The sequence below is a fragment of the Thainema salinarum CENA647 genome (assembly GCF_057732415.1).
In genome coordinates, this window is the sequence record NZ_JBYJZJ010000022.1 from 2,879,881 (window position 1) to 2,937,551 (window position 57,671).

42 protein-coding genes and 1 pseudogene (1 of these 43 running past the window's edge) are annotated in these 57,671 nt (G+C 52.0%); 20 read left to right on the top strand and 23 right to left on the bottom strand.

Annotated elements, in window-relative coordinates; translation table 11 throughout:
• Window positions 1-3,392, bottom strand: partial view of an ATP-binding protein gene (locus tag AC286M_RS19465; protein ID WP_488205966.1) — the 5' portion only. The gene continues 559 nt to the left of window position 1, outside the view; the window shows 3,392 of its 3,951 coding nt (coding positions 1-3,392); the start codon lies at window positions 3,390-3,392; the stop codon falls past the left edge of the window.
• Window positions 3,393-3,396: 4 nt separating this feature from the next.
• Window positions 3,397-3,693, bottom strand: a complete 297-nt coding sequence (locus tag AC286M_RS19470; protein WP_488205967.1) for a helix-turn-helix domain-containing protein — start codon at window positions 3,691-3,693, stop codon at window positions 3,397-3,399.
• A 406-nt stretch (window positions 3,694-4,099) separates the two neighbouring features.
• Between AC286M_RS19470 and AC286M_RS19475 the strand changes: the two genes are divergently transcribed.
• The 8 genes from AC286M_RS19475 to AC286M_RS19510 all read left to right on the top strand — a co-directional run bounded on the left by AC286M_RS19475 (window position 4,100) and on the right by AC286M_RS19510 (window position 11,276).
• Window positions 4,100-6,115 carry a M48 family metallopeptidase gene (locus AC286M_RS19475; RefSeq protein ID WP_488205968.1) on the top strand — a complete coding sequence of 672 codons (2,016 nt, stop codon included), beginning with the start codon at window positions 4,100-4,102 and terminating at the stop codon, window positions 6,113-6,115.
• Between the two features lie 113 nt (window positions 6,116-6,228).
• On the top strand, window positions 6,229-6,567 hold the full coding sequence (locus AC286M_RS19480) for a histidine triad nucleotide-binding protein (RefSeq protein ID WP_488205969.1): 339 nt from the start codon (window positions 6,229-6,231) through the stop codon (window positions 6,565-6,567).
• A gap of 198 nt (window positions 6,568-6,765) precedes the next feature.
• Window positions 6,766-7,848 (top strand): photosystem II reaction center subunit D1, encoded by a 1,083-nt coding sequence (gene psbA / locus AC286M_RS19485; protein WP_488205970.1) that lies wholly within the window; start codon window positions 6,766-6,768, stop codon window positions 7,846-7,848.
• 25 nt (window positions 7,849-7,873) lie between these two features.
• On the top strand, window positions 7,874-8,062 hold the full coding sequence (locus tag AC286M_RS19490; protein ID WP_488205971.1) for a hypothetical protein: 189 nt from the start codon (window positions 7,874-7,876) through the stop codon (window positions 8,060-8,062).
• A 129-nt stretch (window positions 8,063-8,191) separates the two neighbouring features.
• Entirely contained in the window at window positions 8,192-9,424 is a 1,233-nt protein-coding gene (purT, locus tag AC286M_RS19495; protein WP_488205972.1) for a formate-dependent phosphoribosylglycinamide formyltransferase, read from the top strand.
• Between the two features lie 9 nt (window positions 9,425-9,433).
• On the top strand, window positions 9,434-10,762 hold the full coding sequence (locus AC286M_RS19500; RefSeq protein ID WP_488205973.1) for an ABC transporter substrate-binding protein: 1,329 nt from the start codon (window positions 9,434-9,436) through the stop codon (window positions 10,760-10,762).
• Between the two features lie 162 nt (window positions 10,763-10,924).
• Window positions 10,925-11,137, top strand: a complete 213-nt coding sequence (locus tag AC286M_RS19505; protein ID WP_488205974.1) for a hypothetical protein — start codon at window positions 10,925-10,927, stop codon at window positions 11,135-11,137.
• Window positions 11,115-11,276 carry a hypothetical protein gene (locus tag AC286M_RS19510; RefSeq protein ID WP_488205975.1) on the top strand — a complete coding sequence of 54 codons (162 nt, stop codon included), beginning with the start codon at window positions 11,115-11,117 and terminating at the stop codon, window positions 11,274-11,276. The genes AC286M_RS19505 and AC286M_RS19510 overlap by 23 nt, the downstream gene beginning before the upstream one ends.
• A gap of 291 nt (window positions 11,277-11,567) precedes the next feature.
• Here the strand turns inward: AC286M_RS19510 and AC286M_RS19515 are convergent, their stop codons facing one another.
• Both AC286M_RS19515 and AC286M_RS19520 read right to left on the bottom strand, forming a co-directional pair.
• Window positions 11,568-12,836 carry a M23 family metallopeptidase gene (locus tag AC286M_RS19515; RefSeq protein ID WP_488205976.1) on the bottom strand — a complete coding sequence of 423 codons (1,269 nt, stop codon included), beginning with the start codon at window positions 12,834-12,836 and terminating at the stop codon, window positions 11,568-11,570.
• Window positions 12,837-12,877: 41 nt separating this feature from the next.
• Window positions 12,878-13,777, bottom strand: a complete 900-nt coding sequence (locus tag AC286M_RS19520; RefSeq protein ID WP_488205977.1) for a biotin--[acetyl-CoA-carboxylase] ligase — start codon at window positions 13,775-13,777, stop codon at window positions 12,878-12,880.
• Between the two features lie 221 nt (window positions 13,778-13,998).
• Here AC286M_RS19520 and pgeF point away from each other — a divergent pair, with 221 nt between their 5' ends.
• The gene (gene pgeF / locus AC286M_RS19525) at window positions 13,999-14,808 is read left to right on the top strand and encodes a peptidoglycan editing factor PgeF (protein ID WP_488205978.1); all 810 of its coding nucleotides are present in this window, start codon (window positions 13,999-14,001) and stop codon (window positions 14,806-14,808) included.
• 323 nt (window positions 14,809-15,131) lie between these two features.
• Here the strand turns inward: pgeF and AC286M_RS19530 are convergent, their stop codons facing one another.
• From AC286M_RS19530 to rpmG, 4 genes are all read right to left on the bottom strand, one after another.
• Entirely contained in the window at window positions 15,132-16,115 is a 984-nt protein-coding gene (locus tag AC286M_RS19530) for a 2-hydroxyacid dehydrogenase (protein ID WP_488205979.1), read from the bottom strand.
• 306 nt (window positions 16,116-16,421) lie between these two features.
• Window positions 16,422-18,446 carry a ribonuclease catalytic domain-containing protein gene (locus AC286M_RS19535; protein WP_488205980.1) on the bottom strand — a complete coding sequence of 675 codons (2,025 nt, stop codon included), beginning with the start codon at window positions 18,444-18,446 and terminating at the stop codon, window positions 16,422-16,424.
• A gap of 242 nt (window positions 18,447-18,688) precedes the next feature.
• Window positions 18,689-18,904, bottom strand: coding sequence for a 30S ribosomal protein S18 (gene rpsR, locus AC286M_RS19540; RefSeq protein ID WP_488205981.1), 216 nt, complete (start codon window positions 18,902-18,904; stop codon window positions 18,689-18,691).
• 67 nt (window positions 18,905-18,971) lie between these two features.
• Window positions 18,972-19,160, bottom strand: coding sequence for a 50S ribosomal protein L33 (gene rpmG / locus AC286M_RS19545; RefSeq protein ID WP_488205982.1), 189 nt, complete (start codon window positions 19,158-19,160; stop codon window positions 18,972-18,974).
• Between the two features lie 272 nt (window positions 19,161-19,432).
• Between rpmG and pdeM the strand changes: the two genes are divergently transcribed.
• From pdeM to AC286M_RS19560, 3 genes are all read left to right on the top strand, one after another.
• On the top strand, window positions 19,433-20,134 hold the full coding sequence (pdeM, locus tag AC286M_RS19550) for a ligase-associated DNA damage response endonuclease PdeM (protein WP_488205983.1): 702 nt from the start codon (window positions 19,433-19,435) through the stop codon (window positions 20,132-20,134).
• Window positions 20,131-20,784: a uracil phosphoribosyltransferase gene (gene upp / locus AC286M_RS19555; protein ID WP_488205984.1), complete on the top strand. Its 654-nt coding sequence runs from the start codon at window positions 20,131-20,133 to the stop codon at window positions 20,782-20,784. The genes pdeM and upp overlap by 4 nt, the downstream gene beginning before the upstream one ends.
• A gap of 296 nt (window positions 20,785-21,080) precedes the next feature.
• Window positions 21,081-22,193: an HD domain-containing phosphohydrolase gene (locus AC286M_RS19560; protein ID WP_488205985.1), complete on the top strand. Its 1,113-nt coding sequence runs from the start codon at window positions 21,081-21,083 to the stop codon at window positions 22,191-22,193.
• A gap of 128 nt (window positions 22,194-22,321) precedes the next feature.
• Here the strand turns inward: AC286M_RS19560 and AC286M_RS19565 are convergent, their stop codons facing one another.
• A complete protein-coding gene (locus tag AC286M_RS19565) occupies window positions 22,322-23,728 on the bottom strand; it encodes a RuBisCO small subunit-like domain-containing protein (protein WP_488205986.1) in 1,407 nt (468 codons plus the stop codon).
• A 340-nt stretch (window positions 23,729-24,068) separates the two neighbouring features.
• Here AC286M_RS19565 and AC286M_RS19570 point away from each other — a divergent pair, with 340 nt between their 5' ends.
• The gene (locus tag AC286M_RS19570; RefSeq protein WP_488205987.1) at window positions 24,069-25,862 is read left to right on the top strand and encodes a glycosyltransferase family 39 protein; all 1,794 of its coding nucleotides are present in this window, start codon (window positions 24,069-24,071) and stop codon (window positions 25,860-25,862) included.
• Between the two features lie 13 nt (window positions 25,863-25,875).
• Window positions 25,876-28,656 (top strand): glycosyltransferase family 39 protein, encoded by a 2,781-nt coding sequence (locus tag AC286M_RS19575; protein WP_488205988.1) that lies wholly within the window; start codon window positions 25,876-25,878, stop codon window positions 28,654-28,656.
• Between the two features lie 75 nt (window positions 28,657-28,731).
• Here the strand turns inward: AC286M_RS19575 and AC286M_RS19580 are convergent, their stop codons facing one another.
• Together AC286M_RS19580 and AC286M_RS19585 are read right to left on the bottom strand one after the other, a co-directional pair.
• The gene (locus AC286M_RS19580; RefSeq protein WP_488205989.1) at window positions 28,732-28,938 is read right to left on the bottom strand and encodes a nitroreductase family protein; all 207 of its coding nucleotides are present in this window, start codon (window positions 28,936-28,938) and stop codon (window positions 28,732-28,734) included.
• Window positions 28,938-29,537, bottom strand: coding sequence for a nitroreductase family protein (locus tag AC286M_RS19585; protein ID WP_488205990.1), 600 nt, complete (start codon window positions 29,535-29,537; stop codon window positions 28,938-28,940). The genes AC286M_RS19580 and AC286M_RS19585 overlap by 1 nt, the downstream gene beginning before the upstream one ends.
• Window positions 29,538-29,847: 310 nt before the next feature.
• On the opposite strand from AC286M_RS19585, the gene AC286M_RS19590 reads away from it, so the two are divergent.
• Entirely contained in the window at window positions 29,848-30,786 is a 939-nt protein-coding gene (locus tag AC286M_RS19590) for a GAF domain-containing protein (protein ID WP_488205991.1), read from the top strand.
• Window positions 30,787-30,881: 95 nt separating this feature from the next.
• Here the strand turns inward: AC286M_RS19590 and AC286M_RS19595 are convergent, their stop codons facing one another.
• The 4 genes from AC286M_RS19595 to AC286M_RS19610 all read right to left on the bottom strand — a co-directional run bounded on the left by AC286M_RS19595 (window position 30,882) and on the right by AC286M_RS19610 (window position 37,387).
• The gene (locus tag AC286M_RS19595) at window positions 30,882-31,796 is read right to left on the bottom strand and encodes an ROK family protein (RefSeq protein ID WP_488205992.1); all 915 of its coding nucleotides are present in this window, start codon (window positions 31,794-31,796) and stop codon (window positions 30,882-30,884) included.
• Window positions 31,797-32,073: 277 nt separating this feature from the next.
• Complete coding sequence (gene katG / locus AC286M_RS19600; protein WP_488205993.1) at window positions 32,074-34,413, bottom strand: catalase/peroxidase HPI; 2,340 nt, start codon at window positions 34,411-34,413, stop codon at window positions 32,074-32,076.
• Between the two features lie 52 nt (window positions 34,414-34,465).
• Window positions 34,466-35,026 (bottom strand): peroxiredoxin, encoded by a 561-nt coding sequence (locus tag AC286M_RS19605; protein WP_488205994.1) that lies wholly within the window; start codon window positions 35,024-35,026, stop codon window positions 34,466-34,468.
• A gap of 588 nt (window positions 35,027-35,614) precedes the next feature.
• Window positions 35,615-37,387, bottom strand: a complete 1,773-nt coding sequence (locus AC286M_RS19610; protein ID WP_488205995.1) for a glycosyltransferase family 39 protein — start codon at window positions 37,385-37,387, stop codon at window positions 35,615-35,617.
• A gap of 455 nt (window positions 37,388-37,842) precedes the next feature.
• Between AC286M_RS19610 and AC286M_RS19615 the strand changes: the two genes are divergently transcribed.
• Window positions 37,843-38,901, top strand: a complete 1,059-nt coding sequence (locus AC286M_RS19615; protein WP_488205996.1) for a methyltransferase domain-containing protein — start codon at window positions 37,843-37,845, stop codon at window positions 38,899-38,901.
• A 167-nt stretch (window positions 38,902-39,068) separates the two neighbouring features.
• Here the strand turns inward: AC286M_RS19615 and sbcD are convergent, their stop codons facing one another.
• Window positions 39,069-40,379: an exonuclease subunit SbcD gene (sbcD, locus tag AC286M_RS19620; protein ID WP_488205997.1), complete on the bottom strand. Its 1,311-nt coding sequence runs from the start codon at window positions 40,377-40,379 to the stop codon at window positions 39,069-39,071.
• A gap of 194 nt (window positions 40,380-40,573) precedes the next feature.
• Window positions 40,574-40,774: a CAB/ELIP/HLIP family chlorophyll-binding protein gene (locus AC286M_RS19625; RefSeq protein WP_488205998.1), complete on the bottom strand. Its 201-nt coding sequence runs from the start codon at window positions 40,772-40,774 to the stop codon at window positions 40,574-40,576.
• Between the two features lie 468 nt (window positions 40,775-41,242).
• Here AC286M_RS19625 and AC286M_RS19630 point away from each other — a divergent pair, with 468 nt between their 5' ends.
• Window positions 41,243-45,457 carry a DNA methyltransferase gene (locus AC286M_RS19630; RefSeq protein ID WP_488205999.1) on the top strand — a complete coding sequence of 1,405 codons (4,215 nt, stop codon included), beginning with the start codon at window positions 41,243-41,245 and terminating at the stop codon, window positions 45,455-45,457.
• 37 nt (window positions 45,458-45,494) lie between these two features.
• Here the strand turns inward: AC286M_RS19630 and AC286M_RS19635 are convergent, their stop codons facing one another.
• Window positions 45,495-45,701: a hypothetical protein gene (locus tag AC286M_RS19635; RefSeq protein ID WP_488206000.1), complete on the bottom strand. Its 207-nt coding sequence runs from the start codon at window positions 45,699-45,701 to the stop codon at window positions 45,495-45,497.
• A gap of 327 nt (window positions 45,702-46,028) precedes the next feature.
• Between AC286M_RS19635 and AC286M_RS19640 the strand changes: the two genes are divergently transcribed.
• Together AC286M_RS19640 and AC286M_RS19645 are read left to right on the top strand one after the other, a co-directional pair.
• Entirely contained in the window at window positions 46,029-46,313 is a 285-nt protein-coding gene (locus AC286M_RS19640) for a hypothetical protein (protein ID WP_488206001.1), read from the top strand.
• 431 nt (window positions 46,314-46,744) lie between these two features.
• Window positions 46,745-48,865: a cation:proton antiporter domain-containing protein gene (locus tag AC286M_RS19645; protein WP_488206002.1), complete on the top strand. Its 2,121-nt coding sequence runs from the start codon at window positions 46,745-46,747 to the stop codon at window positions 48,863-48,865.
• 169 nt (window positions 48,866-49,034) lie between these two features.
• Here the strand turns inward: AC286M_RS19645 and AC286M_RS19650 are convergent.
• The 3 genes and pseudogenes from AC286M_RS19650 to AC286M_RS19660 form a co-directional block, all read right to left on the bottom strand.
• A pseudogene (locus tag AC286M_RS19650) lies at window positions 49,035-50,112 on the bottom strand (ISAs1 family transposase).
• Between the two features lie 180 nt (window positions 50,113-50,292).
• Entirely contained in the window at window positions 50,293-51,441 is a 1,149-nt protein-coding gene (gene cheB / locus AC286M_RS19655; protein ID WP_488206003.1) for a chemotaxis-specific protein-glutamate methyltransferase CheB, read from the bottom strand.
• A 303-nt stretch (window positions 51,442-51,744) separates the two neighbouring features.
• Complete coding sequence (locus tag AC286M_RS19660) at window positions 51,745-54,186, bottom strand: hybrid sensor histidine kinase/response regulator (RefSeq protein WP_488206004.1); 2,442 nt, start codon at window positions 54,184-54,186, stop codon at window positions 51,745-51,747.
• Between the two features lie 31 nt (window positions 54,187-54,217).
• Here AC286M_RS19660 and tnpA point away from each other — a divergent pair, with 31 nt between their 5' ends.
• Window positions 54,218-54,661, top strand: coding sequence for an IS200/IS605 family transposase (tnpA, locus tag AC286M_RS19665; RefSeq protein ID WP_488202591.1), 444 nt, complete (start codon window positions 54,218-54,220; stop codon window positions 54,659-54,661).
• Between the two features lie 74 nt (window positions 54,662-54,735).
• Here tnpA and AC286M_RS19670 read toward each other — a convergent pair whose 3' ends face one another.
• The gene (locus tag AC286M_RS19670) at window positions 54,736-56,193 is read right to left on the bottom strand and encodes a HAMP domain-containing methyl-accepting chemotaxis protein (RefSeq protein WP_488206005.1); all 1,458 of its coding nucleotides are present in this window, start codon (window positions 56,191-56,193) and stop codon (window positions 54,736-54,738) included.
• A gap of 404 nt (window positions 56,194-56,597) precedes the next feature.
• Entirely contained in the window at window positions 56,598-57,644 is a 1,047-nt protein-coding gene (locus AC286M_RS19675) for an IS5 family transposase (protein WP_488206006.1), read from the bottom strand.
• Window positions 57,645-57,671: the final 27 nt, after the last annotated feature.

Genomic DNA, 57,671 nt, shown 5'->3' on the forward strand with positions numbered 1-57,671 from the left:
AGGCTGCTGGCATCGGCTTGATCGGCAGTGAGCTGCGTCCGTAACCGCTCGACAAAGCTGTTGATGTAGCGCAGCGGCGTTTGCAAATCGTGCGACACCGAATAGGAAAAGGCATCCAGCTCTTGATTAATCGCCTCAAGCTGAGCCGTGCGAGCCTGCACCCGCTGCTCCAAGGTATCGTTCAGTGCCTGCACTTCCCGCGTAATCTGTTGCTGATACACCACTTGTCGCCGCATTTGGGCCAGTTTAAGATGGGCATCGACTCGCGCCAGAAGCTGCCGCGCCGAGAAGGGTTTGACTAAATAGTCATCTGCGCCTGCCTCGAGCCCTTCGATTTGCGCTTCTTCTCCGGCTCGCGCTGAGAGCAAAATCGTCGGAATTTCTTGCGTATCGGGATTCTCCCGCAGCGATCGCAACAGCTCAAACCCATTTAACCCCGGCATCATGATGTCTGTCAGGACAAGATCGTACACGGGGCCACCATCACCATCGCGATCTAAGGCATCCTGAATTGTAGCCAAAGCCGCTGAGCCATCATCAGCAGTATCAACCTGGTAGTAGGGGACGAGCAGCCGCCGGAGGTAGACCCGCATGTCGGCGTTGTCTTCGACGAGCAGAATTCTCGATTTTGGATTTTGGCTTACTCTTCGAGAAGTCTCGCTTCGCTCGTCTATGGATTTTGGATGATTAGGCTGTGGTTCTGAGTTAGATGGTTCTTGGGCAGATTCAGACACATCTTGAAATCCAAAATCGCCAATCGGCAATCCAAAATCCCTCTGCCAGCTTTGGGCCTCTTGGACAAAGGCATTGGCTTGTGGGGTTGAGGTCTTGTGAGAAGATCGGGCGGAAAGGTGCATTTGGCTTTGCCATCTGGCAGAGAATCGCGCATCGGCAGGCAAATGCTCCATGCTTGTCGGCACCCTCACTGTAAACGTCGTGCCCTGTCCGATTTCGCTCGTCACGTTCACCGTGCCGCCTTGCAGCTTCACTAATTCCTGCACCAGCGCTAACCCAATGCCCGATCCTTCATAACTGCGGCCCTGGCTGCTTTTGCTCTGATAAAACCGCTCGAAAATATGGGGCAGCTCGTCGGGGGGAATGCCGATGCCCGTGTTGCGGATGGTGAGGATGAAGTGGGGATGGGTAGGTGGGTGAATGGGTGGATGGGTGGATGGGTGAATGGGTGGATGGGTGGATGAGTGCTCCGATACCTGTGCACTCTCCCACTCTCCCACGCGCAAGCTCACCCGAATCTCGCCCTCAAACGTGAACTTAAACGCATTCGAGAGGAGATTGAGGACGATTTTTTCCCACATTTCCCGGTCGATGTAGACCGATTCTGGCAGGGATGGACAGTCCACAGTGAACTGTAGTCCGGCGCTTTCGATCGTTGAACGGAACATACTGGCCAGATCTGCTGTATAGGTCGCTAGGTCAGTCGGTTCGTAGTTAACTTGAACCCGCTCGGCTTCGACGCGGGAAAAGTCGAGCAGGGTATTGACCAGTTTCAGTAAGCGCAGGGCGTTGCGGTGGGCGAGGTGGAGGGGTTGGAGGGGAGAGGGGTAAGGGGTTGGAGGGTTGGAGGGTGAATGGGTAGAAGGGTTGGTGGAATGGGGGGATGGTGACGCTCCCGCTCTTCTACTCTCCCATGCTTCTAAATCTGCGATCGCATCTTCCAACGGCCCCAGCAACAGCGTCAGCGGTGTGCGAAATTCATGGGAAACATTGTTGAAAAACAGGGTTTTGGCCCGGTTGAGTTCGGCGAGAGATTCGGCACGTTGCTGTTCTTCTTGGTGAGCGGCTTGTTCTTGAATCAGGCAAATTTGGTTGGCTTCAGCTTGTTTGCGATCGCTGAGGTCAATGGTGACGACGAGAAATCGTTCGGCTCGCCCCTGCTCATCGTCTAGGCGGGTTAGGATGCTGTTGGCCCAAACAGTAGTGCCATCGGGACGGACATAGCGTTTATCAATGGAGACAGAACCACCCGTTTCCCGCAGGTGGGCTAGAGCGGCCAAGCTTTTAGACCGATCATCTGGGTGGGTCACATCCGCCACGCTGGCAATGAGCAGACCGTCGCGTGAGCGACCCAACAACTGGCACAGCGACTGATTAACTCGCTGAAAGTATCCATCGAGAGAGATTTCGGATAAGCCGACGGCGGCCTGAGCAAAGATGGCGGATAAACGCTGCTCACTTTCCCGTAGGGCGGCTTCGGCACGTTTGTGATCCGTTACATCGCTGGCGGCTCCTAACCACTCCACAATTTCACCCTGCTCATTCAGCAGGGGAATGGCGCGGGAAAACGTCCAGCCAATGGTGCCATCCTGTCGAATCACCTGGTGTTCCAGTTCAAACAGGCTTCTGGTTCGGATCGCGTCCTGAGCAGCCACCCAGAGTCTGGGCTGTTCTGCTAGGGGAATATAGGTTTCAATCCACGATTGATTAGGATATTCGGTGCTGGCGAGAAAATCCTTGCCTTCCAACTGGTACAGCTCCTGCCAATTCGCACTCATTCGGTAGACAATGTCCGAACTGGCGGTAACGAATGAGCGGAATTGCTGCTCACTTTTACGCAGAGCTGCTTCGACCTGCTTGCGATCGCTAATGTCATAGGAGATCACCAGCACCGCATAAACCTCACCATTTGCTGAACGCAACGGTGTACCGCACGAGATGTAGAAGCGATCGTGAGCCTGATGCTCATGCTCAAATGCTTCCCCTGCCAGCGCTTGACGGTACATAGGCTCATAATCGGCGGCGAGTTCCGGTGACAGTACCTCAAAGATCGTTCGCCCCACCAGATCTTCCGGTTCAAATCCAGCGGTATATAATGCCTCACCTTCAGCTAACCGATAGCGTAGATCGTGGTCAACCACAAAGACCGCCCCTCCCGGCAAATTCTCAATCATGGCCTGTAGCAGAGCTGCTGATTGGGTTAGTGGGTTAATGGTTGATGGAGTTGATAGAGTAGCAGAGCCGATCGCAGTCTCAATCGCCTGTCGCAGGGTATCCGTCGTAATTTGATCCTGAACCAGATAATCGACAGCTCCAGCTTTTAGCGATCGCACTGCGATTTCCGCTTTGTCATCCCCCACGACAACAATCGGCGGGCACTGTTCCTCCATCTGGTTAACAAGTTGCTCCAGCAGCTCAAGGCCGCGAGAGCCGGGATGATGAAAAACCAAAACAATGCCATCAACTGGCTGAGAGCGACACACGGCTGCAATTGATCCATCGTAGGTTTCCGTCAAAACCTGATATGGTGTGCCAGCATGATCCTCTAGCAGCCGCTGATAATGATGAGCGCTGCTAGGAGTCTGATCAATCACTAAGATGGTGTGATGCCGAAATGAGTCGCTTTGCAGATTACTGCTTGTTTGAGGAGGAGTCATGCCATCAGCTACTGATACCCCGATATTTTTCTAAAAAAGCCTTGCTGCCTTCTGACATGGCCTGATCGGAGGATTGACCCAACTGATCTAAAACCGCTTCCACTTGTCGCAACGCCAGTGGAGAGGGTTGCATATGCCCGTTTTCCCAGCGGTTCAAGGTGCTAAAGCTCACTCCTAAAACCTTAGCAAACTGCTCTTGAGTCTGTCCGGTGATCTGCCGCAAATCACGGATCAGTTGGCCAACTTCGGGCTGGTGTCGAGGAAAAGATGATGTAGAAGAAGATACCCGCTCTGACAGCATAAGTGCGATCGCTCATAACTCTCGTCCAAACTTATAGCGTCTGTTATGTTGACTTAATCTATCGGAGGAAATAAGGCCCTTTAAAAGGCACTTAACCCAACTGTCGATCTGGCTATTGCTCTCTGCATGAGGTCTGTCATACCAACCTGCCGCGATGCTGCAGCTTTACATTATGAGTTTTCTATGATCCGTCATTAAACTTAACGAAATAGCTTAATTGAAGTTCAACTTGCAATACATTTAGCAACACAACATCGAGCTATAAATTGCCAGAATATTTGAGGAACTTTGCCAGGAACTTTGCATAAGATAGGCAAGTCTACTAACCCATTTCTCTTCTCATCACTTCTCATAATTTCTCTCAGCGTATTTTTGCCTCGTCCATAGCCGATTTTGGATATTTAAGATGCCCAACATGTCGATGCACTGGCTGCGATGGTTCAATACGGTTGGCAGCCTATTACCAATTGGATTGTGTGTGTTATTGCCGACGGCAGGTCAAGCCAAGGTTGTCGAAGCCGTTGATCCTCAGACAAATCCAGAATTCACCTACTCAGATTCTGTAGAGTTGAACTCTTATCTAGAGCTGACAAATACAGAGCTGACAAATACCAATCTCCATGCAGAGGTTATCGATGCAGAATCTATTCATGCAGGATCCATCTATGCAGAACTGACTAGTATCGAACTTGCAGAGATAGAGGCTGGTGCAGAATCTACAGAATCTACTGCTGTAGAAACCATTGTAGATATAGATGCAACAGATGCAACGGAATCAGTTGATGTAGATGATGTAGAAGGTGATGCAGCTATCGATTCAGACGCTGTAGAACCCTCTGTAGAACCGTCTGTAGATTCAATAGATCCCGATGCTACAGAATCCAGTAGTGAAGCTAGCACTGATTCAGATCCCAATCCAGCAGCGACAGACGAAGCAACCAGCAGTGAACCCGATGGTGACCCAGGATATGAGGAGGCTACCACTGCCGATTCTGAGGAAGAGAGCGAACCCACGGATTCTGTGCAAGCGGAGGCCGATGAGTTAACCCCAGAAGAACAGCAGCGGCGCGAGTTGCTGATGCAGGCGGATGCACTCTACTTGTCCGGCAATATTGAAGCGGCTGAAAAGCTTTATCGACAGGCTAAAGATCCCCTATGGAAAGGACGCGGTGAGGCAATTCAACAACCATTAGCTTTATATGATCCAAATGCGATCGCACCTGCCGCGCAGGTCTACTGGCGGGAAGGACTGATGGGTCTAGAAGCGGGTTTAGAAACACGATCGCTAATTCCGCTACGGCTTTTGGTTGAACAGTATCCGGAGTTTATTCCAGGGCATATTCAGCTCGCAGAGGCGCTCCAGCAGTATGAGCAGACGGAAGAAGCATCGACCGTACTGGATCAGGCCGTAGCGCTGTATCCCAATGAACCGAGTTTGATTCGCGCTCATGCCCAGGCTTTAGCGGAGCAGGAGCAGTGGATGGAAGCGTCAATCGCAGCTCGACAGTTTGCTCTGCTCAATCAATCGGTGCCAGAGGCCAAAAAGTTCCGCTGGATGGCCAATGAGTATTTAGATGAATTCAAATCGGCAGCGCGGACGAACCAGTGGGGAAGCGCGATCGCAAATGTGATCACAGGCACGATCAGCGCCGTGGTCACAGGCAATATCTTTGCGCCCATCTCTGGCGTCAGCTCAGCCGTTGCCCTCTTACAAGGAGAAGAACAGATTGGGGAGCAGGTAGCCAATCAAGCGCGGCGGCAACTGCCCTTGGTTCACGATCCAGAAATTGTCGCCTATGTGGATGACATTGGACAGCGACTCGCTCAGGTGGCAGGTCGGGATGAATTTGAATATGAATTTGAAGTTGTCCTTGATGATCGCCTGAATGCCTTTGCGTTACCTGGCGGCAAAATTTTCGTCAACGCAGGTGCGATCGCAGAAACAGAGTCAGAAGCGGAACTCGCGGGTCTACTGGCCCATGAGCTGGCTCATACCGTTCTATCGCACGGTTTCCAGATCGTAACGGAAGGCAACTTGACCGCCAGCTTGGCCCAATATTTACCCTTTGGTGGCACAATTGCGGACTTGCTGATCATGGGCTACAGCCGCGACATGGAGCGACAGGCCGACGTCCTGGGCACTCAAATTCTGGCCAGTGCGGGTTATGCCGCCGATGGTTTACACAATCTAATGGTGACTCTCTACGAGCAGGAGGAAGACAGCCCGGTCTTCAGTTGGCTGTCCACCCACCCCCTGACGGATGATCGCGTCGAATATACGGCTGAGGTTGTGGAAGAACGAAATTTCAACCGCTACCAGTATGAAGGCATCGCCCGGCACAGCGACATTCAGGTCGAAGTCAGAGCACTCCTGGCCAAGTTTGAACGCAAAATCGAAGCCATTGAGGAACGCCAGCGTTAATTCTGCTCATCCATCCACTGACTCATTTAGACAATAAAAATTTCGTATCTGATACCTCTTGTTTCGCAAGAAACATAGCGTTACAGTGCTGGCAACACAATCTGAGACTTGCTATGAGTACTATTTTTGACAAGATTATTCAGCGCGAGATACCGGCAGACATCGTCTATGAAGATGATCAGGTGCTTGCTTTCAAAGACATTAATCCCCAAGCGCCTGTTCACATCTTGGTCATTCCGAAAAAGCAAATTCCCCGCGTTTCGGAAGCCGAACCGGATGATCAAGCCTTACTTGGCCATTTACTGATGACGGTCAAACAAGTTGCCGCAGCAGCCGGATTAACCGATGGCTATCGGATAGTTATTAACAATGGTAAAGACGGTGGCCAAACGGTCGATCATCTGCACCTGCATATTTTAGGTGGACGTTTTATGCAGTGGCCCCCCGGTTAACCTCCAAACGACTGATTTTTCAGCCTTTCAGCGGGCAGAGTTTGGTAACCTCATCTCCATCGGCAAATGTATCGATTATGAGAAAAACCTTAAAATCGCTTTACAAAATTAGGATACATCTCTTAATATAGGCTCAAGAACGGCAATAAGCTGTTCTTTGAACCAAGACAATACATAACGTAGGACTCATTCATAACTATGACTACTACTCTCCAGCAGCGCACTAGCGCCAACCTGTGGGAGCGGTTCTGTCAGTGGGTGACCAGCACCGACAACCGCCTCTATGTAGGCTGGTTCGGCGTGTTGATGATCCCCACCCTCTTAACCGCGACCACCTGCTTCGTGATTGCATTTATTGCAGCACCCCCCGTCGACATCGACGGCATCCGTGAGCCCGTAGCTGGCTCCCTGATGTACGGCAACAACATCATCTCCGGTGCTGTTGTTCCTTCCTCTAATGCTATCGGTCTGCACTTCTACCCCATCTGGGAAGCCGCTTCCCTTGATGAGTGGTTGTACAACGGTGGCCCGTACCAGTTGGTTATTTTCCACTTCCTCATTGGCGTCTTCTGCTACATGGGTCGTGAGTGGGAACTCTCTTACCGTCTGGGCATGCGTCCTTGGATTGCAGTGGCATACTCTGCACCCGTTGCAGCCGCATCTGCAGTCTTCTTGATCTACCCCTTGGGCCAAGGCTCCTTCTCTGATGGTATGCCTCTGGGAATCTCGGGTACCTTCAACTTCATGTTCGTGTTCCAAGCAGAGCACAACATCTTGATGCACCCCTTCCACATGCTGGGTGTGGCAGGCGTCTTCGGCGGCAGCTTGTTCTCCGCCATGCACGGTTCTTTGGTAACCAGCTCTCTGGTGCGTGAGACCACTGAGACCGAGTCTCAGAACTACGGCTACAAGTTCGGTCAAGAAGAAGAGACCTACAACATCGTGGCAGCGCACGGCTACTTCGGTCGTCTCATCTTCCAATATGCCAGCTTCAACAACAGCCGTTCCTTGCACTTCTTCCTAGCGGCATGGCCTGTAGTGGGCATCTGGTTCACCGCGTTGGGCATCAGCACGATGGCGTTCAACCTGAACGGCTTCAACTTCAACCAGTCGATCATCGACTCACAGGGTCGCGTGATTGGCACCTGGGCGGATGTGATCAACCGGGCGAACCTGGGTATGGAAGTGATGCACGAGCGCAATGCTCACAACTTCCCGCTCGACCTGGCATCTGTTGAGGCTGAGCCTGTGGCTCTACAAGCACCTGCCATCAACGGCTAATTGCACCCAGTGCATTCGTGCTTGAATGAATAGCGAAAAGCGCTCCTCGCAATGCGAGGGGTGCTTTTTTATTGGCTATATTTTTTGTTGGCTACCAGTTGCGATCGCACCTGTCGGAAAGAAAGTGTATCTATCTGGAACGCTAACAGCAGATCATCCCGAAGGCATCACGCTCCAGCCAGTGTCACCGCTCAAACACGTTAAAAAAAGTTGATGAATGTCCGATAGAGGCGAACACTGAAAACAGTAAGCATTCCGTGATATCCAGGAGCGAATCGATCCAAGGTTGAAACTCCTGAGGCATGATAGGGACGGTAACTAAACGGTAAGGTCGGATACATCCATGACGGCGAAATTAACTGTGCATACAGCAGAGCAATGGGGCACACCGCTGGCTCCCCAAGCGCAGCGCCTGTTGTTATTAGGTTCGGGAGAACTGGGGCGTGAAGTAGCAATTGAAGCGATGCGGCTGGGCATTGAAGTGATTGCCGCTGATCGCTATGCCAATGCTCCGGCCATGCAGGTTGCCCATCGTAGTCACGTCGTCGATATGCTGGATGGGGCCAAAGTTCGCTGGTTAATTGAACACGAAAAACCGACGATGATTGTGCCCGAAATCGAAGCGATCGCAACTGACACGCTGATCGAACTGGAACAGGAAGGCTGGAACGTTATCCCCACCGCCAAAGCGACCCGATTGACCATGAATCGTGAGGGCATCCGTCAACTGGCTGCCGAAGAACTAAGGTTACGCACTTCACCCTATCGCTTTGCTGGAACCGAAGCAGAGTATCAGCAGGCTGTCCAAGAGCTGGGTTTACCCTGCGTGGTGAAGCCGATTATGAGTTCCTCTGGCAAAGGCCAGTCTACGCTGCGAACCGAGGCGGATATTCCCACAGGCTGGAGCAATGCCCAAACAAAAGGACGCGGCAAAAATCAGCGAGTGATCGTCGAAGGCTTTATTGAGTTTGATACCGAAATTACGCTGCTCACGGTGCGGGCTAAAGACGGTACATTTTTCTGCCCCCCAATTGGTCACTTACAAGTCGATGGCGACTATCGCGAATCGTGGCAGCCCTGCGCATTGAATCCTAAGACGCTGGAAACCTGTCAGGAAATGGCGTGTCAGGTAACGGATGCCCTGGGTGGCTGGGGCATTTTCGGTGTGGAGCTGTTTCTTGCGGGAGCACCAGATACTGAGCAGACCGTTTACTTTAGTGAAGTGAGTCCCCGACCTCATGACACAGGCATGGTGACCATGGTGAGCCAGAACATGTCAGAATTTGAGCTGCATGTACGTGCGATCGCAGGTTTGCCGATTGGCTCGATTGACCTGATCCAGCCCGGTGCATCAGCAGTGATTCTGGCGACAGAAACCAGCGAAGCGCCTTACTATACAGGATTGGAGGAGGCATTACGGGTGCCAACTAGTAAGTTGCGCATTTTTGGTAAACCCAACTGCAATCCTAATCGGCGTATGGGAGTTGCCCTAGCGCTGGGAGATACAGTAGATGAGGCACGGCAACGAGCCACTACGGCTGCCGCTGCGGTCAATGTGAACGTTCAGGAAGGATAAGCGTTAATTATGGGGAACGGGCAAATCATACGAGCAAAATGGCTGCGTTGGGCAGTCCTGGCGCTGATCGGCCTTGGCCTAAGCTGGCTGGTCAGCTGTAGTTCGCCATCGGCAGATTCCGATGCGGCAGATGGTCAGCAGGAAATCGAATTCTGGACAATGCAGCTCCAGCCCAAATTTACCGACTATTTCAATACGCTGATTTCGGAGTATGAGGCGGAACATCCCGGCACGACCGTGCGCTGGGTGGATGTGCCTTGGGCTGACATGCAGAGCAAGATTCTGGCAGCAGTCACCGCAGGTGATGTGCCCGATGTGGTCAACCTCAATCCAGATTTTGCCTCCCAGTTGGCTAGCCGCAATGCTTGGCTTTCTCTAGACGACAAAGTTCCGACAGAGGCAAAGGACGCCTATCTGCCCAAAATTTGGCAGGCCAGCACACTCAACGGCTCAACCTTTGCCATTCCTTGGTATCTGACCACAGGCGTCAGCATTTACAATACCGAGCTGTTGCAACAGGCTGGCATCAGCGAACCGCCGCAGACTTACGAGGAGCTTGCCACGGTTGCTCAAGCGGTGAAAGACGAAACAGGTAAATACGCCTTCTTTGTCACTTTCGTGCCGCAAGATTCAGCAGAGGTGCTGCAATCCTTTATTCAAATGGGCGTGCCGCTGCTCGATGAATCCGGTCAGGCGGCCTTCAATACGCCAGAGGGTAAAGCCGTCTTCCAGTACTGGACGGATTTATTTAAGAACGACCTCCTGCCGCGCGAAGTGCTCACTCAGGGCCATCGCCGCGCGATTGAGCTGTATCAGGCTGGAGAACTGGCGATTTTGTCCTCTGGGGCAGAATTTTTAAATACCATTGCCACTAACGCGCCCACGATCGCCGAAGTGTCCGCCAGTGCGCCCCAGGTTACGGGTGAAACGGGCAAGAAAAACGTGGCGGTGATGAATCTCGTCGTTCCCAGCGGCTCAGATGCACCCGATGCGGCGGTAGACTTTGCGCTGTTTGTCACCAATGACGAAAATCAGCTCGAATTTGCCAAAGCTGCCAACGTCCTGCCCTCAACGACCAAAGCGCTCTCTGATCCCTACTTTACCGAACCGGATGAGTCGTCACCTGTCACTAAAGCTCGCTCCGTCAGCGCTCAGCAGATGACCGAAGCCGAGGTGTTGATTCCAGCCACCGAAGGGATCAAAGACCTCCAGCAGATTATCTACGAGAACCTGCAAGCCGCGATGCTCGATCAAAAAACCGTTGATCAAGCGATCGCAGATGCCGAAACAGCCTGGAATACACGACTTGGAATGTTCTTAGGAGAGGATAATAGTTAAGAAGGTAGATGTTGGAAAAACCAGCATCAATAGGAGAGGAGAACTGCCGATGCTGCCTCTAGTTGGGATTCCTCAGACCATCCAAAAGAGCTTTCAAAGCTATGACTAGAAGAGCTGCTGCACTATCAGAAGAACCGCTTAGCCTATCGCAAACGGACTGAAATGGCAGTGGATATCGTGCGCCAGTTGGAAGCCGAGGGAGCGTTCCCGCAGGCGGATTATGCCTTCGATTGTGGCGTCCTGTCGCGACCGCTAACGGAGTTGATTGAAGCCTCTGGTAAGCACTGGGTGAGCGAAATTGAAAGCTCTCGCTTAAATTCTCTGGCATGGGCACTGGCAGCGGGTCGATGTTGTGGCTCAGACGTTAGGCCGTGAGCATCCTGAGAGTTTTGTGCCCAAGGTTGTGACCTGCCGCAATGGTCAGCAACGAACGATTTGGGCCTTCAGCAAGACCGTGCGGTTGGAAAAGTACGGTCGCAAGCGGCTGGTCATGTCCATGAAACCGCTGAGCTGAGTGATCGTCCCCGTTTTTTGTTGATGGACGCATTGCACTGGGACAGTGCCCGCAGGTTTGCGACGATGACGCAGGGACTCTTCGCTCAGGGTCAGTCCGTTGCCCAAATTATGGAGGTGCTCATGCCGACTTAAAAACCGCGATTGCCTAACTGGTTTTTCCTCTGCTCGTAAATTATCAAGTCGTGTGTTACAGTTTGATATCACAAAAGAGGAGGTGCGATCGCACCTCCTCTTCAGCTACATAGCGTTAAACATAAGTAATGATGTTTGGGTTCGTCCCAGCGTTTTGCTAGCTTGCGCCCTCCCTTGCCTGTGCTTCTGCTTGAGCATTTGCTTCAGCTAACCGTAGCGTCTCTACTAGCTGCGCCAGGGTGTACTCTAAAACCTGGCCTGGATCAACCAGTACCCAGCCATCTGCCGTAAACTGCTTCAGCTCAAAGTGGAGGTGGGGACCAGTGGAATTGCCGGTGCTGCCAACCAGACCGATCACTTCACCCTGCTCAACCCATTCACCCGGTTCAACCAATAGCTGAGACATGTGGGCATAGAGCGTTTGGCCTTGGGCCTGTACCTTAGTGCTGTCTAAATCTTTCGGATCGACGCTGTCGTCCACCTCAAAGTGATCCATTACTACCGTCAGGCCATAGCCCCGCAGCACATTGGAAACGACAACTCGACCTGCCTGAGCCGCAACCACGGGCGTACCCATCGGCGCACCAATATCCGTGCCAGCATGGAAGCGCTGTCCGCCTGAAATGGGGTGAATCCGCCAGCCAAACGCCGACGTAATCGGAGCCGGAATCGTTAGCGGAAAGACAAACTCATACTCGCCCTTGCGTAAACGGTTGAGTACGCGGGCACCCCGGTTGTAATACTCACGAGCAGCAGCGGTGGTTTGGCCCGTGACATTGCTAACGACGCCTAGACCCGTGCCGCCTTGACGGCTGTAGGCGGCAGTACGATAGCCACCGCCTGAGGAGGGAGATTGTGCGATCGCAGCCGATCGAGCCGGAGCCTGGCAGATACTAGACGGAATCGCTTGACCGCTAGCCACAACCCGCTGACAACCCGTAGAGCGCTCAGACAGAACTACAGCACTGGGGCCAGTGCGAGTCGTTGCCCCAATGCTGTAATCGGTCGGGTCAATAAAAACGTCTCCAGAACTGATTGGTAGGTCGCCACGATTCGGGAAGACTTCTGGATCCGCAGCGGGTGTAGAGGCCGCTGCTGGTTCAGCCGGAGACGCTTCAGTGGCAACAGGGGCCGCAGGTGCTGGTGCTTCAGCCGCAGGGCTGGGTGCGGGTGCCGTAGGTGCAATTTCGACGACGACTGGAGCTGGCGCAGATTCAACGGCAGGTGCTGGCGCTGGCGCGGGTGCCGCAGCGGGAGGTTCTGGGGCAGGAACCGGAGCGGGAGCAGACTGTAGCAGGTCAGCCGCACCGGGAACCGATTCTTGAGCCGTTACCGTACCTGCACTTAGAAATCCCAGGATTCCCAAACAGCCAATGCTTTGTAGAATCACCAGCGATATGCGCTGAGAGCGAATAGATGAAAACATGAGCAAGTTCCGCAACATCATCAACACCACATCGATATAGCCTAACAGTATCCCAACCGGATTGCCCCAGGCTCCCTCAAGATTATAGTGGATTCGCCTGACTGATCCAGCGTCTGAAATTGATCCTGAGACGGATTTTGGGGCAAATCGGGAGACGGGTTCAGACGAATCTGGAGTTCCCCCGTGGGTAAGACGCCAATCACCGTGCCGGAGTGCCCGTTAATTTCAACGGTTTGGTGCATTGAGCGCAAACGACTCTGATAAGCTGTCATCAGCCAATCCGTGCCGCGCTGCTGCCAGCACTGATAGCCATAGAAAATGCCGCGCAGTGCGATCGCAGTTAACTGCTCCAAGCTGTGAATTTGGGGTTCGGACTGATTAATCAGTACGTCCTGTAGTGTTATCGCCGTATCCGGCACAGAATTATGCCAGTTTAGTCCCACGCCGACGACTGCCTGAGTGATCAGGTTCTGGGTGCTGCGGGTTTCCGTCAGAATGCCGCCCAGCTTCTGCTTCCCGATGACTAAATCATTGGGCCATTTCAGCTCAACTGGAATGGCCAGCCGCTGCAGCACGTCTGCCAAGCCCCAAGCGGTGCAGAACGTCAGTAACGTACCATCTGCGATCGCAATATCTGGCTCCAGCAAAACCGAGAGGTACAGTCCACCCGCTTCCGACTGCCAGGTGTGGCCCCGCTGTCCTCGTCCGGCTCGTTGCCGAGCAGCAATCACGGCAGTTCCAGCCCCGCTACCTGCTTTGGCCAACTGCCACAGGGTTTGACTGGTGGAATCTAGTTCGTCAAAGCTATGCAGTGTAAACTGCGGTCGCAGGCGATAGTCAGCCGGGAGGCCAAGGTCTTGGGGTTCTGCTCGAAGAAATTGGTGAATCAGGTCAATGTCTATCAAGAGCGGCTGTTGGAGTGCTGATAGGGTTATACACAACGCCCCTCCTCAACCTCTTTAGTCATTCCATTCCCCGTAGGGGCGAATGGCTATTCGCCCCTGCACAGGCAGGTAGAGGAGTTTGGGGTGAAGGCGATGTGAGATGTATGAATGTGACAAATCTTATTAGGGCGATAAAATCAGTACGATAAAAGTTTGTGAATCAATTTAACAGGTTAATTCGTAGACCTGGCAAGTACCTAACCATAAACCGCGATCGCATGCATACCTGGCATTGGCAATATTGGCAAAATCAGCCCTATCTGACTTGTAGCTTACTGGCTTGCTGGTCGCACGGCTTTTTTACACAGCAGTTTTGGCCGCAGGTGCCGGATCAGCTCATTGCGGCACTCCAGCCGGAAGCGCAAGTGTATCGGATTAAACAAGTTCACGGTTGCGATGTGCTCACGCCATCAGAAGTGGAGCAGTACCAGGTGGCTGAATCCAATCGCGCTCAGGTTCAGAACGGTTCGACAAATCAAACCGAGCTAGTACCCTACGCTCAGGCCGATGGGATGTTAACCGAAGTAGCGAATCAGGCGGTGTGGGTCTGCTCGGCGGACTGTACTCCGGTGCTGATTGCCGACACGGTAACGAATCAAGTCTCAGCGGTTCATGCAGGCTGGCGCGGTACGGCGCAGCGTATTGTGCCCCAGGCGATTCAGCGCCTACAGGAACAGGGCAGTCAAATTGAGAATTTATTGGTGGCAATGGGGCCTGCGATCGCAGGTGATGTCTACCAGGTGTCTACCGATGTTGCGGCAAAAGTAGGCACAACTGTGGCGACATCGGACGATCCGCTAGCTGAACTGATGACCTTGGACAATGCACCCATTTTGCCTGACTCAGAACCGGACAAAGTGCGGCTGGATGTTCGTCGCGTCAACGCCTTGCAGCTTGAACAGCTTGGACTACAGCCGGAACAAATTGCGATCGCACCCTTTTGCACCTATCAGCAGCCGGATCACTTCTTTTCTTATCGGCGCAGTCAGCAGAAGAAGGTGCAGTGGTCGGGGATTGTCAGTCAGTGATATTAGGAGTAAATCTCGCGGGGCGCTCAAATTCCTATCCCCGCCGCAAGCGGACGGGGCATTACGGAATTTGCCCTTCGGGACGCACTCCCGCGCTACCACTAACGTGGCAAGCCACGGGGAATTAGACCCACAGAGAGTAAATCTCGCGGGGCGCTCAAATTCCTATCCCCGCCGCAAGCGGACGGGGCATTACGGAATTTGCCCTTCGGGACGCACTCCCGCGCTACCACTAACGTGGCAAGCCACGGGGAATTAGACCCACAGAGATTAAAAGTGTTTTGCGGCGCAGCAACGCCGCGCCGCAAAACACTCTAACCAATCTAGCTATCGCTATAAACTTCTGGGTTGACGCAGTGGGGTAGGCGGTTGCCCTGTAAGCCTGCGATCAGATTTGCGATCGCAATGTCGGCCATTTTCTTACGGGTTTGGCGACTAGCGCTGCCAATGTGGGGTGCAATAATCAGATTTTCTAGATTCAGCAGCGGGCTATCCATTGGAATCGGTTCCGGTTCCGTCACGTCAATTGCAGCAGCGGCAATTTTTCCCTGGCTCAAGGCTCGATGTAGTGCCGCCGAATCGATCACGGCTCCCCGTGCGGTGTTGATTAGAATCGCTGTGGACTGCATCAGATCAAATTCGCGATCGCAGATCAGATGCGTCGTGTCTGTCGTCAGCGGCACATGCAGCGAGACAAAATCGGCTTGCTGAAGCAGGTCATCTAATTCAGCATACTGCACGCTCAATTCGGTCTCTTGTTCGGTGGAAAGGCGATGACGACTGGTGTAGAGAATTGTCATATCGAAGCCTTTAGCGCGTCGGGCTACAGCTTGACCAATTCGACCTAGACCGATCAGCCCCAGCGTTGCGCCAGCGACATCGGCACCCAGCAGCAAGTCTGGTTCCCAGGTTTGCCACTGACCCGATCGCGTAAAGCGATCCGCCTCCACCACGCGCCGCGCCGTCGCCATCAGCAGCGCCCAGGTAAAATCAGCCGTGGCATCGGTCAGCACGCCCGGAGTATGCCCGACTGGGATTTGTCGTGCCGTGGCCGCCGCAACGTCAATATTGTCATAGCCCACCGCCATCTGGCTAATCACCCGCAGATTGGGAGCCTCAGCCAAGAGCGCTTGATCAATGGGGTCTGTCAATAAACAGAGCAGCCCGTCGATTGCAGCTACTTTTTCCTGTAAAACCTCAGCCGATGGAGGCTGACGTTCTGGCCAAGTTTCCACATCTGCGATCGCATTCAACTCCGCCAAATCAGTCGGCAAGCGGCGAGTAATGAAAACCTTTGGGCGACCCATACGATACCAGTTCCCTGAACTATGGCTAATCAAGGTAAGACGTGAGGCGTGAGGCGTTTTTAATCTCTGTGGGTCTAATTCCCCGTGGCTTGCCACGTTAGTGGTAGCGCGGGAGTGCGTCCCGAAGGGCAAATTCCGTAATGCCCCGTCCGCTTGCGGCGGGGATAGGAATTTGAGCGCCCCGCGAGATTTACTTTTGAGTGTAGGGTGTGTTGGAGCGAAGCGAAACGCACCGTTTTTAGGGCTGTAAAGGCTGTAAAGAACACTCAGCACTCAAAACTTATAACTCAAAACTTATAACTCAACTCACGCTGTCGCTTGAGAAAGGCTGTTTTCAACTTCGTGGAGCTGAATCACATCCTGCCGGGGATTGGCATAGTTCACCTTGACGTGCAGATGCTCACCCGGTTCAACTGGGCGATCAAAGCGCATAATCAGCTCTAGACCGAGTTCCTCCAGCATGACGATGGCCAGTCCCTCATGCTCCCGCAGCCAGCGCAGCATCATCGCTGCCCAGGTTTGATCCGCATAGCGCCGCAGAAATTCCAGCGACCAGTAGCGCTTGGTCTGGCGTTCTACCAGGACAGCTTCATACGTGCCTGCGCCCACACCCTGGAGAAGTTCCTGCATTTCTTCAGCGGCAAAGGGTAGTGTCTCGCCCCGCAGATGGGCCTTGATTTGGAAATGGGTCAGCAGGTCGGTGTAGCGGCGAATGGGTGATGTTACCTGCGTGTAGGGGTCTAAGCCCAGTGTCGCGTGACGGGACGGAACGAGGCTCGTTTCACTGCGAGTCATACAGCGACGAATGGCGCAGTCGCGCACGATGCCCGCTGGCAACAGCATGAGTTCTTCTTCCGAAGGTAGCTCCGGCTGGGGCTGATTGCGAAATGGAATTGGGATCTGATGTTCCTGGGCATAGCTAGCTGCCGCTTCTCCGGCCAAGATCATCATTTCGGCGACTAGCTGACGAGCAGGAGAATTATCGAGTAGCTCAATGCTAATTTCATCATCGGAGTCCACTTTAATGGACGTCTCCGGCATGCGGATGCTAATCGCGCCTTGGGTTCCCCGCCACGACTGACGCTGAGTGGCCCAGTTGGATAGCGCCTCTAGCTCCGGTTCGGCTCGCACACCCAGTTGCAAAATTTCGTCTACGTCCTCGTAGGTCAGCCGATAGGTGGGTTTTACGATGCTGGTTTGAATGCTGTAATCTGCGATCGCACCCGCTTCATCCAAAATCACGCCAAAGCTGAGCGCACAGCACTCTTTCCCCTGCACCAGACTCATCGGCCCCGTCGCCAGCTCGGAGGGAAACATTGGGATCATTCCAGTTGGCAGATACAGCGTCGTGCAGCGGCGACGAGCTTCCAAATCAAGGTCATCACCGGGAGTCAGCCAGCGGGTTGGATCGGCAATGTGGATCCACAACCGCTGACGTCCATCTTCCAAAAATTCCAGGCTTAAACCGTCATCGATTTCGCGGGTGCTTTCATCGTCAACGGTAAAGGTTTTGAGATGAGTTAAATCTAGACGTTGCGGATCGGGATCAGGCGGTGGGGAGGCCAAGCATTGCTGCACCATCTCATATACCTTGGGGGGAAACTGAGTCGGAAGCTGACTGCGGCGAAGTGAAAGGTTTTCGTGCGGACTCCACCGTCCTAAATCGACCAGTAGCTGAAAAGCAGATTCGGCTGACTTGGAATAATCCAGTTCAGCTAAAACATCCAGAGCTGGTGCGCGATGATTCGCTTCATCACCTAGAATGGCAAATCGCTCTAATGCTTCCAACCACAGTTGGTCGCTTTGTTGCCATTCTACCGACTCTCCCGCTAAAGCGGCTCGAATTCGTTCTAGGAAAAGCTGCCAATCCTGCTGCCGCTGAGCTTCCACCTCAAGCTGATGCTGCAGTTCGGCCACTTGAGTTTGAGATCGCGGTTCGTAGCGGTCGGCCTTTTGCTTGAAAAAAATCTTGTCTTCTGAAAGCAAGCAGTGAGCCGCATAGCATTGGGCAGAAGTTTGCTCTGAAAATAGCAGGAGCGCCATTTCTGACGCATCGGCGGATTCGCCTTCTTCGCTGAGCAGTTCCCAGGCAACCTCTAGACTCGATGGATCGAGATAGGGATCAACTGATTGGCAAAATTCGGGAATATCAGCGGGAGAGAAGGTTTGACCTGCGATCGCATAGGTGACTTGGCGAGGATGCAGCGTATGGGATTGCCCTCGCTCATCAATCACAATCCAGTTCTTCCCTTTTTTATCAGCAGGTCGATCTACAACTGCCAGGTGACGATTTCCCTGTAGCCGAAATTCAACCAGCGTTCCCTTCTCCACAAGTACCCGCTGCTCCCAAATCTCTAACGTCTAACCAGCTCATGCGCTTTATTTCATGCGCTTATCTTTGATCGATCTCGGATCGATAGCCTTCGATCGGATTCGATCCATTTTCGATCGGTTTATTCGATCCGTTTAGAGTACAGCCGCTATATCGAAAATATATCGGCGCTCTATCGAAACTCGAATTGAGTAGATATCTGAGTAGATATCTAAAAAATACCTACAGTATCTACTCAAACTTAACCTTCTTTGTTCACAAAGGGGAGAAGCGCCAGAGTCCGTGCCCGCTTGATTGCACGAGTCAACTCGCGCTGCTGCTTAGCGGTTAGACCTGTAATGCGGCGGGGCAGAATTTTGCCACGCTCAGTGATGAACTTGCGCAACAGATCGACATCTTTGTAGTCGATCGGCTCATCGGGTTTGATTGGGGAAAGGCGGCGACGGTAGTAGGCCATAGTCTCAGCAGTAAAAATCCAATTCAAAACAACAAAAGATTAGAGCGATGAACGTAGCCTGTACAGGCTATTTCGTCTCTTTGTGAACCGTGTGCTTGTTACAGTGGGAGCAGAACTTTTTCAGCTCTAGCCGACCCGTTGTATTCCGACGGTTCTTGGTTGTGGTGTAGCGAGAGACACCAGGAGAACGCTTGTTGGTGTTCGAGCGACACTCGGTACACTCCAACGTAATAATAATGCGAATGCCCTTTGCCATAGCGGTAAATTTAAGTCTTCAGAGAAATGGACACAAATAGCTATTATTTCATATGCTCGCCCATAGCAACAACTAATTTGTGGAACTTGTCATAGGGAATGAGCTGAAGTCCAGTGTGAGCAGACGTGAGGCAGGACGATAGAGAGTTATGAGGGTGGATTGATTGATGATTAACGTCATTCAAAGTTGGGGAAGTGGGGCAAAATGAGTTATTCCAAAACAGGTTGTCCAAATCCGCCTCCGCTCTTACGTTTTTCCGCTGAACAAAAGATATGACTGTTTCGGTTACGCTCACTGTTGCCAATACTCAGCTTCAATTGCTGCCGGAAAAAGCGGCGTATATGGTGACGACTCGTACGCTATTTGTAGCTGATGTGCATTTAGGCAAAGCTGAAACGTTTCAAGCTTTTGGTTTGCCGATTGCGAGTGACGTGAATTTAGCGACGCTGCGGCGATTAAGAGAGGTTTGCGATCGCACTCAGGCTGAAAATTTATTTATCCTGGGCGACCTGTTTCATTCCCAGTTTGCTTTAGTCGATGAAGTAATTGATCCGTGGCAGGAGTTTTTGGCGACTGTATCAGCCAATGTTGTGCTGGTGGTGGGGAATCATGACCGTAAGCTAATGGCTCAGCTTTCGTCACAGATATCTGATCAGGATTGGCACTATTTTACCGATGCCATCCAGTTTGATAGTTTAATCCTCAGCCACCAGCCTCTAGAATCCTCTCACAAACCTGAAGCCCATCAATTTACCCTCTGTGGTCACGTTCATCCCTGCCTGCGGCTCAAGTCTCGCCTGGATCAGATTCGATTGCCCTGTTTCTACGTGGACTGGCGCAGTCATTGTCTGATTTTGCCGGCTTTCGGAGAATTTACAGGTGGCTACAATGTGTCGCTGTCTCCCTATACGGCAGCCTATGCGATCGCAGATAATCAAGTCGTGCCGTTTGAATCCAGGAGTGCCCCAGCTTGATCCAGCCCACCGAGCCGACCCCTCAAGTTCATGTCATCGATCATCCATTGATTCAGCACAAGCTGACCCTGATGCGCCGAGCCGAAACCAGCACTGCCAAATTTCGGCAGCTTCTACGGGAAATTAGCCTGCTGATGGCTTACGAAGTAACCCGCGATTTTCCCCTGCGCTATGAGCAAATCGAGACGCCACTGGCTACCATGAACGCTCCAGTGTTAGCCGCTGAAAAGAAAATGGTGATTATTTCGATTATGAGGGCAGGACAGGGTATCTTAGACGGCATTTTAGAACTGATTCCCTCGGCGCGTGTGGGACACATTGGTCTCTATCGTGACCCGAAAACGCTGATTGCCGTGGAGTATTACCTGAAGCTGCCCCATGATGTAGAAGAGCGAGATATGGTTGTGGTTGACCCCATGCTGGCGACGGGAAATTCTGCGATCGCAGCCGTGTATCGTCTGAAAGAAACCAATCCCCACTCAATTAAATTCCTCTGCTTACTGGCTGCGCCAGAAGGTATTCAGCACTTCCACGAAAACCATCCTGATGTTCCCGTTTATACCGCAGCCATTGATGATAAGCTCGATGACCACGGCTATATTCTTCCAGGACTGGGAGATGCAGGCGATCGCTTGTTCGGTACGAAATAGCACACCGTCAGATGTGCGATCGCGCTTACGCCTCAGTTTTTACTGACCGCTAAAATAGTCAACCTCTGAGTGTTTAAATGGTAAATTATTAATTTTTTCTGGAATTTGGCGATATCGTGAAGCATTAGAGTGGGAGTAGCGCGTTGATGCGTTATTAATTGCTCATGATGGGCAACCTTAAAAAAGGAAGCTATAGACGACAAGATGTTCAATATCTAGTCCAGTCAGCGAAGGTCGTCATTTCTGCACAGTGGGTCTTTGCCATGTTAGCTGACACGACGAAGAGGTCTTTCTCGGTGGATTCTTGTAACCTCGATCAATCTAGAATCTTAGTGGTTGATGATCATCCCTCCAGCCGGATGACCGCAGTGGCGCTGCTCTCAGTTGAAGGGCACGAAGTCATGGAAGCAGACAGCGGGATTGCTGCCCTGGAGTGTGTTGCTGTATTTAAGCCAGACTTGATTTTGCTCGACGTAATGATGCCCGGTATTGACGGCTTCGAAGTGTGCCGTCGGCTCAAACAAGACGAGCAAACCCGTTTAATTCCAATTGTGTTTGTCACAGCGCTCAACGATCGTAGGGCCAGACTCAAAGGCATTGAAGTGGGCGGTGATGACTTTTTGACCAAACCGTTTGATCAGCTTGAACTCTCGGCTCGGGTCAAATCTCTAGTTCGGCAAAAGCGGCTCAACGAAGATCTAGACCATGCTGAGCAAGTTTTATTCTCAATAGCACGGACGGTTGAAAGCCGCGATCCGAATACGGGTGACCACTGCGAACGGTTAAAAAAGCTGGGGCAAGCGTTTGGTCAATACCTGGGATTGTCCCGCGCTGAAATGCGGGACTTGAACTGGGGCGCTTATCTGCATGACATTGGCAAAGTTGGTATTCCCGATGCCATTTTGCTCAAAATGGGTGGCTTTACCCCAGAAGAATGGACGATCATGCAGCAGCATGTACAAATTGGGGTCAATATCTGTCAGCCGCTGCGAACCATGCGCGGCGTTGTACCGATTATTCAGTGTCACCACGAACGCTGGGATGGTTCGGGCTATCCCCATGGTTTAGAAGGCGAAGAGATTCCCTATTTGGCGCAGGTGTTTCAAATGACAGACATCTTTGACGCGCTAACCAATGAACGTCCCTATAAGTCAGCTTATTCACCTCAAGAAGCGCTAGAGATGATGCAGGCCGAAACTGATCGGGGCTGGCGCAATCCGGAGTTGATGCAGCAATTCTACAGGTTTATTACTCAAGTTTGGATTCCCGCTCAAAACGGAACGGTATCCTTATTTGATCCGGATCATGACGCCCTTAATCATCATGTGCTGAACATGGATCAGGTTGAAGATGCCACAGGATCTAATCCAGTAACCGCTTCAGATTTTAATTCTTCTGTCTTTAATTAGCGGACGTTGGTTCGTAGTAGAGCCTTACATAAGGTCTTGCATAATAAAATATTTGTGAAACGCTTGCGAAGCAAGCGTTTCACAAATACTAGACATGTTTTTTTATCAGACTTCACGCAAGGTCTGCTCTACGGGCGCTGGATGATTTTTTCAAGAATGCGCCGTTTGTTGGTTGAATCAATTCCAATCATGCGCACATAGTCGGCTGGATGATCAATCAAACACTGCTCCATCACCTGTAAGGCTTCGGTCGGGTCACTTGAAGACAATGATGCGCAACTGTGCCAAGAATTTGAGCGGAATCGGCGCTGATCGGCATATTCTAGGCCCACGCGATGCCCTTGGGTGAGTAGCTGTTCAACCTGCTGCACAGTTGCGGCATCAAGTTGGGCTCCATCAAAACCATGTCCGTTGCTCTTGTGCTGAGTCGGTTTCTTTGGGGATGATGATGGAGATGAAGGTGATTGAGCGTGGGTTGAGTTCCCAGATGCGTAGTTCGATGGATGGTCGGATGAGCGACGAACTGACTGGTGCCCATTGGATCGCATCGGTTGCGATGTTGAATCTTGCTCAATCGTGAAATCGCGTCCACGTCCCTGCTGAAGTACTTCGTTATATTCCCGTACCAGCCGCATTTCCCGTACCCGTCGCTGCTCGGCTACCATTTCCTGTCCTGCTTCCAGCAGGTGATTGAGCCGGAAGTCTGGTTGAGGGAGCTTGGGCTTTCCGTCTGGGCTGTTGACCAGCCGCATCGACAGATTTTCGAACCCAGTCTGGTTGATGAATTGACGCACCAGATCGTCGTAAATGCGCGATCGCAATGCGCCGAAGAAGTCAACTGACTGGTCAATAAACGTATCAACCAGCGTCATAATGTCGTTTTGGCCTAATCCATCCGGCTCAAAAATGCCGTTGACAATGCCGATTTTGTCGTCACGGTTCGGTTCCCAGTAAAACTTCTCCATCCGGCCATCGCGAATCAGTGGCGCATACAGGGTTGAGAAGTCGTTCCCCGTAACAATGATCGGTACTCGATGAGTTGGTTTTTCGTCGTAGCTGCCGGGTAGCTGCACATTTGTGGGATTATCGGCAATGTTCATCAACGTGTTGTTGACGAGTTGGGTGTTGACCGTATACTGCGTCGTTGAATCGAAGCGACCTGCACCTGCATCCAGATCATTGATCATCAGCACGGTCATCTTACCCCGCACTCGGATTAACTCGGCTGCTTCCCGGTAGCGCAAGCGAACCAAACGGGCAGGATCACCAGCATCTGGACTTTCTAACTCACCACCCGAAATGTGAACGACCTCAACGCCCAGCTTCTGATAAGCCAGTTCACACTGAAATGTTTTTCCTTCTCCCTTCCGCCCATGAATGCCCAAAATGAGCGGAACCTTTACCCGTGGCAAATCCAAAAAGCTTTTGCTGATGTGAACGGCGATTTTGTCAAGAAACCGAGGTGCGATGTAGTACGTCATAAACCCATGACTAGATTCTGCAGTTGGCCCAGGTACGGCGGAGCCATATATCATCGTTTCATGATTTTGGTGCTATGTGTGATACAAATTGGCAATTATCTGCATCAGCTGATCTGATTTTCTCGAATCTTTCACCATTTTTCGGTACCAGTTTGATTAAGGGTTGAGGGGAAAGTTTGGGTGTTAGAAGTTAGGAGCTGGGTTTTGGGTGCTGGGTGGTAGGTCTTGGGATGCTAGGTGCTAGGTATTGGGTGCTGACGGAAACGATATTACGCTTGTGTCAGAGTCCTTCCTGATTAAAGATAAGTAGGACTATGACAGCGCCAGTTTTCTGGGTAAAGCCTTGCGAGATTTATCCAGAAAACGAAATAGAACACTAAAACGGCATATTTCTATGCGGGGCAGTAGGTTGACGACAATCGCAAAACATCGCGGATTTCAGACAGGACTGCTGCTGTTATGGTGTGCGATCGCACTTGTGCTGCGCTTCACCCATTTGGCGCAAAAAACGCTGTGGACGGACGAGTTTTCCACGCTGGTATTTGGCTTGGGACATAGCTTTCAAACCATTCCGCTGGATCAGCCAATCAGTACTGACGTACTGCTAGCACCGCTGCAACCGTTGCCGCTAACCGGAGTTGGGGCCGTTACCTATCATTTATTCAGTGAAAGCAACCATCCGCCACTGTACTTCATATTGACCCATGAGTGGCTCAAGCTTTTTCCAATTGAGAATCCGTGGGTATTGACCTGGGCTGCGCGATCGCTATCGGCTTTGTTTGGGGTTTTGACTGTTCCAGCTATTTTTCTTTTAGGCTGGGTGACATTTCAATCGGTACTGATTGCCCAGCTAGCGGCGGCGCTGATGGCGGTTTCACCGTTTGGAATTTACATCGCTCAGGAAGCACGACACTACACGCTGCCGACGATGCTGGGTTCTCTCTCCCTCTGCTGTTTTGTGCAGGCAGTCCGAGCCGTTTGCGATCGCACCCGTCTCAACCTGGGGCTGGTTCTGAGCTGGATTGGACTGAATGCCCTGGGCATTGCTACCCACTACTTTTTTGTTTTTGTGGTGACGGCACAGGGCATGGTGCTGCTGGGCTTTTTTCTGTGGCGCAGTCTGGGAACGATGTCTGAAAAGCCATCGAATAAGCTATCCGAATTTTGGCGAAGCTGGAGCCGTCCACCCTGGTGGCACGTGTTTGCAGTCGGTCTAGGGACAGCGATTAGCGGTGCCGTCTGGCTACCCGTAATTCAAAGCGTGCAGGACGATGAGCTGACTTGGTGGATCTATCGGCTTGAAGGTCGCATCGGTCTAGACTGGCTGCAACCCGTGCTGGAAACCGTTGCGGGCGTTGCCACTATGTTTTTTCTACTGCCGATTCAGGGCACGACTAGAGCTGTTGAAATTGGCTCGATTGGCCTCATGCTGCTGCTGTTAATCTGGCTGGGCGGAGTTTGGATCAACGGCGTGCGGCAGTATGCCCAATTGCATCGATCAACCCAGCCGCAGGCGAGCCTGTGGGCCACTGGGGGCTTCTTAGCGGCTGCGATCGCACTGATGTGGTTTCTATCCTATGCCTTCAATATGAGCCTGACCAATGGCTTTCGCTACAACTTTATCTATTATCCGGCTGCTATTTTACTGTTTGCCGTGGCGTTGGCCGCAGGTTGGCAAACGACGGGTGGGGGAATAGTGCGATCGCAGCGCTGGACGACTGTCGTAGTTCTGCTCTTGGGCATCGTGGGTAGTCTGGTGGTGGCGCTGGACTTTGGCTACCAAAAAACCCATCGGCCTGATTTGGTGGTGGATACGCTGTTACAGCAGTCTCAGGATCCGGTGGTGATGGCCATGTCGCATCAAACCCACGGTCAAACCGGACGCATGATGGGTATTGCGCTAGAACTCCAGCGACGCTCGGGAAATTTGCCGATTCAATCACCACAGTATATTCTTGACCATTCTGTCTGCCAGTCCCGATATGATTTGTCCTGCTACAATCCCACTCCCAAACTCAAGGAAACGCTCGCCACGCTGCCGCGTCCCTTTGATCTGTGGCTGATGAACTACCATAGTGGCGCTAATCTGCGCGATGTCAACTGCGAACCTACAGCTCCCAATGAAACACGGCGCGTAGATGGCTATCGATTTTATCGATATCGATGCCAACCGATGACGAAAGGCTGAGGGTGATCAACTCATGAAACTGCAATTCAAGCTACCCTATCAGCGATCGCCCCGAGTCTGGAAACGCCTGCCCATTCCTGCCGTCTGGACTGGTCTGATTGGCCTCTGGCTGTTCGCCATCCTGATTGACGTGATCTGGCTAAAGTGGGATCAATCTATTGCCTCCTGGGATCCGGCTGATCACTTGATCGGTTCATTGAACTACTGGTGGACATTGGTCAATTCCCGTCTCTTAGATCGTGCCTGGTGGGACGGTGTGTGGACGCTCTCGTCTAAATATCCGCCGCTGCTTTATCTCTCGACCGTTCCCTTTCGCATCATCTTTGGAACAAGTGCCGATGCGGCTGTCTTGGTCAATACGCTTTATACCGGAATCCTGCTGGGTAGCGTTTACGGTTTAGGGCGGCATTTATTCAGTGCCCGTGTCGGTCTATGGGCGGCTGGTCTGTGTCTTCTCTTGCCGCAGTTCTATAGCCAGCGGGTACAGTATTTCATGGACTATCCGCTGGTGGCGCTAGTAGCGCTCAGCTTTTGGCTGCTCAGCCTGTGGCGAGATGCCGATCGCCGTTGGGGACAGTGGCTGATTGCGATCGCAGTTGGCCTCAGCTTAGGACTGGGAATGCTGATGAAGCAAACGGCAGTGATCTTTTTCATCGTGCCGCTGCTGTGGGTCATGGTCGCCAATTTACGTCAGCGACGCTGGGAACGTCTGGGGCAAATTGGCCTCAGCTTGCTGCTGATGCTGCTCGTCATCTGGCCGTGGCTAAGTACAAACTGGTTTTTCCAAATCAGCGCTGTCCTGAATGCCAATGTTCAGTCTGCCATTAACGAAGGCGATCCGCCGCTGCATACGCTCGGTGCCTGGACGTATTACTGGGCGGATTTGCCGCGAGTCTTGTCTTGGCCGCTGCTAATTGTGCCGCTGGTGGGCCTCATTTTGGCGGTGCTGCCCTGGTGTCCTCAGTTTCAAGTGGCGGAGCCTGTTACTGAAAACTTTGCGGCAACCAGTCAACCAGCTCGTAAAACCCATCAAGCGACGCCAGTGAGTCGTTCTCTGCGCTGGCTGCTGGCGTTTATGGTCGGAGCCTATCTGCTGTGGTCAGCAGTTTTCAATAAAGATCCGCGCTATGTGATGCCCTACCTGTCGGGGATTGCCGTGCTACTGGCCTATGGCTTGACGCGCTGGCCGTCGCGCTGGTCGGCAGTACGCTGGGCAACGGTCGGCTGCGCGCTGGGATTAATGCTGCTGAGCATGTTTCCCGTCGGTGGACAGGTGGGACAGCGGGTTGAACGCTGGCTGAGTCCCCAGACAAATACGCTAGCGCAGCATGATGTCAGTTGGCCCCATGCCGAAATTATTCAAGAAATCTACCAGACGCAGCCCTATCAAGTGGTCAATTTGGGCGTGCTGCCTTCATCAGCGGAAATCAATCAGCATAACCTGACCTACTACGGCAACGCCCAGAACTTCCACGTCTACGCCCGTCGCATGGGCGACAGCAAGCGCCACCTCGATCAAGATCTGCGATCGCTACCCTGGTTTCTCAGTTGGGATCTACAGTCTGCTAATCATCGTTCTCTCCCGTTGAAGCATAATGAGGAGCCAGCCACTCGAATACTCAGTCAAAGTCCACTGTTCCAGAAGCAGCGATCTTGGACGTTACCGGATGGTCATCGCATAGATCTCTATCGCCATCAAACGTTTACGGTTGACGTTCAGCCTATTGAGCCGCAAGTGACTGCTTCATTAACTGTTGTTGGAAATGGCAGTGTAAGCGCCAGTGAGATTGCGAGTGCGAGTGCGATCGCGAGTGCGATCGCACCTTCTCGCCTGATGAGTCCACATGCCGACCTGGATAATCATCTGGATACTCATCGCGTTCAGCTCCAGCGTTTGACCGTACCGAATCAGGCTGCACCGGGAGATCCGTTGCCGATCACGTACGAATGGATCGGTTCGTGGGGACATTTAAGTGAAGGATTGGTGCTGTTGACCTGGCAGAATACAACGTCCTCTAATCTAACCAACGTGAGTTGGATTCACGATCACGGTTTAGGATTTGGCGGCCTGCATCCCAAACCGATTCAGGCGCAGCAAACGGTGCTGGCTGCTGCCGAAATCGATCGGGATCAGATATTTAGCGTGATCGAGCGGACGGCCACCTTGCCGCCTGCCGATTTACCACCGGGACAGTATCGACTCCAAGCGAGCTACTGGAACCCCAAAACGGGCGAAACCTATGCGATTCCTACCCCAGCGACCACTGTTACCCTACGGGCTGATGCGCCCGCACTCAATGCGCCGGAACTTGACTGGGTGACGCAACTGCGGACGCTGGCCCCCAATTTGGCGCTGGGGCAGGTTGCTCTAGATCCCATTTTTGACCAGTTGGGTCGAATTAACGTGTACGACCCGATTCAACACTATCTGGTTGATGCCGAACAGACTCTGGCCTATCGGCTACAGCAGGAACCCCAAAACCTAGGCTATGCCTACGGTATGGCGCTGGCAACTGCACTACAGCTCAAAGTCGAACCTGCGATCGCAGCGCTTGAACGAGTGGTGCAGCTTGATGCCGATAATCCCTACGCCCATGCCTATCTGGGCTTTGTAAATCTGTACGGATTTCATCCCCGTGCCGCTACTCAGGCGCTAGACGCTGCCCTCAGGCTGCAACCGGATTCCGCCGAGATTCAAGGTCTAAGTGCGATCGCGGCTCTGATGCAGGGCAATTTCGTCAGCGCCTGGCAGCATGGCAAAACCGCGCTAGAGCTGGCTCAAGTCGCACCATAAGCTGTTCAAGCTGTTCGAGTCGATGCTGTTCGAGTCGGTACGGTCTTATTCGATCTGGTTCTAATCGATCTGGTTCTAGTCGATATAGTCCACAACGGCCTCAGTTTGGAACCGCACCTTAGGCATCGTTGCATACTTGTCATCATCAGCCCGATAACCTAATGGGCACAGCACCACCGAGGCGTAGCCTTTAGCGGGCAAATCGAGAATTTCATCGACTTTGCTGGGATTAAACCCTTCCATCGGGCAGGTGTCAATTCCCATCAGGGCTGCATTCATCATTAAAAATCCCAGCGCAATATAGACCTGACGAGTTGACCACGCAGTAAATCTCGCGGGGCGCTCAAATTCCTATCCCCGCCGCAAGCGGACGGGGCATTACGGAATTTGCCCTTCGGGACGCACTCCCGCGCTACCACTAACGTGGCAAGCCACGGGGAATTAGACCCACAGAGATTAATGTCCAGCGGATAGGGCGGTTCGGCGATGAAGCCTTTAACCATATCGGCAAACTTTTGCAGGCTTTCAACCGAGGTCTGGCGAACCTCAGCCATCCGCTCAATATAGCGATCGACATCAGCCGCACCTATATCTTTTTTGATGGCCAACACAACTAAATGAGAGGCATCAACGACTTGGGTTTGTCCCCAGGCGTGCGGCACGATTTGCTGGCGTAGGTCTGGATTCCGCACCACAAAAAATTTCCAAGGCTGGAGCCCAAACGAGGACGGAGTGAGCACCAGGCTCTGCTCTAGAACCTGCCATACATCATCCGGGATGTGCTGGTTGGGATCAAACTGCTTGGTGGCATAGCGCCAGTTCAGCGCATCTAAAACTTGCTGAGGTGCAAGGGCAGGCGTGGTCAAGGTTAAGTTGCTCATAGTTGCTGAATCGACGCTAGAGGTGTACAAACGTTGGTTTACAAACGTTAATATTATTCACTCTAGCTCGTTTTCTGAAGCCAAGACTGTGCCCTGCGTTGCTTGGAAACACGTCTATGACTAGCATTGATAGAACAGGATTAGAAATTTAACCCATCCGGATTGGGTCTAGATGCAAATGAAGAGTAACGAGTAGCCATTGGCCAAAGATTCTTCACTGCAAGTCAAAACGGCATGTTATCACTAGACTGATATCGTGCGAGACTGCACGTTCAATTGGCCGCTAGGCCAAATGCTGAGGTTAGGGATTATGAATCAGCCGGAATCGGTTGCGCGGGAACTAGAAATTGCCCAACATGCGATCGCAGTTCAAAATAAGCTCATCCATAGCCTAGAAACAGTAGAAACAACAGTATCCGGGCCGCTGATGCTGAAGTCAATGCTGCTACAAATTGTGCAGCAAACAAATCAGTTAACGGGTGCGGAGGAAAGCAGCATTTTTATCCTGGATGAGCATGGACAGGTGATTGAGAGCATTCTGGCGCGGGGAGCTGTGCTGCGTGAACAGCGCAACACCCTGATTGGCGAAGTGCTGAAACAGGGATTAGCCGGATGGGTGATGCAGCATCAAAAGGTCGGTTTAATTGACGATACAGAAACCGATGAGCGCTGGGTTAATCTGCCCGGCCAGCCCTACACCACCCGCTCAGCCCTGTGTTTGCCGCTAATGAAAGGCCGACAGATTTTAGGCGTACTGACGCTGACTCACTCGCAACCGCGCCATTTCAATACGCTGGCCAACAAGTACTTTGCCCACCTGATGCCGATGGGCCTAGCGCTCGTGATCAACAGCGCACTCTTGCAGATGAAGCAGCAGCCTGCTCGCCACCAAGAACCCCCGATTCCAACTCCGACACCTGCCGCCCCTGCCGAGCTAGAGGCGACTGGCATTTACATTCTGCTGCCCAACTATTCATTTCAGTATGCCAATCCCCGCTTTCTAGAAATTTTTGAGTATGAACTGCCGGAACTGGTGTCGCTAGAATCCGTACTGGATCTGTTTGTGCGGGCGGATCAAAAGCGTGTAGAAGGCGAACTAGAGCGCTGCTTTGATGGCCAACAGCGCTGGTTCGGGTTTAAGTGTAAAGGCGTAGAAAAAACGGGGCGTGAGATCCCACTGTTTCTAGAAGGCAGTTTAACCAAGCTGTATGGCAAGTCAGTGATTGTGGGAGCGTTACGAAAGCTATAGCGGTAGCCTTGACGAGATTGGTGGAGACAGTTATGAAATTCAGCGTTAGAACGTTCCAACATTTTCAGAGTTACTCAATCTCCTAACTGATGTGGCTACTGCTGTAATTGTTCAACCATCTGCCAAGCCAGTTTTGCTGCACCAGCCATTCCAGCCTGATTTCCCAACTGTGCCGTTAAGAGCTGCAGTCCATCCCGCGAACTCGGCAGAACTCGCCGCTCAATTTCTGCCAGGACAGACGGAAAGAATAGGTGTGCTCCTGCACTCACGCCACCCCCAATTACCACGGCTTCTGGCGTTAAGACATAAATTAGGCTAGCTAGTCCAGCTCCCAGTCTTTTACCGTAGGTTTGCCAAAATGCGATCGCATCTGCATTTCCAGCATCGGCTTTGGCGGCTAGATCCTTCGGTTCTAAACCCGTTTCCCGCCGAATTGCCTGCACCGATGCATACTGCTCTAGCGATCCCTGGTTGCCGCTGTTGCAAGGTGGCCCATCGGGAATCAGTGTAATCAAACCCAATTCTCCAGCGGTGCCCTGCCGACCAACAAACAGCTTGCCATCGAGAATAATCGCCCCACCCACGCCCGTGCCCAGGGTCAACAGAATCATGTCCTGAAATGCCTGTCCCGCCCCCAGCCACGCTTCACCCAATCCAGCACAGTTGGCATCATTGGCAATAATCGTCGGTCGCCCTGTCGCTGCTTCCAACCAGTCGGCCACGGGCACATCCCGCCAGTCCTGAAGATTAATTGCTACTCGCGCTACCCGTCCCGCTGCGTCGGCTGGCCCCGGTGTACCCATGCCAATTGCGATCGCAGTTTGATCGGGGTCTAGTTGCTCAATGGCCTGGCTGATAGCGGTTAATACAGCTGCCGGTGTAGCGGGTTGTGGTGTGGGGATGGTTTGCGATCGCAGGCAGTGCCCAGTGTAATCAAAGCACCCTAACTTGATGGCCGTTCCACCTAAATCAATTCCAATCACCTGTGCTTGTGCTACGTCCTGTGCCATCGCATTCCCAGCCAGTCAATATCTAACAAATTGTTCTCATGCAGCATTCTATGCCACTTTGTTCACAGTCTTGTGTTTGTGCCAGTTTGATCAACAAGCGGTACAGATGGTCAGTCTTGAGTGCTGAGTGCCGAGTGGGCCATAAACAGCTTTGACATCAGGGCCTAAAGCGAGAGCGGCGTTTTAACTTAATCTTGAAACGCCGCTCTTCTGGTTTTTGGGTTCGCAAGGTACAGGATATGAGGCTCAAAGAGCCTCACAGACCTTTGCCCTGAGCCTATTTGAGGTCAAAGCGGTCAAGGTTCATCACCTTGTCCCAGGCCGCCACAAAGTCATGCACGAACTTGTCCTGGGAATCTGCGCAGCCATAGACTTCTGCCAAAGCGCGGAGCTGAGAGTTGGAACCAAAGATCAGGTCAACACGGGTACCTGTCCACTTGAGGTCGCCAGTTTTGCGATCGCGTCCTTCGAACTCTTTTTCCTCGTCTGAAACCGCCTTCCAGGTGGTGCCAAAGTCCAACAGGTTGACGAAGAAGTCATTGGTCAACGTTTCTGGCCGATTGGTAAAGACACCGTGCTTGGAGTTGCCGTGATTTGCCCCTAGGACGCGCAGGCCACCCACGAGCACCGTCATTTCTGGTGCAGACAGCGTCATCAACTGCGCCCGGTCTACCAGCAACTCTTCCGGAGAGACGGAATGTTCACCTTTGAGATAGTTGCGGAACCCTTCGGCAGTCGGTTCCAGCGGCGCGAAGGACTCCACATCCGTTTGCTCTTGGGATGCATCCGTCCGTCCCGGCTTGAAGGGAACCGTCACGTCATGTCCAGCTTTCTTCGCCGCTTGCTCAACTCCAACGCAGCCGCCCAGCACAATCAGGTCAGCCAGCGAAACCTGCTTATTACCGGACTGCGAGCTGTTGAACTCGTTTTGGATGCCCTCCAGGGTTTGGAGCACGTTGGCTAATTGCTCGGGCTGGTTAACCTCCCAATCCTTCTGCGGTGCTAGCCGAATCCGAGCTCCGTTTGCGCCGCCGCGCTTATCAGAATCGCGGTAGGTCACTGCTGATGCCCAAGCGGTTGACACCAGTTGAGAAACCGACAGCCCTGAAGCCAGGATTTTGTCCTTGAGAGTCGTGATGTCGTGATCGTTAATCAGTTCATGATCGACAGCAGGAATGGGATCTTGCCACAGGAAGTCCTCAGCCGGAACCTCTGGGCCAAGGTAGCGCGATTTTGGCCCCATGTCGCGGTGGGTCAGCTTAAACCAGGCTTTGGCAAACTGCTCGGCAAACTCATCCGGGTTATCGCGGTAGCGTCGCGCGATTGGCTCATAGATGGGGTCCATCTTCATCGACATGTCCGCCGTGGTCATCATCGGGGCGTGCCGCTTAGAGGGATCGTGAGCATCGGGTACTGTACCGGCACCAGCGTCGCCTTTTGGCTTCCACTGCCAAGCGCCAGCCGGACTCTTGGTCACCTCCCAGTCATATTTGAAGAGGGTTTCAAGATAGCTGTTGTCCCACTTTGTCGGAGTCGGAGTCCATGCGCCTTCAATACCGCTGGTGATGGCATCAACGCCGACACCCGTATTGAACGTGCTCTTCCAGCCCAGTCCCTGATCGACAATGCTGGCCCCTTCGGGTTCGGCCCCGACATGGGCCGCATCGCCTGCACCGTGACATTTACCAAACGTATGTCCGCCTGCCGTGAGCGCGACCGTTTCCTCGTCGTTCATCGCCATCCGCCCGAAGGTTTCGCGAATGTCACGTCCTGAGCCAACGGGATCCGGTTCGCCGTTCGGCCCTTCCGGATTCACGTAGATCAGGCCCATCTGAACCGCCGCCAGGGGATTCTCCAGCACGCGATCGCCCGTGTAGCGCTTGTCACCCAACCAGGTTTTCTCAGAACCCCAGTAGATGTCTAACTCCGGTTCCCAAACGTCCTCGCGTCCACCTGCAAAGCCCAGCGTCTTGAAGCCCATGGACTCCAGGGCACAGTTACCGGCGAAGACCATCAGGTCGGCCCAGGAGATTTTCTTGCCGTATTTTTGCTTGATCGGCCACAGCAACATGCGGGCCTTGTCGAGGTTGGCATTGTCGGGCCAGCTATTCAAAGGCGCAAACCGCTGACTACCTGAGCCTGCGCCGCCGCGACCGTCGCCGATCCGGTACGTGCCAGCACTGTGCCAGGCCATCCGAATGAAGAGCGGCCCATAGTGACCGTAGTCGGCGGGCCACCAGTCCTGTGAGGTCGTCATCAGCTCAAAGATGTCGGCCCGCAGAGCTGCCAGATCGAGGGTCTTGAATTCTTCAGCATAGTTGAACGTATCGCCCATCGGGTTGGCCTGGGGCGCGTGCTGGTGGAGGATTTCTAGATTTAACTGATTGGGCCACCAGTCTCGGTTCAACGTGCCACCACCAGCGGTGAAGGTTTGTGGACTGCCGACAAAGGGGCAACCACTGGCACTGTGGACAGTCTCCGGTATTGTCGTGGACTGTAGCTGGTTCTCGGTTCCTGCTTCGGCACTACTGCTCTTGAGAATAGAGCGTACTGCCCGCCAGATTTCCATTAGCTGGCTGCTCATTGGAAATGGACATCTCATTTGACTATTCGTCATAATTCTTTTCCTGTCGTGTATTCTGGTATGTTTTTTTCTCTGTACGGCTTTTTTAGGTGGAGAGCATTGTTTGCCACATGTGCATGAGTACAGTGGTCTGCTTGGGTTTCTGGGTTTTGGGATTGATATAGTTCAGCATTGTCTCGGCATCAGAAACCACAGGCATTGCCTCAAACCCACCTCGCTCTATGAAAATTTTTTCAATTATTCCGTCTTGCACCAGCATGGAATAGCGCCGAGAACGATATCCCATCCCTTGATTAGAAAGGTTCACTAGCATCCCCATTGCGCGGGTAAAATCACCATTTACATCGGGGATAAAGCGCACCTGATCAGCTCCTTCTTCTTGAGCCCAGGCTGCTAGCGAAAACGGATCATTGACCGAAATGCAGAGAATTTCATTGACCCCGTTAGCTCGAAATACCTTGGCATATTCGTTGTAAGCTAACAGCTGAATCGGAGAATGTGGGCAGGTAAAAGCACCTGGCACTGCAAACACCACAACCGTTTTGTGATCAAAGAGATCTGCTGTCGAAAGGTTGTACCAACCTATCTCTGCAAACATCCGAAAGGTTATTTGAGGGACAGGTTGGCCCTCACGCTTGAACACCATTTGTCCGGCTCCTTACTCGCATTCAGCATTAGTTGGATCCTTCTTAATTGCGAGATTGATGAGTAGAAACACTTCCTATGGACAACAGTGACCTGTCCTCACACCTTCAATAACGATTGCCACATCGATTAAGACATTAGGAATTTTGAGAATGCTGAAATGGTTAAACGTTAGATTTTGTGGATGTCTCAACCTAGATGGCGACAGCTATAAAAGAATCGTTACAGCTCACCACGGTCAAACAACTGTCATTTAAAAACGATGACTCGTTAGTCACCAACTTGCGCATTGTGTGAGCACAGATGGTCAAAACTAATTGAGTCGCCCCAGCAAATCTGAGGGATTACCAAGCAATTAATTAGGCTCAGGAACTCAAAACGCATTAAGTCATACTCACTACGAGTTGTATACCCAAGCTTAATCAATCAAGTCTCTCTTGTGGGCCAAAAATGAAAGTGCTTTGCAACACTTAATATCTCTACAAACCTCTACAAAATGAAATCTGTCTGCCGTTGTCTACAGGTTTCATAACTTAACAAAAGAACAGGCGATCGCACTTAACGCTCGATAAGCTGCGCTTAAATTTCTTCATGACTCTTCATGACAGTGATAGAGCTGATAGCGATAGCCATAGATGATTTTGGGTGGTGCATCGTCTAGTGCACAGTATTCGTCGATCTTTGTGGGAGCATCGAAGTTAACTAACCAAAAATCGGTTGGTTCTGCCAAACGGGTCACTGTTGATTTCAGCACGTCAGTTGCCTGACAGTTCTCTTCACAGGGCAGGGCATCCTCATGGGCCAGCAGAAAACGGGGTTCAACGTCGGTTGCTGCCGATTCTGCTTCGATTTGCCAAGCAACACCCATCATTTCGCCGATGTGAACCAGAGTAGATTGCGTCGTTGCAATCACGACGGGTGCATTAGAAAGCTGCTGAATTTGGCTAATTAACTGCTCTGGACGGTAGTACTTGCGGTAGCCCAGGTTGTTGCTGACGGTTAATCCTCCGGCTAGACCGACCAGCCACAGTGCGATCACGGCATACTTGCCATAGCCTCGCAGAATGGGGGTTGCGATCGCAGTCCACTTGCCTGCATTAGCGGCATCGGGTTTGTGGCCTGCTCGCGTTACCCACGGTGCAGAACGCCGCCAGCAGGCGGCCAAACTACAGGCTAACAGCGCGATAACGCCCGGAAAATAGACAAAGCTGTAGCGGGCTCCCCGCGTCAGATCTGCGCCAAAGCCATAGGTGATGATAAAAAACAGCGCGATCGCACCGACAACGAAACCTGTGAATCCTTTTAAAACCGTTTGTTCTGGCAGACTCTGCCACTGCTGTCGGAATCCGCGCCACAGCAGCGGTAGCATCCACAGAAAGACAACAATCATCATGGCCCCGGCTGCGATCGCAACTGGTAGGTTAGACGATTCGACTGGCAGCAGCAGCACCATCGTCACCCAAGCTGCGGCTGCTTGAAACAGGGGATTGATCAGGCTGAGCAGGTTAAAGCCATCGTCCGACTGAATCCACTGGGTAATCTCGCGGCTGCGAATCGTCAGCCACAGTGGAATCCAAACGGCAATGCCCGCCGCTGTACCCGCCATCGCCAGATAAATTCGTGGCCAGGGGGGACTCAGCCACTGATTCACCGTTCGGCCATTGCGGACAACCCCAATGACCATCAGAGCAATTGTCTCTGCGACCAAGGTCAGTAAAAAGAAAAAGTGAGTGGCTACGCCCAGGCTGTTCACCACAATCCAAGATAGGACAGTCAGCCAGGGCAGCGATCGCTGACGCTGAATCCAGCGCAGAGCAATGCCCAAACAGGTCAGTGATGCAGTTACCCACACAATACTCAGCGTGTAGTGACGGGCTTCTTGAGCCAGATAGACGCCATAGGGCGACACGGCCATGAATGCGGCGGCGAGGTGAGCAATGAGTTGCGATCGCAGCGTCACCAACCCTAACCCGTAGATTGCTGGAATCGAGAGAACACCCAGTAACGCAGGCAGCGCCCGCGCTCCCCACAGCGACACCAAACCCGACTCAGTAGAAAACAACTGGAGCCAGAGATGGGCTAGACCAAAGTAAAACGGCGGATGGACATCCTCACTCAGCAGGTAGCGCGTCACGTCTGACAAACGAGATGAGTCAACCTGTAAGGGGGCGAGCAGTTGATCCGTCGTGATTATCTGGTCAAGGGGAACCGTTTCAAAACTGTGGCCCAAGCTAAACACCAACGTGGCAAACTCATCAGTCCAAGGTGCTTTCGCGGCCAAGTTTGCAAATCTGAGGGCGGTGCCAATGGCCACCCACGCCAACAACAACGCTAGCTGAAATAAATGATGATTCCACCGCATCCAATCAGGCCAATCCTATACAGACTGAGAATAAATATTATTCAAGGGTAGTGGAATAAAACACTCTCAACCAAATCGTGATCAGAATCGTGATCCAGTATTGCGCTTATTGCGCTCGAAATCCTGATCTGCGATCGCAGTGCGACCGACGACGATGCGTTAGCAGTCGGCCAACTTTATTGGGTTGGGTTCTGATGGTTGATGTGTCGCGCCTAGCATGACACATCAATCATCAAGCCTCACAACCATCAGGCCTCACAACCATCAGGCCTCAGAACTTGTTGGGCATAACGAGAGTTTAAGTCGTCGGACACTGCATAAAAGGCGTTGCTGAGCATAATTCCTACCCGTAGGCATGTGCATCTTCTGACTAATGGCTCAGCAATCTGAATCCCACTTCGTTACAATAATTCACACAACATTAATCTGCATTGTTAACAAGCCAAGTAAGTTCCATGCCTGACACACTAACTAAGCTTGCCTATCAAACCTTTCAACAAGGCAAGAGTGTATTTAGCATTACACACAAATCAATCAGCGATCGCCTGTGGGAATTGTTTTATCCTGAGCGGAGTAAGGGAACTCCCCTAACTTCAAAGGCTCTATCGTTGCTTCAAAGCCGCTATCAGCAACTAATGGAAGCCGACTGGCGTGATGCTGAACGCGGCATTTACCCAGTTAACCTCCTGTTTGATAATCCCTGGAAAGACTTTTTCGTCTACTACCCAGTCTTGGTGTCCGATATGCCCCAAACCTGGGATCGGATGAGTAATCAGCAGTATCAGGTTCTACCTAAAGATGTGCCAACTGAGGGCTATCCCAAGTATTACCTGCGGAATTTCCATCACCAGACCGATGGATATCTCAGTGATTACTCAGCCAATCTGTATGACCTCCAGGTTGAACTGCTCTTTGGTGGCTCTGCCGACCCAATGCGGCGGCGCATTTTGGCTCCGCTGAAGCAGGGGCTACAGCAGTTCAGTGATGTGCCAGCCCATCAGCAGAAAGTCCTTGATGTTGCCTGCGGCACAGGCCGGACGCTGCGGATGCTCCGCAGTATGTTGCCGCAAGCATCTCTATATGGCACCGACTTGTCGGCGGCCTATCTCCGAAAAGCGAATCAGCAGCTTTCTGAGCTTTCTAATGAACTGCCTCAGCTCGTTTGTGCCAATGCTGAGCGGCTACCGTTCTTGGACAACTATTTTCACGGCATCACCTGCGTGTTTTTGTTCCACGAACTGCCGCCTCAAGCCCGTCAAAACGTGATTGAAGAAGCTTTCCGCGTTGTCCAACCTGGAGGCACGTTTGTCATTTGTGACTCCATTCAAACGGATGATTCACCGGAACTGGTGACGGCAATGGAAAACTTTCCGGCCATTTTCCACGAGCCTTATTATGCCAATTATGTGCAAGATGATTTGACAGACCGCTTAACCAAAGTTGGCTTTGTCAATATCTCCACAGAAACCCATTTGTTGAGCAAGTATTGGATTGCTCACAAGCCAAATGTTTAATAAAAGAATTCAATTTAGTTTTTGTGAGGGTCAAGTCAAGCCTGACTTTCACAAAAACTAAATTGGCTCTGAATCAGTAGGTTTCGTATTAGTAAAAGTGAAAAGCAATGCTGCCGCCGATCGCGGCGACAACATTGCTTTTGGGTTTTTGAAATGAGTTTTTGTGGCTACAGCAAGCGGAGCTGAGTATCGGCGATGTCTACCTCCGTCAGGTAATCCTCCAGCGTCATGTTTGATCCTGGCGTAATCAGCCGACTATCTTCGTCTACTCCAGCCAATAAAGCGTGAGCGGCTTCGAGCATCAAAGCAGAGATATCGGTCAGGTCATCGCGATTCGTTAAATAGGTTTCCAGTGCTGCAATTGGATCGATACTTTGGCCAATGCCCAGTTCTGGTAGGCGCGATCGCACTTGCTGGTTGACCAGCTCTGGATGAATCGTGTAGGTGTGGGCTGGAGCTAGAGCTGCATGGATTTGGGCCATGTCGATGTCATCGGTTTGCTCAGGCCGGATTTTGTAGTTGAGCCGCACGACGGCATCGGTAATCTCCGCTTTTGCGATCGCAGCCAGCAGTTTGTCGTGGGGATGCTCGGCTTTTGAAACATCAGTCGTGACGGTTTGAAAGCGGCGGGCTGGCAGAACACAGAATTCGGCCTGCGCTCGGCCTCGTTCAATGTCAGCCAGGATGTAGCCTTTGTCTTCCTGTTCCTCGCTGAAATCAACTCGCTCGATGCTGCCGGGATAAATTGTCAGCGGCTGTTCGCTCAGCACTTGATAGGTATGGACATGGCCCAGCGCAATATAGTCGAAGCAGTCTCGCGTCAGCACATTCAGCGGCACGGTGAAGCCCTTGCCGACGGCTAGAAACCGCTCTGCCCCATAGCGGGCGGTATCCGTCATCAAGTGGGCCAGCAAAATTGTGGGCAATGTTGGATCTAGGCGGCGAATTTCGCCTTCTAAAGCGGCTCGTAGTCGATCAATCAGCAAATAATTGACATCGGCGAGGGACAATCCCTCTGTTTCCGGTCGGGTCAGCAGCGTGGAGCGGGTCAGCCAGGGCAGCGTTATCACCTGCACGCTGCCGCTGGCGGTTTCGATCTGATGTGTTTCTAGTCGATCACCCACAATGAAGCCCGGTACGCCGAGGGTGCGATAGATGCAGAGACTGGCTCCGCCGACACCTTGGGAATGCTGATCATGGTTGCCAACCAAGAGTACGGTAGGGATTTCGGCATCGACCAGGCGACGAAACTGTCGCGCAAAGGCTTCCTGGACGAACGGCGGCGGTGTGGCATCGGGAAAGGCATCGCCACCAAACAGAACCAAATCTACGGGTTCTGCGATCGCACGATCAATACAGCGGCCCAGCGTGTTCACAAAGTCCTCTAGGCGGGTGTTTAATCCCGTTTCGGAGTTGACGCGTCCGTGGCAGAAACCACTGCCCATGTGGATGTCGGAGAGGTGCAAAATTTTAACCATAGCGGCATCTCTGGCGATTCGTACTGGCAGCTTGTTAACTGTATAGTACGTCGGTATGCAGTGCGTTTGCACTCCCCTAGGTCAAATTCGTGGGTGATGCAGCGATTACGGCAGTCGGTTCTTGGGGAATTTAAAGATGAATTGAGGGTCATCCACGTGGGACGACCCTCAATTCAGTGCTTGAGTGAGGCTGTTTAGAACAAGCCCAACCATTGGAAGAAACCTTGGCCAGTTACTAATTCAACGATCAGCGCACCGAGGAAGCCGACCATTGCTAGGCGACCGTTCCAGAGTTCGGCGCTGGGGTTGGAACCGAATTCGAATTTGGTGCCATATTCGCCATAGGGACGACGAAACTGATCTTCGTAAGTTACGTTGTCTTGTGGGTTAGTCATAATTGTCTGTCCTGAGTGTGTTCTGATTTATGACAGGTAGGTTTAGCTGGACGACAGAGCTGGATTGATAGAACCTTGCTCTAGAGCAGCTTTGGCAAACCCAACTGCGTGTTGTTAATTAACTTAACAATCAGCTCTGCTGCACAAACTCTGTAATCAGAGAGAACAATTTAAAACCATTTTTCCCTCATCAGCTAGATCTGTGCTGAACTGTAGCCGTTGACACTGAAGCAGTTTTCAAGTGTAGCTAGCGCGATCGCACTTTTCATTCCGGCTTCATTCGTAGGTTGGGTTGAGTGGTAAAGAAACCCAACAGCAGCAGCTTAAATCGCGATCGCACTTTGGCATCTGGGGAAATGAAGATGCGATCGCTTGTGCATATTGCGTTCTGCTAAAAATGTCGTGATTTCACTGAGAAGCTGGGAAAGATAAGCAAGATGTCCAGCATAGCCCCTGCTCTCCAGCTTTATGAACGCCTCCGATATTCAACGAGTTGAAGCTTTTCTCAGTAAATGGCAAGGTTCCGAAGGAAATGAACGTGCCAATTACCAATCGTTTTTCAATGACCTCTGCACGACATTAGCTGTTGATCAACCACCACCCAAGGGCAGCATTGCGGGTGATCCCTATTGCTTTGATAAGGACATCAAGTTTTACAGCGAGAAGGCGGAATCTACCAAGTTCGCCGATTTCTACAAAGAGGGCTGTTTCCTGATTGAGGCGAAGCAGGGCAGCACAGACTCTAGCAAGGGGCATGGTAAGCGAGGTACGAAAACTTATCGCGACGCGATGCAGAAGGCGTTTAACCAAGCAAAGTCTTATGCTTACAATCGCATGTTGGGGGCGATGCCGCCGTTTTTGATGACCTGCGATATTGGTTCGCACTTTGAGATTTGGGAAGGCTTCAGCGGCGAATATGGCAGCTACGGTGCTCGTCAACGGGTAAATTTGGCGGATTTGAAAGACCCAGAGATTTTTGATCGCTTTGTCAAGATTTTTACTGATCCACAAGCATTGAACCCGGAAAAGTATCGCGCTAGGGTAACGCGAGAGGTAGCGGCAGAACTAGCGAAGCTGTCGAGGTGGCTAGAGGAAAATGCCCCTCATCCCCTAACCCCTTCTCCCATGCAGGGAGAAGGGGGACAAGAAAACTCTAATCTCCCCTCTCCCAACCTGGGAGAGGGGCCGGGGGAGAGGGAAAAACCAGAGCGCTGGGAAATCCCCCAAGTCCTCAAATCAAAAATGACCCAAGTGGCACGACAATTTCGCAAAGAACCAACTCCTAGCGAAGACATCTTATGGCAAGCACTCCGACGCAAGCAGCTTGACGGACGAAAATTTCGGCGACAGCAACCCATAGGAGCCTTCATCGTTGATTTCTTCTGTGCTTCAGAAAGGCTAATCGTCGAGGTAGACGGTGGTGTTCATGAATCGCAAAAAGAATATGACCAAGAACGGCAGCATTTGCTGGAATCTTTAGGTTTGCGTGTTGTTCGGATTCCGGCTGGGCAAGTTGAAGCTGATTTGTCTGGTGCTTTGAGTGTCATTCGGAAGGCGTTTGGCCCTCATCCCCTAACCCCTTCTCCCATGCAGGGAGAAGGGGGACAAGAGAGTTTTTCTACTTCTAATCTCCCCTCTCCTAGGTTGGGAGAGGGGCCGGGGGAGAGGGAACACCACGCCCAAGCTGTCGCCCAGTTCCTCATGCGCTGCATTTTCACCATGTTTGCCGAAGATGTGGAGCTGCTGAAAGGCGAAGTCTTTACTAAAGCCCTGCGCGATCGCTGGATTCCGAACCCCGAAACCTTCAAGCCAGAGATTGAGCAGCTCTGGCAGACTATGAACACCGGGGGCAACTTTGGCTTTGAGCGGGTGCTGAAATTTAACGGCAGCTTTTTCCAAAATGCAACAGCATTTGATCTACCGAAGGAGCAGCTTGAGGTGCTGTACGCGGCGGCGGCAAAAGACTGGAGCCAGGTAGAGCCTGCTATTTTCGGTACGCTGCTAGAGCGGGCGTTGGAGAAGAAGGAGCGCAGTCGTTTGGGTGCTCACTACACGCCGCGATCTTATGTGGAGCGGTTGGTGCGTCCGGTGGTGATGGAGCCGTTGCGCCAGGAGTGGGATGAGATTGAGCTGGAGATCAAGCGGTTATTAGAGCCGGAAGCAGGTCAGGAAGAACCGACGAAGAACCAGCGCAAGAAGGCGGAGCAGGAAATTACGGCGTTTCTCAAAAAGCTCCACACTCTTAAGATTCTCGACCCGGCCTGCGGTACGGGCAACTTCCTCTATGTGTCGCTGGATTTGCTGAAGGGGCTAGAGCAGGAGGTGATCACGCGCCTGGTGGATGTGGCGGGGCAGGTGCAGCTCAATGTGCTGGAGCAGATTAACCCGTCGCAGTTTTTGGGCATTGAGATTAACCCTCGCGCCGCTGCCATTGCCGAACTGGTGATCTGGATTGGTTATCTCCAGTGGTATTTCAAGCGCTATGGCAATGCGGAACCGCCGGAGCCGGTGTTGCAGGCGTTTGGCAATATCGAAAACCGGGATGCGGTGCTGGCCTATGACGGCAGGGAGCCGGATGTTGACCCGAAGACGGGGCAGGTGAGAACGCGCTGGGGTGGGCGGATGATGCGGCATCCGGTGACGGGGGAGGAGGTGCCTGATCCGAGTGATCAGGTGGTGATTTATCGGTATTTGAATCCTCGCCCTGCGGAGTGGCCGGAGGCGGATTATGTGGTGTCAAATCCGCCGTTTATTGGGAATGCCTATATGCGGGAAAGATTAGGCGATGGATATACAGAACAGTTGAGACTGACTTATAAAGACGTTTCTGAGACAGTTGACTACGTGATGTATTGGTGGCATAAGGCTGCAAATACAGTTAGAAGAAAAGCTCTCTATAGATTTGGATTTATTACAACAAATAGCATTTACCAAGTTTGGCAAAGGAAAGTCATAGAAAACCATTTAAAAGCAAAGAATCCAATCCGACTATTTTTTGTTATCTCTGATCATCCTTGGGTTGATGGAGAAGCAGCCGTACGCATAGCAATGACTGCTGCTGAATTAGATGATTCAAACATTAAAAGTCTTGCGACTATAGGGAAAGTAATGTCAGAGACTGATGCCGAAACACCCGAGCAACAAGCTGAGGCTATCCAGATTGAATGGCAAATTGCTGGCAAGTTGCTAGCAAATCTTCGCTCAGGGACAGACATCTTAAAAGTAGACAAGTTAAAGAGTAATAATCTTTTAACTGGAAGGGGAGTTTGCTTACATGGAGCAGGATTCACCCTAACAAAGGAAATTTTCGAGGCATGGGGATATAAATATGCAGATTCAGTGGTTAAGCCTTATCTTAACGGTAAAGACTTGGTAAGAGAGTCTAGAAATCTTTTCGCTATAGATTTCTATGGCATGAACCTAGCTGAAGCTTCAAAATATGAGAAACCATTTCAGAAAATACTCGAAGAAGTCAAGCCAGAACGAGACGTAAATGAGCGACAATCCAGAAAAGAAAATTGGTGGCTTTTTGGAGAAAACGCTATCAAAACACGCGATGCTATTGCAGGGCTGAAGCGTTATATAGCAACACCAGAGACTACAAAGCATAGAGTATTTGTTTTCCTGGATAGAAAAGTATTGCCTGACAATATGGTTGTGACTGTCGCTCTTGAAGATGCCTATGCCTTGGGTGTCCTTTCAAGCCATGTTCACGTTTGTTGGGCATTAGCCGCTGGGGGAAGAATGGCAACTGGAAACACCCCTCGTTACAACAAAACTGTTTGCTTCGACCCCTTCCCCTTCCCAGATCCCACCCCAGAGCAAAAACAGAAAATCCGCGACCTGGGCGAACGGCTCGATGCCCACCGCAAGCAAGTGCAGGCCACCCATCCCGACATCACCATCACCGGCATGTATAACCTGCTCGAAAAACTCCGCGCCGGGGAACCCTTCACCGATGCCGACCGCGCCTACAACAACCGCGCCCTCGTCTCCACCCTCAAACAAATCCACGATGAGCTAGACATAGCAGTACTAGAAGCCTACGGCTGGACTGATTTGATTCCACTCCTGTCCCCTCATCCCCTAGCCCCTTCTCCCACAAGGAGAGAAGGGGGACAAGAGAGTTCTGCTCTCCCCTCTCCCAGCTTGGGAGAGGGGCCGGGGGAGAGGGCAAATTCCACCTCTTCCCCTCATCCCCCAACCCCTTCTCCCACAAGGAGAGAAGGGGGGCAGGAAGCTAACCTCGACGAAATTATCCTCGAACGTCTCGTTGCCCTCAATGCCGAACGCGCCGAGGAAGAACGCAACGGCCTCATCCGCTGGCTCCGCCCAGAATATCAAGCCCCCGACACCGTAGGGGCGAATGGCCATTCGCCCCTACAGGGTACATTACCCGGCACCGAAACCCCAGAAGAACCTGTTGTCGAACCCGTCGAACAGCAAAAATGGCCGAGCAAACCCAAAGAACAACTTGCCGCCATTCGCGATCTACTTCGCACCAGCAGCGGCGAATGGACAGCCAAACAAATTGCCGCCCAATTCACAGGCCGCACAACTCAGAAAAAACTCGATGCCATTGCTGAAAATCTGGAACGGCTCGAATGGTTTGGTCTGATCATTCCCATCGAAAAAGACGGCATCACCTACTGGCAATTTGCCGACTCAACCAAAGCTGCTTAGTTATGCGATATGTATAAATTGCGATCGCAATCCGTCCTTAAGCATCGTTAATTTGTTCTATGCTATCCAACACCCATCCCATATTCCTTCCTAAATGTTTAGCTCTGAACTTAAAGTTCAACGACCCAACATCGACGAAGAAAGGAAACTCTAATATTTCTCCCTCTTCAAACTGTTCTGGTGGTGGTAATACGTTGAGGATATGTTGCAGTGCCTCTACCTGAATGTTGAGTTGAAGTTCCATCAAATCTACTTCCCATTACTAGCACTCACTTCCCAATATTTCTGTCAGTGAATCTAGATTGACTCCATAGGGCAAATCCCGTACTGTGAAACGTTAAGTTGTCGAGCGAACCATCACCTAATCGCCTCGACAGCCGGACACCAGAAATCTAGTCAACGCCACCCAGAGTTGCTGGCACAACCCTGAGCGGCTGACCTGTAAACGTTGATCTCGGCAACGCACAGGCTTGGGTAATTGTAGCCTCAGCCGCTCTGCATTGCACTTCAAAGTTGCAGGGGGGCTAGGTTTTTGGCTTTCCTCCGAACGTCAAAAACCAAAGGAAACACAATGACATACTTCATCCTCGGTGCTGCCCCCCAGGCAGCGCCACATTCCTGTGCGGCTCACCCCGACCAGCCCCAGCGCCACGGTCGCCATCCGCTGCGGATTATCCTGCTCGGCACCCGCCCCGACATTATTGTCACGATCAAAAATCTGCATCGACGCGGCTTTGCCGAAGCCAACGAATGGAGCCAACCGATCCCCTGCCCCAGTGCAGGCGACGTGGCGCGAATTCTGGCTCAGCGGCAGCCGGATGATCAAATCAGCATTCTGACTCGCTATCTCAGCTAATTGCCCTCACCCTAAAGCCCTCTCCCACAGGAGAGGGACTTTGAGCAGGCTATAATCTCCGGCTCCCCTTCTCCCAATTTTGGGAGAAGGGGCTGGGGGATGAGGGCAATCAAACAAATTCTCTCCTGTGATAGAGAGACAATTAGGGGAAAAAGACCGAATCTAAAATATCGAAACTCCATCGAACAACTCCTATCAGTCATCATCTGCGAGTCGGTGATTCAGGCTGCTCGTAAGTTGCCAAATCCACCTGTGAAAACCAATGTTGATTCCGTAGAAGTCCCGCCGCGCGAGACTCCCATGAAATTCAACTTTCAAGCTTTGCAGTTGATTGAGCAGCCGAGCAGGTAGGACAACAACCAGTTCAAACGACATCAGCGGCCAGGAATTCAGTTTCCTGGCCCTTCTCTATAAAAAGCAACATTACATACATGCTTGTATTTTTAGTCGAACCCATTTCCGAAACGCTCCAGGAGCCGATTACTACCTTCGCGCTGCTGATTGCGATTGTCCTGATTACGCCGCCGCTGTTTGAGCGGATTAAGCTGCCCGGACTGGTGGGCCTGCTGGCCGCAGGCGTCTTGTTTGGTGGCAGTGGTTTAGGCTGGCTCAACGCCGACTCTGAAACCATGCAGCTGTTTTCCGAGATTGGCAAAATCTACCTCATGTTTGTGGCAGGTCTAGAAATTGATCTAGCCCTGTTCCAAAAAACGCGCAACCGCTCAATGGGCTTTGGTTTCTTGACCTTTGCCATTCCCCTAATGGGCGGCATCGGCATCGGTCTGCTGTTTGGCTTTGGCTGGTTGGCTGCGGTTCTGATTGGTTCACTGCTGGCCTCCCATACGCTGCTGGCCTATCCCATCGTGCAGCGGCTTGGCGTCGTCGGCGATGAAGCCGTCACCGTCACCGTGGGCGCAACTATTTTTACCGACATCGGCTCCCTGCTGGTGCTGGCGATCTGCTTGGGGATTAGCCAAGGCGACTTTTCGGCCTTGAAGCTAATTACGCTGCTGGGGTCGCTGGCACTATATGCGATCTCAGTTTTATTTGGCCTTAAGCAGCTCGGTAAAGCCTTTTTCCGCCGTACGGGCAAAGATGAGGGCAACCAGTTCCTATTTGTCATGCTCTCTGTCTTTCTCTGTGCCCTGGTGGCTCAGCTCATCGGTGTTGAAAATATCATTGGTGCTTTCCTGGCCGGACTCGCGATCAATAGCGTGATTGGCGATGGCCCCGTGAAGGAAAAAACGGAGTTTATGGGCAGCGTCCTGTTTATTCCGCTGTTTTTCGTCAATATGGGACTGCTGCTGGATCTGAATGCCTTTGAGAGTATTCTGTCGTCAGTTGAGTTACCTCTACTGGTTGTCGCCGTACTGTTATTGACCAAGCTGTTGGCGACGCTGGGTGCGCGGCAGATGTTTCACTACTCCTGGCCGCAAACCTGGACAATGTGGTCACTCTCCATTCCGCAAGTTGCGGCAACGCTGGCGGCAGCACTGGTGGGTTATGAAGCGGAAATTATTAACTCGCAGGTCTTCAACAGCGTCATTTTGCTGATGCTGGTCACGGCCATTCTGGGGCCGCTGGTCACGGCCAATGCCGCGCGGCAACTGGCGGTACAGGAATCATTTGATGAGCATGAGCTGCTTGATTGGTTGCCGCCACCCAGCGACATTCCCGAATCGTTCTCCATTGTGGTGCCCGTTTATAACCCCAATACGGAGCATTCGCTGATCGAGCTGGCCGCTACCGTTGCCCGCTACAAAAATGGCCGCGTCATTCCATTAGCCATTGCCCTTGCCCAACCCCAGATGGATTCTCCCCAGCTGGCTCGTGCTGTTGCCCTCAGTCGGCAGCGACTGGAAGCAGCGCAGATGATCAGCGAAAAGTTTGAGGCCAATATTGACCCCAAGCTGAGAATTGAATACAACGTGGCTCAGGCGGTTTGCCACGTCAGCCGCGAAGAAAACGCCAATCTGATTATCCTGGGCATGGGGCAGCAGGCTAGATTCAATCGCTATCTGTTTAGCAATATCCAAGACGATGTGCTGTGGGCGGCTCACTGTCCGGTGATTGTGGCGCGGCTGCTGGAGTCACCGACTCAGTTCAAATCCATCTTGGTTCCGATTGAAAATCCATCCATGCTGGCCTTGCGGGCGCTGCGATTTGCCCAGGTACTCGCGGCAGCGAACGAGGGACAAATTACGCTGCTGCACGTTTGCAGTCCACGCGCCTCTCAAATTCGTAAAACCCGCTTGCAGAAGCAGCTTGAGACGCTGGTGGATCGGCTGCCTGCCGCAAATTGTCCAATCAACATTCAGCTACTGGCTTGCGACAATGTGGTTAGCACGATTGCGAAAAATGCACAGGATCATGACTTGGTGATTCTGCGATCGCAGCGTCGCCGCAGCGGTAACGGTCTAACCATTGGTGCTAACACCACACCGCTACTGGAACGGCTAAACGGCTCGGTGATTCTAGTCGGTGAACCACACCCCCAGCGGGTGCTGCGTCCAATTCGCCGCAATGCCTTACCGAATTTGATGCCTGTTTGATATAGCCCTCATCCCCCAGCCCCTTCTCCCAAAATGGGCGAAGGGGAACCGAAACTATAGCCTGCTCAAAGTCCCTCTCCTACTCTGGGCTACTGTGTATACACAAGTCTCTAGACTCCGTTTCAACGTTGAGATCCCCCTAAATCCCCCTTAAAAAGGCAGGGCTGATTTATTGAAAAAAGGAAAATAGACGGGGGATATCGTGGGCTAAATGCCGCAGTCCCTTGGTGATGGAGGCAAATCCGGCTTGGCGAAACAGATTGACCGCAATCGTTCGCACAATCGCAAAATTGGTCGGTGCATGACCATCACACAAAGGGGCGTGATCTTCATGAAGCACGACATCCTTTGGCCAATGCAATCGATTCTCAATGTGCCAATGAGAGCGAATGTGCTGAGCAAAGCCTACGGCATCCAACGGGAGTGAACTGATGTAGAACATGGTCTGAGTGTAAGGCTGGTTGTCACGAGTTCCGACTCGTTCGACTCGAACCATGCGCTCGACTCCAACCCAACCGGGGTCTATCCCTGCGACTGATTCCAAAACACTGACGGTACGACTTGTTTGGCGCTCACGCGTTCGTTCAACTTGGCAATCTGAACTGGTGGGTAACGATTGCTCAAACTGGGTTCGCAGATGCTCAAACAGCTTAGGTTGGTTCGGCTTGACGGCCATCAGGTAGTCATTGCCACTGGCAATAATCTGCTCAACCGTTTTTTTGAGTGTGCAACGCATCAAAACTGAAGCAAACTCCTTTGAATTGCAAGACATCTAACAAGGTCTGCACGGTGACAATCTCACTTTGCTGTTGGTTTCGCATCGATTGGAGTCCAACCACGACCCCTTGTTGCACACTGAAGGCAGAGACGACACTGACGAAGTCTTGATAACTTTGGTCATAGTCTGTGACGGTTGCCTTGATACTCTTGCCATCGGTGGCCAGTTGTTCTCCGGTTTGGGGCGCAAATGCCGTTGTTGCCCAGTCATTGAAGGCTTGACTCAGGTGTTCAAAGTTGGTTCGCACGATCACCTTGCGGATCGTTGAGTAGGCGGGCAGTCGGGTGTGAGGCAGCTCTAAACAGTCCAGCAACACCGTTTGATGCCGTTCGACGAAATCTTCAATCGCTCGGTAACCCAAGCACCCACTCATCGTTGCCATGATGATCAAAAGCAGCACGACCCACAGGGGATATCGCGGTTGAGTTCGAAAGTCTGGAATTTGCTTGAGATGGCTGATGAGGCTCATGGTTTAGTTGTTGTGCAAAAATGGTTACCTATCTCATTATCTTTTTTCTCTCATCAATAAATCAGCCCTGCTTTTTAAGGGGGATTTAGGGGGCTGGTCCGGGATTTAGAAGGACTATTCAGATGTGTATAAGCAGTAGCCTACTCTGGGAGAGGGATTTAGGGTGAGGGCACGCATGTTTCAGCCAAACACGCGGCTGAGCAAGAACGGTGCAATCTCCTGAATCGGCAAAATCCGCTGCGCCGCATTGAGTGAGATCGCGGCTCGGGGCATACCAAATACAATGCTCGTCGCCTCATCTTGGGCAATCGTCGTTGCGCCTGCCTCAGACATGTCCAGCAGACCCGTCGCGCCATCGCGACCCATGCCCGTCAGCAATATCCCCACAGCCGAGCGGCGATAGTACTTTGCAATCGACCGAAACAGCACCGTCACAGAGGGACAGTGCCCATCGACTGCTGGAGCTGTGGAAACCTGAAATAGTCCCTGTTCGCTCAGTTCCAAATGCTGCCGCTCTGGCGCAAAGTAAATGGTGCCTGCCTGGGGTGCTTGGCGCGGCTGTGCGATCGCAACTTTCAGCGCACATTCCTGATCGAGCCAATCCACTAGCCCCTGTAAGAAACCGTCGCTGATGTGCTGCACACAGAGAACCGGAACCGGGAAATTGGCAGGTAGCGATCGCAAAATGAGCTGAAGCGCTCGTGGCCCCCCGGTTGATGCGCCAATTGCCAGCACTCGTGGAGTTCGAATATCCAGTGGCTGAGGAGTAGAAGAGGCGTAGCGAGCTGGTTGATGGTTAATTGGCGCAGGTGAAGGCTTAGAAGGATTGATGCTAGAGGAATTAGGCTTCGGAGCTGGGGCTGTAGTAGGAACGGATGGCGTTGGTGCAGTGGCGCGGTGACGATGCTGCGTGAACACCGCTACACCAGACAGCACCTTGATTTTGTTGATTAGCTCCCGCTGAATCTGCTCATACTCGGCATTGAGTCCGGCTCTGGGCTTGGGAAAAACGTCTAACGCTCCGGCTTCAATCAAATCGAACACATTTTTCGAATCGTCTTCCTGCACCGAAGCGCTAATCACCAAAATCGGGCGAGGACATTCGGACATGATGCGGCGAGTTAGCTCCAGCCCGTCCATTTTCGGCATGTGCAGATCGGTACAGACGACATCAGGCCGCGTCTGAGCCATCAGCGCCAGCGCTTCCAGCCCGTTACTAGCGGTGCCAGTGAGCTCAATGTCGGACGTGCTGGTCAAAATGCGCTTAAGAATGACAGTGGCAATGGGGGAATCTTCCACCAGCAATACTCGAATCGGGGATTTAGGCATGGAACTCTGCCTTAGATAAGTAATATCAGTCCGTGGATACAGCGCTTCGCGCTTCAGTTAGTCACAGCTATTTTTGTGAGAGCCGCGCTCGGCGCGGCTCTCACAAAAATAGCTGTATTTTAAGCGCTTAAAAAACGCTGTAAGAACCCAATTTATAGTTGTGAAATGCCTGCTAAGGAACACGGATTTAATCAGGTGCAATCTTTCGGGTAGGGACACGGCATTGCCGTGTCCCTACGGATGGAACGGTTTACAGGCTATTTGATCCACAATTTTAAGCGAGCATTTCATAAATATTAAGCATCAAATTAAGCGATGGAGCGTATCCAGCAGAATGTCCTGATTAAAACTGCCCTTGGTGATGTAAGCATTGGCCCCAGCTTCCGCTCCCCGCTGGCGATCGGCATCGCTAGCTAGAGTGGTAACTAAGATAACGGGCACCTCACTGTATTCTCGATGCTGGCGAATCCGCCTCGTTAGCTCCAGACCGCTCATATGGGGCATTTGCACGTCTGAGATCACGGCATCAAACAGGCGCGCTTGCAGTTTGTTATAGCCGTCCAATCCATCCACCGCAGTCGTCACAGCATACCCCGCTGCTTCTAGAATGCGCTTTTCCTGAATTCGAGTAGCAATGGAATCTTCCACCAGCAGCACGGAGTACTGCGTGGGAGCAGTAGTGTCATAGTGATTGGGATGTGCGATCGCAACGGCCTGTCGCTGAACAGATTGAATTAAATCCGCTGGATTCAGCACCATACAGACTTCCCCAGTGCCCAGAATCGTGGAACCAGACACATTGCGCACCCGCTTGAGTAGCTTACTTTGCGGCTTCAGCATCACGTCCTGTTCATCAATCAGGGCATCAACAAAAATGCCCAACCGACTGTCACCATTAGACAAAATCACGCAGGGACGCGCGGCATCATCTCGGCGCTGGCCCTTAGACTCACTTGCAGCAGGCAGTTCCAGTAAAGCAGCTAGCTCACACACCGACACAGGTTGCCCCTCGTAGATCAGGGTTTGTCGCCCTTCCAGTTGAAACAGATCGTGAGCCTGCACCAAGCAGGCCGTCTGTACCGCTTCCACGGGTAAAGCAAAGGTTTGACCCTGTACCTTGACAATCAGCACGTGCGCGGTCGCCAGCGTGGTGCCTAGCCGAATCCGCATCAGACAGCCTTTTCCGGGCATTGATTCAATTTCAATACTGCCCTTCAGCCGCTCCACGTTGCTGCGCAGCACATCCAAACCAACGCCTCGACCCGAAATTTCCGTCACCATCGTTCGGGTTGAAAAACCAGGACTCAGCACCAGTGCATGAAGCTGGCTGTCGGTCAGTGATGCCAGTTCATCCGCTCGATACAGTCCTCGCCGCAGCACCGTTTCCTTGATCGATTCAACGTTGAGTCCCTGGCCATCATCCTCTACTTCAACGATCACGTGAGTCGGCGTTTGATAGCCCCGCAGCCAAATGGTAGCGGTTTCCGACTTGCCTAAGCGTTTGCGATCGCAAGGTAACTCAATCCCGTGATCAATCGCGTTGCGGATCATGTGCATCAGCGGATCTTTCATCTCTTCCAGAATCCGCTTATCAGCCCGCGTTTCGCTTCCCTCCATGACGAGTTCAACCTGTTTATCTTCCTGTCGGGCCAGATCCCGCACCAGTCGCGGAAACAGATGAAACACAGTGGATAGAGGCAGCAACCTGAGCGTCCGAATTCCCTCTGCTAGCTCATCGCTAATCCCTTCCAGACGGGTAGTATCTTCATACATTGCCGTCCGGAGCCTGTTAACCAATTTGCCCAACTGCTCAACATGTGATTCTGCCCGTGCATAAAACTGACTCAACTGGCGAGCATTTGTTTGACGAGATTGACTTTCATCAAACAAGAAGCGGTTGACAAACAGATCACGGCTCCACTCTTCCCATAGATTGGCGATTTCCTCCACTTCACTCAGTCGATGAGCCACTCGAATCTGCGTCACGGTCAGCTCTCCGGCCTGTGTCATCAGGTGATCAAGCGTTTGGGTAGGAACGCGCACGGTTTCAATTCGATACTGGGGCGCAATCTGCTGTGCTGCTAGATGTTGAGGATTGAAGCTATTCGGAATCGGCACCGACTGAGGTAGGGCGGCTGGTGGTACGTTTAGCTCTCCCGTCTCAAAGAGAATCGTGTTTGTCGCATCATCTACGTCTTCCGCCGTCTCAGGTTTCTTATTGCCCTCATCTGGATTCGTTTCAGCCCCTTCTGCCTGATTTGTTTCGCTAGCGTCAACCTTACCAGGAGACGAATCTGGAGCTTCTTTAGTCTCTTCAGTAATATCTGCAGTTCCATTCTCACTAGCTTCTAACGTGGATTCCTGCGGCTGACTTGCTGGTTCTGGTGCAGCGCCCATTAGCGTAGCCAATACGTGAAACGCATCGACGCCAGCAGGTTCTCCCGTCACCGCATGATGCAGCAGTTTACGAATGGCGTCCATTCCTTGAGCTAAGCGATCAAACAGATCCGGCGTAAACGGTTCTTTGCCCTGCTTGGTTGCGGTTAGCAGATGTTCAATTTGGTGCGCCAGCGAGCCCATGTCGGACTGCCCCAGCATGTTGCTGTCTCCCTTGAGCGAGTGGGCTTCGCGCAGAATACTGTCCAGAACCGCCGCATCATCTGAGTACTTTTCCAGGTGCAACAAGCCGTTGTCAATTGCTTGAATGCGCTCTTCACCCGTTGTCTTGAATCTCTTGGGGTCCATTCCCCGCCGCTCTGCGGCGTAAGATCTAAGAATGAGTGAGTACATCCACAAGAGTCATAACGTAACAGTTTTGCTATACCACTTAGTGTTTCCAGCAAAGTATCGACGGGTTGTGTTTGATGAGCAAGTAGATGCGGTTCTGCGAGAGGTCTGCCTCGAAATCGAGAAACGCTACGAGGTGAAGTTTGTCGAAATTGGAGTGGACAAAGACCATGTCCATTTTCTAGTGCAGTCCGTGCCGACCTATAGTGTGACCAAACTGGTAACGATGCTGAAAAGTTTAACTGCACGAGAAGTCTTCAAACGATGCCCTCAAGTGAAGCAGAAACTTTGGGGAGGCGAGTTTTGGAGTGATGGATATTTTGCGAGTACAGTAGGCCGCCACGGGGATGAAGGAATGATCGCCAAATATGTTCAAGCCCAAGGCAAAGATTACCTCAAATTGCATCGGGATAATCAACTTGCTCTTTTTTGATTCTGATACCCCGTCCGCTTGCGGCGGGGTATTTCATTAAGTTCCGCAGTTCATCGTCTTCGATTCTCATGATCCTAAACCATTGCCTTCAAATCGTTTGCCGCCTCATTCAATCGCTGAGTGCCAATTTTGACCTGGCTAATTCCGCTTGCAGTTTCGCGGGCGGCTTGGTTAAGGCTGTTCATGGCGCTGACGACTTGCTCAACGGCAGTAGCTTGCTGCTGTACATTGAGCGAAATTTGTTGACTGCTGAGCACGACATTGTTGACCGCGTCGCTGACACCAATGAAGGCACTAGCGGTTTCTTCTGCAATCTGTACGCCTTCTTCGACCGTTTTGCTTCCTTCATCTGTGACCATGACTGTAGAGTTAATAGCCGTCTGGATATCGTTGACCAAGCCGTTGATTTTCTCGGCAGATTTGCGGCTCTGGTCGGCTAGCTTGCGGATTTCACTGGACACAACGGCGAATCCTTTGCCGTGTTCCCCTGCCCGCACCGCTTCTACCGCCGCATTGAGCGCCAGCATGTTAGTCTGGTTTGCCAAATCACTGACTAAGCCTGAAATGCTGCCAATTTGACTAGTCTGTTCACTCAGGCGCAGGATCTGGTCAGAAATCGCATTCACCTTAAGCCGCAGTGTTTCCATACCCTGTAGCGTGCGGTTGACAGCAGAGTTACCCGATTCTGCGAGGCTCAGTGCCTGCTGTGCGCCCATAGCTGAAACTTCAGCTTGCTCTGCCGACTGCCGAGCGGAAGCGCCCAGTTCTTCCATCGTCGTGGTGGTTTCATTCACAGAAGTTGCTTGCTGGTTTGTGGTGCGCTCCTGCTGTTCAACACTAGCGGCAATTTCTGAGCTAGAACTGGCAATCAGCATAGCTGACTCATTCATGCGGCGGGCGGTGCGGCTGATAATCCAAGCACCAATTCCAATTGATAGGAATATTGAGGCCACAGCGGAGCTGACTACCAAAGCTTGGAGTCGGTTAAGAGCCCGTTCTTCGTCCTGGGTATCTTCAACAACGATTTGATCCTCTAGTGCCTGCATCTGTTGAACTAGGGCTGTAATTTCTTCAATCTGGGCTCGCCCATTGTCCTCGCGCCACTTTGCCAATGCCTCATCGACCCTGTTGGCATCGACTAAATCGATCAGCTCTTGTTCTATGGCTTGAAACTGAGCACCTTTTTCTTCCAGTTGATTGAGATTCTCTAGTTGCTGTTCATCACGAATTAGCGATCGCAATTCCTCAATACTTTGAACATAGCCTTCAGCCGCTTCGTTGAACGACTGGATTGAGACCGGATTCTTTTCTAACAAATAGCCCCGCGTTGTGCGCGATAAAATCTGTAGATCGATATCTACTTGATTTACCAGATCATTAATCGCATGCGAAACTTCGAGGGACTGAGCCTCAGCCTTGACCCGCTGCACCCCAAGAATCGCCCCAGTAGCAGATAGGGCTAAGGTGGCGACAGGGACTGCATAGCCCAAAATAATCCAGTGACGTAATTTCCATCGTGTAGGGTGTTTCATGAGTCGATACCGTAAAAATTTTTAAATAGAAAAGCTGTGCAAACAATTCACCCGGTGTGATTGAGTTGCAGTCGTTAGAGAACGGAAAACTTCAAGTCGGAAATATTCAAAGGAAATATTCAAATTAGAAAGGGCATCTGAGCCAACTTAAACCTAATCACGCATTCTGCTATACAACGGCCTGCAGGTCATGGGCCGATTTGTTGAGCTGCTGCGTATTAATTCGCGTCTGACTAATGGGAACCTCGATTAATTGAGGTTTTGGGACAAGGGTGTCTCATTTGAGACCGTCGAGGAGATTCAGAGCGATGTCTGGGCATTTCAACCGAAAAAGTTCCCTATCTTGACGCAAGAAAGAGGGTTAGAAGAGCGCATTTCAGTCAAATTCTCGCCTTCAGGCCTGATTATCCTGCCGGTTCAGTCGATGCAGACGGTTGGGATTCAAGAGACACGAACCGCTTGAGGTTATACACCAGATTTTTCAGTCCCAACTGAGTCTGGGCACGGGCCAACCCAATGCTACGCACCATCTTGCCGCCCATGCTGGTGACAAAATCCCCGAAGACATGTTCTACTTTGGCGCGGGTTTTGGAACGCTCTCGATTGGCAGCTTTCTGCTCCTCCGTCAGGGGGCGATTGCGATAGGCCCGTTCATTGATCTGGGGCTCAAAGCCCATCAGCATCAACACGTCGACAATCAACCCCGAACGATAGGCGCTATCGGCCCAGAGCCCATCGCCGAGATTGTCGGCATCAAGCAACTCGCCCAACACCTGCGAGTCATGAACCGATGCGTCCGTGACGGCGTAACGGCGAATGAACTTAAAGCCGACATCACTACTGACGTGGTTTTTGTACCCGTAGTGGGACGTCCCCTGTTTTTTCGTCCATCGGGCGTCAACATCTTTCTGCGCCAGCTTATGAGGTTTCTCTTGCCACTGGCTTGGCACTTCACCCTGCTTGAGGGTCTGGTTCTCCTCTCGGGTGTTGCGCTGTTTGGGCACTGGAATCAAGGTCGCATCCACAATTTGCCCATCTTTGGCGGCATAGCCAGCTCCTTGTAGATATGCCCCAAACTGCTCGAACAGTTCCTCCACCAAGCCGTGCTGCTGCAACTGCTCTCGAAAGAGCCACACCGTCGTCGCGTCCGGTACCGTATCCTCAAGTCCCAGACCGAGAAATTGCATGAAGGACAGTCGGTCATTGACCTGATATTCCAGTTCCTCATCGCTGATGTTGTACAGCTTTTGTAGCACCAGCATTTTGAACAGCAACAGGACATCAGTGGGGGGGCGTCCGGCTTGGCTTTTGCGCGGTTTATCATGAATCTGCATCAGAATCGGACGAAAGCTCTCCCACGGCACCAGTTGATTCAACTGATTGAGCAACGACTTCTTTTGCTCCAGTTTTTGCTGGCGGTCTTCGACGTCCCAGAATCCCTGCTGTCCCATAGTCTGCTTACTTCAACAATCCCACCT

What these genes read in the sequence shown, in the direction of transcription:
- AC286M_RS19470 (WP_488205967.1), bottom strand. Translation starts at nt 3,693, where the DNA reads ATGCTGTCAGAGCGGGTATCTTCTTCTACATCATCTTTTCCTCGACAC.
- AC286M_RS19475 (WP_488205968.1), top strand. Translation starts at nt 4,100, where the DNA reads ATGCCCAACATGTCGATGCACTGGCTGCGATGGTTCAATACGGTTGGC.
- AC286M_RS19480 (WP_488205969.1), top strand. Translation starts at nt 6,229, where the DNA reads ATGAGTACTATTTTTGACAAGATTATTCAGCGCGAGATACCGGCAGAC.
- psbA (WP_488205970.1), top strand. Translation starts at nt 6,766, where the DNA reads ATGACTACTACTCTCCAGCAGCGCACTAGCGCCAACCTGTGGGAGCGG.
- AC286M_RS19490 (WP_488205971.1), top strand. Translation starts at nt 7,874, where the DNA reads ATGAATAGCGAAAAGCGCTCCTCGCAATGCGAGGGGTGCTTTTTTATT.
- purT (WP_488205972.1), top strand. Translation starts at nt 8,192, where the DNA reads ATGACGGCGAAATTAACTGTGCATACAGCAGAGCAATGGGGCACACCG.
- AC286M_RS19500 (WP_488205973.1), top strand. Translation starts at nt 9,434, where the DNA reads ATGGGGAACGGGCAAATCATACGAGCAAAATGGCTGCGTTGGGCAGTC.
- AC286M_RS19505 (WP_488205974.1), top strand. Translation starts at nt 10,925, where the DNA reads ATGGCAGTGGATATCGTGCGCCAGTTGGAAGCCGAGGGAGCGTTCCCG.
- AC286M_RS19515 (WP_488205976.1), bottom strand. Translation starts at nt 12,836, where the DNA reads ATGTTTTCATCTATTCGCTCTCAGCGCATATCGCTGGTGATTCTACAA.
- pgeF (WP_488205978.1), top strand. Translation starts at nt 13,999, where the DNA reads ATGCATACCTGGCATTGGCAATATTGGCAAAATCAGCCCTATCTGACT.
- AC286M_RS19530 (WP_488205979.1), bottom strand. Translation starts at nt 16,115, where the DNA reads ATGGGTCGCCCAAAGGTTTTCATTACTCGCCGCTTGCCGACTGATTTG.
- rpsR (WP_488205981.1), bottom strand. Translation starts at nt 18,904, where the DNA reads ATGGCCTACTACCGTCGCCGCCTTTCCCCAATCAAACCCGATGAGCCG.
- rpmG (WP_488205982.1), bottom strand. Translation starts at nt 19,160, where the DNA reads ATGGCAAAGGGCATTCGCATTATTATTACGTTGGAGTGTACCGAGTGT.
- pdeM (WP_488205983.1), top strand. Translation starts at nt 19,433, where the DNA reads ATGACTGTTTCGGTTACGCTCACTGTTGCCAATACTCAGCTTCAATTG.
- AC286M_RS19565 (WP_488205986.1), bottom strand. Translation starts at nt 23,728, where the DNA reads ATGATATATGGCTCCGCCGTACCTGGGCCAACTGCAGAATCTAGTCAT.
- AC286M_RS19570 (WP_488205987.1), top strand. Translation starts at nt 24,069, where the DNA reads ATGCGGGGCAGTAGGTTGACGACAATCGCAAAACATCGCGGATTTCAG.
- AC286M_RS19575 (WP_488205988.1), top strand. Translation starts at nt 25,876, where the DNA reads ATGAAACTGCAATTCAAGCTACCCTATCAGCGATCGCCCCGAGTCTGG.
- AC286M_RS19580 (WP_488205989.1), bottom strand. Translation starts at nt 28,938, where the DNA reads ATGATGAATGCAGCCCTGATGGGAATTGACACCTGCCCGATGGAAGGG.
- AC286M_RS19585 (WP_488205990.1), bottom strand. Translation starts at nt 29,537, where the DNA reads ATGAGCAACTTAACCTTGACCACGCCTGCCCTTGCACCTCAGCAAGTT.
- AC286M_RS19590 (WP_488205991.1), top strand. Translation starts at nt 29,848, where the DNA reads ATGAATCAGCCGGAATCGGTTGCGCGGGAACTAGAAATTGCCCAACAT.
- AC286M_RS19595 (WP_488205992.1), bottom strand. Translation starts at nt 31,796, where the DNA reads ATGGCACAGGACGTAGCACAAGCACAGGTGATTGGAATTGATTTAGGT.
- katG (WP_488205993.1), bottom strand. Translation starts at nt 34,413, where the DNA reads ATGACGAATAGTCAAATGAGATGTCCATTTCCAATGAGCAGCCAGCTA.
- AC286M_RS19605 (WP_488205994.1), bottom strand. Translation starts at nt 35,026, where the DNA reads ATGGTGTTCAAGCGTGAGGGCCAACCTGTCCCTCAAATAACCTTTCGG.
- AC286M_RS19610 (WP_488205995.1), bottom strand. Translation starts at nt 37,387, where the DNA reads ATGCGGTGGAATCATCATTTATTTCAGCTAGCGTTGTTGTTGGCGTGG.
- AC286M_RS19615 (WP_488205996.1), top strand. Translation starts at nt 37,843, where the DNA reads ATGCCTGACACACTAACTAAGCTTGCCTATCAAACCTTTCAACAAGGC.
- sbcD (WP_488205997.1), bottom strand. Translation starts at nt 40,379, where the DNA reads ATGGTTAAAATTTTGCACCTCTCCGACATCCACATGGGCAGTGGTTTC.
- AC286M_RS19625 (WP_488205998.1), bottom strand. Translation starts at nt 40,774, where the DNA reads ATGACTAACCCACAAGACAACGTAACTTACGAAGATCAGTTTCGTCGT.
- AC286M_RS19630 (WP_488205999.1), top strand. Translation starts at nt 41,243, where the DNA reads ATGAACGCCTCCGATATTCAACGAGTTGAAGCTTTTCTCAGTAAATGG.
- AC286M_RS19635 (WP_488206000.1), bottom strand. Translation starts at nt 45,701, where the DNA reads ATGGAACTTCAACTCAACATTCAGGTAGAGGCACTGCAACATATCCTC.
- AC286M_RS19640 (WP_488206001.1), top strand. Translation starts at nt 46,029, where the DNA reads ATGACATACTTCATCCTCGGTGCTGCCCCCCAGGCAGCGCCACATTCC.
- AC286M_RS19645 (WP_488206002.1), top strand. Translation starts at nt 46,745, where the DNA reads ATGCTTGTATTTTTAGTCGAACCCATTTCCGAAACGCTCCAGGAGCCG.
- cheB (WP_488206003.1), bottom strand. Translation starts at nt 51,441, where the DNA reads ATGCCTAAATCCCCGATTCGAGTATTGCTGGTGGAAGATTCCCCCATT.
- AC286M_RS19660 (WP_488206004.1), bottom strand. Translation starts at nt 54,186, where the DNA reads ATGGACCCCAAGAGATTCAAGACAACGGGTGAAGAGCGCATTCAAGCA.
- tnpA (WP_488202591.1), top strand. Translation starts at nt 54,218, where the DNA reads ATGAGTGAGTACATCCACAAGAGTCATAACGTAACAGTTTTGCTATAC.
- AC286M_RS19670 (WP_488206005.1), bottom strand. Translation starts at nt 56,193, where the DNA reads ATGAAACACCCTACACGATGGAAATTACGTCACTGGATTATTTTGGGC.
- AC286M_RS19675 (WP_488206006.1), bottom strand. Translation starts at nt 57,644, where the DNA reads ATGGGACAGCAGGGATTCTGGGACGTCGAAGACCGCCAGCAAAAACTG.